Raw genomic sequence first — 57,671 nt, forward strand, 5'->3', positions numbered from 1 at the left:
CGATCCACCTGCTTGCGCTGCCGCCGACAGGAACACACGCCCGCCGGCAACTGGATGATTCACAGCGGCCCCTTCATCCCCTTTTATATGTAATAGCTTTCTTATATAACTCTTCATACTTCCTGGCCGAGGCGTCCCATGAGAAATCACAGGCCATTCCATTAATCATGATGCGTTCCCATTCTTGTTTGTTCCGGTAAAAACCGCGGGCCTCCTTCAGTTTCTCCAGCAGAGCCTCGGAGGTGTACTCTTCGAATTTGAAGCCGTTGCCGGCTGTCGAGCGATTGCTTGGATAATCAATGATCGTATCATCCAATCCGCCGGTGGCGCGCACCAGCGGGACCGTTCCATATTTGAGGCTGTACATCTGGTTCAGCCCGCAGGGTTCGTAGCGGGACGGCATCAGGAAAATGTCGGCGCCCGCCTCGATCTTGTGGGCGAGTTCGTTGGAAAAAGCGAGTTTCACGCCGACCCGCTGCGGGTACTTCCGCGCAATTTCCTCGAACAATTTATGGTATCGCTCCTCGCCCGTCCCGAGAACCACAAGTTGAAAATCTTCCTCAACAATCTGATCGATCACCGGAGTGAGAATGTCAAAGCCCTTCTGATCGGCCAGGCGCGAGATGATGCCCAGAAGCGGCGCATCATCAATGGGCGGCAAGCCGTATTGCTCGAGCAGGTCTCGCTTGCATCTGGCTTTGCCGCTCAAATCCTTTGAACTGTAAGGCGCCGCGATATACTTGTCGGTCTCCGGACGCCATTCGTCGTAGTCCACCCCGTTCAACACGCCGTAAAGCCGGTCGGAGCGCTTGCGCAAAATGCCTTCCATCCCGCAGCCGAATTCCTTCGTCTGAATTTCATTCGCATAGCGGGTGCTTACCGTATTCACGACTTCCGCGCCTACAATACCTGCCTTCAAAAAATTGATCTTGCCGTAGTACTCGATTCCCTCGGGATTGAATATATCCCACGGAAGGTTGGTCAAATGCATATCGAGATGCCAGAACAGCCCCTGATATCCGATGTTGTGAATCGTGAACAGCGAAGCAACCGACCGGAAATTCGGTTCGCCGCGCAACACGCTGTTCAAGAAGATCGGAACCAGTCCGGTCTGCCAATCATTGCAGTGAATAACATCGGGCTCAAAATCAAGAACATTGCATAACTCGAGGACGGCCTTCGAAAAGAAAATGAAGCGCTCGGCGTTGTCGGGATAATCACCTTTCGGAGTCCCATACAACTGGTCGCGGTCGAAATAAGCCGCTTTCCCAATGAAGTAAACGTGCGCGTTCCCGGCGAGAGTGGCCTTGAATATCTCGCCAAATTCCTCTCGATCTGAAATGGGAACGGAGAACGTCGTGTCAATATCCTCAATTTCAGGATGTTTTTCCCTGGTTGTTCTATAGTACGGAACGACCGCCCATACTTCATGACCCAGTTTGCTCAATGCCTTTGAAAGCGCTCCCGCCACATCGGCAAGACCGCCGGTTTTCGAGTAGGGAACCATTTCGCTTGAAGCAAGCAGTATTTTCATGAAACTTCAAATATCCTTCTCTGATCTTACTCTTTTCACCGTAACCGTTACCGGAATCTTGAGCGGCGGAGGCTCGATTTTCATGGCTTTCGATATTACAACGATTCCCGAGTCGGTCACCGTAAACTGTTTCTTGTCTTCTTCCAAATCATATCCAATGTCCATGCGCGGGGGAATCTTAACGTATTTGTCGATAATAGCTCTCCTGATGCGGCTGTACCGACCGACGTCAACCCCCTCGAACAGGATGGAATCTTCAACATTTGCAAAACTGTTAATTCGGACGCGCGGCGAGAGGATTGAGCGGCGTACTTTCCCTCCGCTGATGATGCAGCCGCCGCACACCATCGAATCGAGCGCGACGCCAAGGCGCCCGCCCTCGTATTCCTGCGCGAAAATGAACTTGGCCGGCGGATTCTGAGACTGGTACGTCCGGATCGGCCATTCCGGATCATACAAATTGAAAATCGGACTGACCGAAACCAGATCCATGTTCGCCTCATAATAGGCGTCAATGGTGCCCACATCCTTCCAATACTGCGCTTCCTTCTTGTTCTCATCAATGAAGTTGTAAGCGTAAACCTTGAACGAATCGAGCATCGGCGGGATTACATCTTTCCCAAAATCGCGCAGGCGTCGCTCCTTCGAAGCTCCTCCCAAAACATCAATAAGCGCGTCCTTGTTGAAAATGTAAATGCCCATCGAACCGAAGCAGATATTCTCCTTGCCCGGAGGCGACTTCGGTTCGGCAGGTTTCTCCTCGAAACCGATCACGCGGTCGTCAGTATCAACCTGCAGAACCCCAAATCGATGCGCCTCCCGCCGGTCGACCTCCAGCGCACCGACTGTCATGTCGGCCCCTTTCGATTCATGAAAATCCAGCATCTTCGCATAATCCATCTTGTAAATGTGATCGCCGGAGAGAATCAGGACGCGTGTGGTCGACCCATGTTCCACGAGGTGCAGGTTCTGGTAAACTGCGTCCGAAGTCCCCAGATACCATTCCTTTCCCACTCGCTGCTGTGCGGGAATCAACTCGATGAACTCGCCGAACTCATGATGGAAAATGCTCCAGCCGTTTCTCACGTGCTGGTTGAGCGAATCTGATTTGTACTGCGTGAGAATGTAGACGCGGCGCAACCCGGAGTTCACGCTGTTGCTCAACGTGAAGTCGATGAGCCGGTAAATGCCCCCAAAGGGGACCGCGGGCTTTGCCCTCTCAAGGGTAAGAGGATACAGTCGTTCACCCTTGCCGCCGACAAGCAGCATTGCCAAAACGTGTCGCATTCCTCTCCCCCGGCTCGGCTTCCGCCTCCAAACTCAGTGAAAATAATGAAAAAGATTGAACTGGTGAAACAGCGGAGATGCTTGTTAAGCACTTTTAATTTTAACAAAATCCCAATGCTTTCGTCAATGTGGCTTGAGAAATCGGAGAGCCTCTTTACGCCGGGTTGGGAACAGCATAAGCGGTGGGAACATTTGCGCTTCAGAGGGGATCGGCCGCATCCCTAAGGAAGCAAGACTCGGCACGCGCAGCGGCATCAGACGGCAGCGCGCTCAGTCATGTCAGATTTTTCGCTGGGGGAGGTCGATTTCGCATTTGACGGCCTTGCTGAAGGAAGTCGCCGCTTCCTTTCGACGACCGAGTTTCTCGAGTGAAACCCCTTTCTTGTACCAGGCATCGTTGTTCTTGGGATCGAGCTCGAGCGCGCGACTGTAGCAGGTGATTGCTTCCCGATGCTTCCCGACCGATGCAAGGGTTGCGCCCATGTTATACCATGCCTCGGCTTGATGCTGATTTAGCTTAACCGCCTTATCATAGCATTTCATCGCCTCAGCGTGCTCTCCTATTTTTTCGAGCGCCGCTCCCTTATTCGACCACACCTCCGAGCGGTTCGGCTCGATTGCGATAGCGTTGTCGTAACACGTAATTGCTTCCTGATAGTTGCCGAGCTTGGCGAGGATCACTCCCTTGTTCGACCACGCGCCGGCATGGTCCGGATCGATTCCGAGCGCGCGATCGTAACAGGCGATGGCTTCTTCATTCTTCCCCAACTTGCCGAGCGCAACTCCCTTATTCGACCATGCTCCCGCATTTTCAGGTTCCTTCGAGATGATCATGTCGCAGCAATAAATGGCCTCGCGGTACCGCCCCAGGTTTCTCAATGCTATCCCCTTCATAGCCCATTCCTCGACATCGGCGGGAGATAACTGAGCAACCCTTTGGAATACCTTCTCCGCCAACTGGCGATTCCCCTGTTTGTTAAGGGTCGACCCGCTCGTGTAGAGGATTTCGATATCGTCTTCCGCAAGGTTCAGGGCGCCTGCAATCTTGCCTTCCAAAAGGAGTTCCGTGATTTTCTCGATCCTCTCGGCCGGTGTTTCATATTTCAGCCGTCTCACGGCATCAATCAACTTGTTAATCCAATCCATGTCACTTCTTCCCCTCGCTGCAATCAAAAAGCGTGAGCAACCGGCACAGAGCCTGCGGGGACTTCGGAAATCAGGGGGACGCTTGAAACGCGGCTGTGTTGGTTTGAGGATCTCTTATTGCAGACGTATCAAGCTCTGCGGGTCAATTATGGTGAGGGTTGCAGCCCTTTGCTTCGTGCAAAGTGTAGCACACCGCTTTCGCACTGTCAATAAGATTTGCCTATGTTCAGACGCCGGCGGGCAACTTTTGCTTCGCCTTTGAATAGATGAGCCGGAAAATCTTTTCGTGCGTATCCGGGCTCATGCCGGCAAACTCAACGTTCATGATGAATTCGCCCGTAGTCCCACGCCGGTTGACCGCCAAAATTTTGGCGATGACGGGCAGACATCCATCATCCTCGGCAGGCAGTTCGATGTAAACAAGGTCGTTCGCCTTGAGGGGAAGCCGCATTGCAAGAGCCAGCCCGGCGCCGCTAAGATTGATTACATGACCCGAGAGAGAGGGCTGGTCCCACTTCAACTTCTTCGGGCCTGAGCCCTCGAGCTCCTCTCGCGTAACCGGAATAACGGTGACCGGAATATTGGTGTCCACACGGTGATACTGCCTCCGCTGGTTGCGCTCAATATCGTCCACGTGCTCAAATCTGGTGATCAACTGGCGGCCGCCCGACTGGCTGATGACCTGCGACTCAAAGTGGTAGCTGGCGTCGCGGTCGCGCCAAAAGTAGATATTGAATTTTTCCCCCGGCTCGAAATGAACGTATTTTCCCTGGGCCTTGGGCGTCACCGCAAGCAGGCCCGTCGGAGCCGCCTCAACCACCGGCGCCATGAACACTTTGCCGTCTGACTGCCGCTTCAGGTGCAGCCATTGATTCGTTTTCAAGTCACGCGTCGTGCGAACCGGCGGCAGCTTCATTCTTTCGCCGAAGAAAATCTTGTTGCGGATGATCCTCAGCTCCTGCACGTCCGACTCGGTGAGTTGCCGCGAGGCATTCGGGCCCATTTCTTCAAGACGACTATTGAAGAACTCGAATGAAACCAGCAGGCGGTCGGGATGCTTTATCTGCCCGAGCTTCACCAGCGTCTTCAGTTGCTTGACTTCCTCGGGGGCCAACTGGAAAACGAGCGCCAACCGGCTGAAGTCGTCGCGGCTCTTTTGCATGATCCTGGCGGTGCGGATGCGGCGTGAAATCAGTTCGAAAGCGGAAAAGGCGCATACCGCACCAATGATCGCAGCCAGCATCCACCACAATGTGGCTGCGCTTGGCTTGGGCGGCCGCAGATACGTCAGGAGGGTATGATAATCAAGTTGTTGGGCGGCGAGGAGGACACTGGCAAACATACTAAATATTAGCCTGCTTCTGCTGCTGCCTCTGCTGCATTCTGGTCAGGTCGAGGATTAACTCTGAAAGCGAAGAAAAGCGTTTGCGCGGCTTTTTCTCGAGCATTTTCATGACTACTCGGCTGATGTCGGCGGGCACCTGCGGGTTGATCGTTGAGGGAACCTCGACCACGTTCATCCGGAGGTGCTTGTGCATGATCTCCGCCACCGAGGTCCCGCGGATCGGCATGACGCGGCTGAACAGATAGAAGAGCACCACCCCCAGAGAGTAAATATCGCTGCGCTCGTCCACCCTTTTCTCTTTCACCTGTTCCGGCGAAAAGTACCTGACCGACTCCACGCTCGTGTAGCCCCGCCGCTTGCGCCACCGATTAAAGAGTTTCGAAAAATAAAAATCGGACAGCTTGACGTTGAGGTTGTCGTCGAGCAGAATGTTGCTCGCTTTCAGGTTCTGATGCAGAATCTTTGACACGTGGAGATATTGTATCCCCTTCATGATCTGAAGCGCCACGTGCAGAAGGTCGGGGAACGGGTGAATCTGGTTCTCAACATATCCTCTTAAATTGATGCCTTCGACGTATTCAGTCAGCAAGAACGATTCCGTATATTTGCCGATCAGCTTGTGATACTTGACAATGTTGGGCGATCTGAACTGGACGACCCTCTCAAATTCCTGGCTGAAACTCTTGTATTCGCGCTCGCTGTTGAAGAAGTCCATCGGCAACGCCTTCAGCGCAAACTTCTGTTTGCTCCCTATGTCCTCGACCAGGAAGACCCTGCTCTCCTGCGGGTTTCCGATCACGCCCAGGATCTGATAGTTTTCAACAATCTTCTTCATTGCTCCCCCATTTGGTCTGTTTCAGCCCGCATCCCGCCGCTGAGCGCCCGGCGGCACAGGTGCGGTTATCATACAACAAGCAGAGAATGCGCTTCCAGCAGACCCGTGATCACCTCGTGGTCCTGATGCGTTCCCCCGCGACGGTCGAGCATGATGCCCCGGATGCCGGCGTTTCGAGCACCCAAAACATCGGTCTGATATGTGTCGCCGATATGGACCACGCGAGACCGATCCACATCCGCGATCTTCAGAGCCATCTGGAATATCTTCGGCGACGGCTTCTTCCAGCCCGCCTCGGCCGATGACAGAATGAAATCGAAATAATGCGTGAGCTTCAGGCCCTCGACGATTTTCTTCAAACTCGAATTCCAGTTGGAAACGATTCCGAGCGAGAAAGTGGAACCTTTCAATTTCTCCAGTGACTCGAGCGTGTCCGGATACAATTCCCACGCCGAGGCATTGCCAAAAAAACTGTAGATATCTTCAAAGACGATCCGATGCTTCTCCTCCGGAATATTCAGCCGTTTGAAGACGGCTCGATCGTAGTTCCACCACCATTCGCGGTCTTCCTCATCCGAACAGACAAAATCGGCGCCGGGATCATTCATCTCGGGAATTACCTGCTCGACCCAGACCGCCCGCATCGCATCGATCACCTGCTTGAGCGTTATGTCGGCGCCATGACGCACGCACACGCGATGATAATGCTTCGACGGAGACGGCTTCGCCGTGAACAGCGTATAGCCGGCGTCTAAAAAAACGGCATCGTATTTTTCGTTACCCATGTCGGAGCTCAAGCGCGCGCAAAAGTCATCTTCCCTCGCCGTCCCTTACGCCCTCCCGAAGCTCAGGGGGCGGTCACGTTTCTTCCCCCTGCACTAGTCTGGATTTTCATCGGGGGAAATACCGGCAATGGTCGACCCACTCTGCTCAGGAAACATGTGCTCCAGCAAGCGGCGCTCGGGGCGGCTTGAATCATTTTTTAGTCTAGCAGAACCTCAGCGCTCAAGTCAATGAACCCTCACAGGGAACAACAGGGAACACGTATGTGGCGAACAGCTTCAAAAATGGGCAGTCACGGTTTCCTGATCCGTCCGCATCTGATCCGATAAGGATTGTTCTTCACTCGCGAGCCATTCTGTAATACCCAATCTTGATTCGACCACTCAAGGCCGTCATCCTGAGCCTAAGCGAAGGACCTCTTGCTTGTCCTGTATCAGAAGCGATCCTTTCCGCATTCTTCAGTTAAGCTTGGAGTAATCAGTAAAGCATCACGTAAACATCCCTTCGAAATTTTTTTTCTTGACAAATACGCCATGTGCATGTTCAAATCTTTCTAACATTTCTCTGGCACGAAGGGGAGCCCGGAGACGCGTCCGGCCTGCGAAAACTCGCTTAACCCAAAGGATAAACCCATTCGCCTTTCTTGTCCACGGCGTGTTTCATATGATTCGCACAAATGGGGCGAACTTTCCCCCTCTCGCTTAATCAGGAAAAGATCAGAGGAGGGGAATCATGAGGTGTTGCGTCACAAGCAGAATTCAAATGCTTACGCGGGTTTTATCCACCGTGAGTTTTCTGTCTTTATTAATCAATTCAACGACGTTAGCGGCGATCGAGCATTTCACCGGCTCAACTACTTCATCATACGCCGCCTATTACTATGGTCATCTTCATATTGAAGGAGCAGACGGAGCGATAGGCGACGAAGTCGGAGTTTTCGATCCTGACGGGGTCCTGTGCGGCGCAGCCGCCGCACTGGAGGTGGCCTGGTATAACATAACCGTTTACGGGGATGACCCGGTCACGGACACAGACGAGGGCGCCGAGCCGGGCGATCTCCTTACTTTCAGGATATGGGACAAGAGCGCCGATCAAGAAATGAGCGCAGCCGCAACCGTAACCGACGGCCCCTGCACGAATCCTTTACAGTGGTACCAAAGCTGGGAATACTGTCAGGTGGACGTGAACGGATTCATCGGCGATCTGACTCAAATTAATCTGCAGTCCCCCGCAAACGCTTCCACCTTGGCTTCTGCACCGACATTCACTTGGACCGCCGACGGCGGAACCGATAATGCATTCGCGGTGGATGTAAGCGTTTCGCCCGGCTTTACCACCTACTACTCTACCTACGAGAACCTGCATCAGCTCATCGGCGACAGAAGCTGGACAATGCCTGACCCGATATGGAACAAGGTCCCTTCCGACAAAACCCTCTACTGGCGCGTCCGCGGCGTCGATTTGGCCGATCCGCCTAGCAACATCGTTACCAGCGATGAGGTGTGGAGTTTCTTAAAGACTGACAGCGTTACCTGGATGCAAACCTTCGGAGGCGCGCCTTCTGACAGTGGAGAAAGTGTCCTGACCACCGACGGGGGCTACGTAGCCGCAGGGACCACATCGTCCTATGGAGCCGGTTCAAGTGACCTCTGGCTGATCAAGACCGACGCCAGCGGCAACATCGCTCTCCCGTAAGGAGAGGAATCAGATCCCTTCTTTCGCATCCCATCATTGTTTAGCGGCAAAACAGTAAACATCTGATACGTTTCAGCATGAAACACTGCCGCTCTCGCCGCATCCGCCTCGGGCTCTAATCGAGAACTATCCGATAAACATAAAACCCACATTATCAATAAATTACAAAAACACGAGGAATCCGCGCCAAATTTGGCATCTTCTTTGCCAAGACGCATCATTGAGTGAAAAAAAAGAAAGACTGCGGAGAAAAGGCGCTGCACGGGAAGCCGCCGTTAATACCCCTTAATCGCAGGTTGTGCGATCGGGAGTGAATCTGAAAGGAGGAGAAGATCATGGCGCTGATACGATGGAGACCAAGGACCGAAGTCGACCCGTTCCTCAGAGGTTTCAGAGACCTCCAGGAGGAAATCAATCGCATGTTCAACTACACCCTTTCGGGCGGCTGGCCGTCGTACCGCAATGACATGGCCGAGGGAGCATGGGCTCCTGCCATAAATGTCCTTGAGGAGAAAGATGATATCGTCGTGTCGGCCGACCTGCCCGGCATGTCCGAAAAGGACATTGACGTGACAATCGTGGGTGATACTCTCACCATCAAGGGCGAAAAGAAGCACGAGGAAAAGAAGGACGACGGGAACTACCATATGTTCGAAAGAGTGTTTGGCGCTTTCCAGCGCGCAATCACGCTTCCGGCGCTCGTCGAATCCGATAAGGCAAAAGCCTCTTTTAAGAACGGCGTGCTCGAGATAAGAGTCCCGAAAAAGGAAGAGGCAAAACCGAAACAACTCAAGGTGAACATTGGCTGAGGCATCCGGCGGCTTCTCCTGCAGCCTCCCACTGGATTCGAGAACCACAAACTCTTCAACAGGATAAAGGAGGGAGTACGCATGTACAATCAAAGCAATGTTAAGACAACCATCCTGATTGTCCTTGTGGCTCTTCTCGTGACGGCCGTCGCCGCCCAATCCTATTACCTGTTCAAGATGCACGGGGAAATGCAAAAAATTACCGGAACCCAAAGCAATCCTGAAAGCAAACACCTGCCAGAACCCACGCTGCCGCAAGCAACGGCGGACCCATGGATTGATCATGACTGGTTGAATGCGCCCTTCGATCCGGATGCGTGGAACCCATTTGACGAGATGCAGCAAATGCAGGACCGCATGAATAGCATCTTCAACAGCGCGTTCGGCAGGTTTGGCAAGAGCTCGCGATTCGGAAGCCTGTATCATGAGCCCGCCTTTTCCCCGAAAATGGATATGAGAGAGGAAGAAGATCGGTATGTGATCCGGATGGATGTTCCGGGCATCGACGAAACCAAATTGGTTATCCAGGTGCAAGACCAGACCGTTAGAGTGCAGGGCAAGCGCGAAGAACTGGTGGAAGAATCCGATAAAGGCGGACGTATGGTGCGTCGCGAAAGAAAGCTCGGCCAATTCGATAGGTCCATGAGCCTCCCCGGGCCCGTCAATCAAGAGAAACTGACCACCAGCTACGAGAGTGGAATTCTCACAATTATCCTGCCGAAGAAAGACCAATCTTGAAGCGCAATCGTCTTCCCAATGTCCGAATGGTCCGATCGGTCCGATTCGTCCGATCGGATCATTTGCTCCCTCCTATTACGCATTCCACTCGCAACCCATCTCCCGGTTGACAGTCATATGCAAATCTGTCATAATGACCGCCAGCCAACCCGAAAGGCCGAACCGGTGAATAAATTCGAGGCGCTCCTCAAAAACGTAAACGTCCGCTCCAAAATCTGGCTCGAGGCCGACAATCTCCCCCTCATCGGAGAGGGGCGGGCAGAGCTGCTGCGAATGATCGATCGAAACGGCTCGATTAATGCCGCCGCAAAAGCGCTCGGCATGGATTACCGGCGCGCGTGGGGGCTGATCGACAGCATGGAGAAACGCCTCAACGTGAAGTTGATCATCCGCAGGCGCGGAGGCGCCGGCAAAGGAACATCGCTCACCGACGACTGCCGCATGCTGCTCGCGCTCTATGACCGCCTGGCGCGCCGATCACAAGAAGCGGCGAACCGGGACTTTTCAGCCATCTTTCGCAAAGGAGAGCATGAATAATGAAGCCTGGCAAAATTTTCATTGCACTTTTCCTTTCTGCTTTTCTTCATTTTGCGCCCCTTGAGGCGAACGCCGAAGAGCTTGAGTTTTTTGCCGGGTCCGCTTCGAAGCCGGCCACCGAGGAACTGGTGAAGGCATTCGAGACGCAGACCGGGCACTCCATAAAAGTCTATTTCGGGAGTTCCGGCAGTCTGCTTTCACAAATGAAGATCGTGAAAAGGGGCGACCTGTATTTCCCCGGCTCGCCGGACTTCATGAAGCTCGCCATCAACGAGGGAGCGGTAGTGCCGGAAACCGACAGAATCGTCACCTACCTGATTCCCGCTATTAATGTCCAAAAGGGAAATCCCAGGAATATCAAAGAACTGCAAGACCTGGCGAGAGAGGGCCTCCGCGTATCAATCGGAAATCCCCACCACGTCTGCGTCGGCCTTTATGCCGTGGAGATAATGGAACACGCCGGTCTTGCGGCCTCAATCAAGCCAAACATAAAGGGCTACACGGAGAGTTGCGCAAAGACGGCGAACATGGTAGCCGTGAACGGAGTCGACGCAATACTGGGATGGCGGGTTTTCCAGTACTGGAATCCCGGGCAAATAGAAACGGTGATGCTGCAGCCGGACCAGATCGTCAGGATCAGCTATATGCCCATTGCCATATCCGCGTTCAGCAAGAAGCGGGCGCTTGCGCAACAGTTCATCGATTTCGCCTGCTCCGATACCGGAAAACGCATTTTCGAAAAATGGGGCTATGTCACGAACGAAGAGCAAGCCCGCGCATTGGCGCCCCATGCCCGAATAGGCGGCGACTACATTCTGCCGGAGAGCTGGTGATGTCGCTGGAGAATCTCACCGCGCCATCAGAGCAAGCGGCCGGAACAATTAAATCAACATGGCGGCGAAAACTGCCGTTCCTGCTTCCCATGGTTTTCGTTGTCGTTTTTTATGCGCTCATCATCGTGTTCACGTACAAAGAGTATCCGCCGGTCTCGATGCTGCGGATGCTTCTGACGTCGGAGGTTCTTCACGCGGTCTTTCTGAGCCTTGCGACCGCGACGGCCGCGAGCATCGTGGCATTTATGCTCGGGGTGCCGTCGGCATATTTTCTCGCGCGTTCGGAATTTCCCGGAAAGAAGTTTGTCGACGCACTGCTGGACATCCCCGTGGTTCTCTCCCCCATCGCCATCGGCGCGCTGCTCCTGGTCGCCTTCAGCAGTTCCGAGGGGAGATGGCTGCAGGAACACGTGGGCGAAGTCGTCTTCGAGTTGCCGGGAATTATCATTGCGCAGGCGACCATCGTTACCGCTCTTGCGATTCGCCTGATGAAAGGAGCATTTGAGTCGATCCCGGTCCGGTATGAAAAGGTAGCCCGCTCGCTCGGCTGCTCCGAGTGGATGGCCTTCCGGAAAGTCGTCCTGCCGCTTTCGAGGAACGGGCTGACGGCCTCAGCGATTGTGGTCTGGGCCCGAGCGATTGGCGAGTTCGGCGCAACGGTGACTCTCGCCGGCGCGACCACAGGCAAGACGGCCACTATTCCGACAGCCATCTATCTGGGTTTCGCGAGCGCAGATATCACGCGGGCGCTGACACTGGTGGCGATTCTGATGTTCATTTCCGCAACCACATTGATAGGACTGCGCCAAGTGGCGGGTAGAGCGCTCGAGTTATGATCAGACTCGAAAATCTTTCCTTCAGGCTAGGCCGCTTCAGTTTGTCGGACGTAACACTCAACATTTCCAACGGCGAATTCTTTGTCCTGCTCGGCCCGTCGGGAGCAGGCAAGACCACTTTGTTGGAGACCATTGCCGGGTTGAGCCCGGCAACAAGCGGGCGCATCATCCTCGACCATTGCGATATGGAAGACCTGCCGCCTGAGAAGCGGCCAATTGCTTACGTCCCGCAAGATGCCTCCCTCTTTCCCCACTTGAATGTGAAAGACAACATACTCTTCGGCGCCCGCGCCCGCGGAATCCCATCAAAGAACTGGCAGCCGCTGCTCGAAGAGTTGGTGCAATCACTGCAAGTTGAACATTTGATGGAACGCAACGTATCGAATCTGAGCGGCGGCGAACGCCGGCGCGTCTCTTTGGCGCGCGCATTGGTCACCTCGCCCCGCATTCTCCTGCTGGACGAACCCTTCAACGGCCTCGATCCGCCCATCCGCCGGGAGCTCCAGATACTGCTGAAACGCCTGCAGCGGCGCCTCAAGGGGACTTTCCTGCACGTGACTCACGATCGGGAAGAGGCGTTCATCCTCGCCGATGTCGTGGCGGTCTTAATTGACGGCAGGCTCGAACAGGTGGCAAAGCGCAACCGCGTCTATTTTCATCCCGCGACTCTAAAGGTCGCGCGATTCACCGGAATGGAGAATATTCTGCCGGCAGAAGTGGTCGCGGCTAATCCACCGAAATCAAGCTTTGTCGCCAGATGGTCGTCACAAGACCTTCTGGTGGCATGCGAAACCGATGTGCCGCAGGTCGACGATTCGGTTTTTCTCGGAGTTCGCGCCGAAGAAGTGATGCTCGTCAAGCCGGATCAACCGATCCGCGCCGGCCGCGATTTCAATATCATTGAAGGCGCGGTGTCAGAGGTAGTCGAGAAAAGCGCGACTCACACAATAGTATTGAACGGAACAACGAACTCGTCTTTGGTACTTGAACTTCCCAATTTCCTCTATCGTCGATACGAGTTTGCGCCCGGCCGGCCGGTACGGGTCCGGATCCGGCCGGATAAGTTCTGCGTTATCCGCAAGGCTGGCGTTTAGAAAGATTCAGACTTGTCCCGATATGCGTGAAGATGGCGCGGCAACTGTGGCGAAAAATGAAGCGACAGGTTATAATGGGATTATTCGACCGGATACCTCATCTACCTCGGATCGTTTTCGCGCATGGGCATTTACCAAAAAGCTAATAATAACTATTTTCTTGTTCTTGTTGCCGCATTTATGCTGTCGTTGAGTTCCGGTTCTTTTGCGCAGGAGGTAGTGCAGCAACCCCTAACCCTTGAAGAAAGCATCCGCAACGCGTTTGCTTCGAATCCGGACGTGACCGTTGCGCAGGAAAGAATCGAGCAGGCGCGAGCCGCGGTTAAGCAGGCGCAGGCGGGTTTCTATCCGAAGCTTTCCATATCTGAGAATTTTGCCCGCACCGATTACGCGCCGATGGTCTTCACGTATCAGCTTGCGCAAGGGAACCTGTCGGGAGAATCCCCAGCCGCGCCGCCGCCCGGCTTCGACCCTTTCGCATCGTTCAATGACCCCGACCCGCTCAGCAACTGGAACACCCAACTCCTCTTGCGGTGGCCGCTCTTTCAAGGCGGCAGAACAGTGTATTCCACCCGGGCCGCCGTCGACCAGGTGGAGGCGTCGGAGGCGCAGTTAATTTCCGTGTACAACGAACTGGCCTATGCCGTCTCAGCCGCATTCTATTCCATCCTGCAAGCGGAACAATCGATTCAGATCGCTGAAGAATCAGCCCGCCAGATCCGGCAGCAACTCGATGTCGCAACCGCGCGGTTTGAAAACGAGGTCGCGCTCAAGTCCGATGTCCTGCGCGTGGCGGTGAGGCTTGCAGAGGCGGAGAATCAGTTGGTCATCGCGCGCCACAATCTCGAACGCGCAAAATCCCAGCTCAATCTGGCCATGGGACGCAACGTCAATACACCTGTTGTGCTTGCCCCGCTTGAGGCGCCCCCGCCCGCAGAAACCCTGCCGTTGGAAGTCCTGATGGAACGCGCTAAAGAGACCAGACCGGACATTACCGCAGCCGAACATAACGTCCTTGCTCTTGAGCAATTAATAGGGGCCGCAAAAGCGGATTACTATCCTCAGGTGAACGCGTTCGCGCATTACGACGTCGACACGGAAGATTTTTCCGACACCAGTGACAGTTGGATGGTCGGAGTAGGCGTTAGCCTCTCTTTGTTTGATGGGTTCCTCACGCGCTCGAATGTACAGCAGAGGCGCGCTCAGCTCCGCGAGGCCCAGGCGCAGCGTGATAAACTCGTTCTCCACGTGGAGAATGATGTAAAGTCCGCCTACCTGGCGCGGTCCGAAGCACTGCTACGACTCGATGTGCTGCAGGAAATAATCGCCGAGGCCGAGGAAAATCTGAGGATCGTATCGGAGCGGTACTCCGAAGGCATGGCGCTGGTTACCGACCTGCTGGATGCGGAAGTCGCGCTCACCAACGCGCGCCTCCAGAGACTGGCGGCGCAGTATCAATACCGGATTGCTGCGGCGGCGCTCGAGCGCGCCATCGGCGGATTCGCCGCTGGAGGAATTTGAAATGAAGATCAAGCAGTATTATCAACGGTACGGGAGAAGGACGGCTGCCGCTGCAGGCGCTTTGCTGATACTGATTCTGATGTTCTTGTATCTGACCGGTAATCTCTCGGGTGAACCGAAAATAACGCCATCAACGAAAGAAGCGCCACCCTCCCCTTCCGTTGCCGGTGAAATCGTAACAGTGAAAACGATGGTTATCCCCGTCGAAATCGAGGCCGTTGGCGCCGTCGACGCCCGAGAAACGGCGCAGGTTTCGAGCAGGACGATGGCGCTCATAACAAGAATCTATGCCGCCGCAGGCGACGTCGTGAAAAAAGGTCAGCCGCTGGTCGAGTTGGACGCGCGCGATGCGCAGGCCCAACTGGCTCAGGCGCGCGAGGCGCTCGCATCGGCGCAGGCCGAACTCGAACGCACCCGGCTTGATGCGGGACGGATCGAGCGGCTCCACGAGAAACAGGCTGCCACGCGCAGCGAGTACGATGCGGCACAGGCCGCTCTCACCATGGCCCAAGCGCAAGTCGATTCCGCAAAGGCGCGGGTGCGAGAGGCGGAAGTTTCTCTTTCCTTTACCAAAATAGAGGCTCCGCTTTCCGGAAAGGTAATCGACCGCCTGGCCGATCCCGGCGATATGGCGGTCCCGGGCCAGCCGATCCTCGGCCTGTATGATCCCTCGAGTCTGCGCCTCGAGGTCATCGTTCCCGAACGACTCGTATCGCAGGTGCAGCCCGGCCGCCGCGTTCGAGCGTCAATCGACGCGCTCGACCTGCAGTTCGAGGCTGAAATAACCCAGGTTGTCCCCTCATCCGATGTGCAAAGCCGATCCTTCATTGTGCGCGTCCCGCTGCCGCAAAAAAATGACGCCTTCCCGGGAATGTATGGCCGCATCTGGATTCCTTCAGGCTCGACCGAGGCCCTTCTGATCCCGCAAGAGGCCGTCCGGCGGGTAGGACAATTGGAGATGGTGACAGTTGTCGAGGATGGCGCAGCACGCACCCGCACCGTCAAAACGGGCAAGAAGTACCCCCAAGGCGTTGAAGTTCTATCCGGCCTTGAGCCCGGCGAGCAGGTCGTGCTCCCGCAGAAAGATTCATGAGTAACGAAGGCGCTCACAAAAAATCCGATCGGCCGCAGCCCTCGGTCCTCAGCAAAATCGTCGAGACGTTCATCGATTCGAACTTCTCGCTCATCCTGATTATTGTTTCCCTCGTCCTCGGAGTCGCCGCGCTGCTGGTGACGCCGCGCGAGGAAGACCCGCAGATCGTCGTTCCGCTTGCCGATGTATACGTTCAGTTCCCGGGCGCAAGCGCGGAGGAGGTCGAGCAGCTTGTTTCGACCCGGTTGGAGAAATTACTGTGGCAAATAGACGGAGTCGAATACGTCTATTCGATGTCCCAGGACGATATGGCAGTAATGACCGTCCGCTTCTTCGTCGGCGAGGATCGCGAAGACAGCCTCATCAAGCTCTACAACAAAATCCAGCAGAATGTCGATCTCGTGCCGCCGGGCGTAACCGGATGGGTGGTTAAGCCCGTCGAGATCGACGATGTCCCCATCGTCATGCTCGCCTTTTACGGGGCCGAAGCCTCCTCTCACGATCTGCGCCGGGTCGCCGAAGAGGTTATCGACCGGCTCCAGGCGGTTGAGGATTCCGCGCGCACCTACACTGTGGGAGGAATGGAGCGGCAGATCAGGGTGCATCTGAACCCCGGCAAGCTGGCCGCGCGTAACCTCACCCCGCTCGAAGTCGCCGGCGCGCTGAAAGCCGCAAACGTAACGCTCGCGGCCGGCTCGTTCGCCCAGGATAACGAAGAGCGGCTCGTGCGCGGCGGTATCTTCCTGAATTCGGTCGAAGACGTGCGCGAGCTCGTGGTCGGAGCGCATGAGGGACGCCCCGTGTATCTGCAAGACGTGGCGCAGATAAGCGACGGGGCCGCCCAGCCGGATTTCTACACGCGCATCGGATTCGGCCCCGCCGCCAAATTCAAGAACGTGCCGGAAGAGTTCAGGTCGGCCTCCACACTGCCGGCGGTTACCCTGGCTGTTGCGAAGAAACGGGGAACCAATGCGGTCTGGGTCGCCGACGAAGTCCTGCAGCAGATCGAGTCAATGAAAGGCAATGTCATTCCCGACGACGTGCGCGTACTGGTCACCCGCAATTACGGCGAGACGGCAAACGATAAAGTGAACGAACTGGTCGAGGGACTCGCGGTTGCGATTATCATCGTGATCGCTCTCATCGGGCTGATGTTGGGCTGGCGCGAAGCGCTTATCATCGCGACGGCCGTGCCGATAAGCTTCTTCCTCACTCTGTTCTTCAACATGCTGTTTGGGTACACGATCAACCGGGTCACATTGTTTGCCCTGATGGTTTCGCTCGGCCTCGTCGTTGACGACCCGATCACCGACGTCGAGAATATCTACCGCTACTTCAAGATGCGTCTCTACCCGCCGAAGGAGTCGGTGCTGGTCGCAGTGAATGAAGTACGTCCGCCAATCATCATGTCCACCCTTACCATTATCGTCTCGTTTCTGCCCATGTCGTTTATCACCGGAATGATGGGGCCCTACATGCGGCCGATGGCGCTCAATGTGCCGCTCGCGGTGCTCATGTCCACGGTGGTCGCCTTCACGATAACGCCCTGGATGTCCTACTACGTGCTCAGAGGCGACTATGGCAAGGTCGAGGAGGAACCCTTCGATATAAAGAAGAGCCGGCTTTATGCCGTCTACAGCCGCCTCATCGGACCGTTCCTCAGGTCGCGCGCGCTCAGTTGGATGTTCCTCGGAGCCGTCCTGCTGCTGTTCCTTGTCTCGGCCTCGCTCGCGGCTTTTGGACTCGTCCCGCTCAAGATGCTTCCGTTCGACAACAAGAACGAACTGCAACTGGTCCTCGATCTGCCCGAAGGCACAACTCTCGAGGAGACCGATCGCGCCGTGCGCGACTTCGAGCAATATCTGAGGGGCGTGGCCGAGGTGACCGATTTCGAGAGCTACGTCGGACTGGCCTCGCCCATGGATTTCAACGGGATGGTGCGCCACTACTACCTGCGCCGATCCCCCAATCTGGCCGACCTGCGGATCAACCTGGTCCACAAGAAAAAGCGGCAACAACAAAGCCATGACATCGGGTTGCGCCTGCGGGACGACCTGCAGAAGATCGCCGACCGGCACGGCGCCCTCATGAAAATCGTGGAGGTGCCGCCCGGCCCTCCCGTTATCTCGACGCTCGTCGGCGAGCTCTACGCGGAACCGTGGCATTCATACGAAGATATTATTGCGGCGGCATCGATCGTGCGCGAGCGGATGGCGCAGGAAGCAGGCGTTGTGGACGTCGACGACACGGTCGAAGCCGATCAAAGGCTTTACACATTTGTCCTCGACAAGGAGAAAGCGAGCCTTAATGGAATAAGCACGGTGCACGTCGCGCAGACGCTTCGGCTCGCGCTACAGGGAGAAGAAGCCGGCACTCTCCACGTGCCGACCGAGCGAAACCCGTTGAGAATCATCTTGAGGCTGACCAGAGCCGACCGTTCGAGCACCGAAAGCCTGAGCCGGCTGTACGTGAAAGGTACTCACGGAAACCTGGTGCAACTGAGCGAACTCGGGCGCTTCATTGAAAATGAAATCAGCAAGACAATCTATCACAAGAACTTGGAGCGCGTCTCTTACGTATTCGGCGAGATGGCCGGACGCAGCCCGACCGAAGCTATCTTCAATTTGCAGTCTCACTTCAAGAAGAACCCGTTGCCTGAAGGCCTCCGCATCGTCTGGAGTGGAGAGGGCGAATGGAAAATCACCATTCAGGTGTTTCGCGATCTCGGCATCGCCTTTGGAGCGGCGCTCATCGGCATCTACATCCTGCTCGTTCTGCAGACCAACTCCTTCTTCATGCCGCTCATCATCATGACCGCCATCCCGCTCACCATAATCGGCATCATGCCGGGTTTCTGGCTGCTCAATGCGTTAGCGGGCGGCCAGGTCGGCGGGTACGGCACCCCCATCTTCTTTACGGCAACCGCCATGATCGGAATGATTGCGCTGGCGGGCATTGTCGTGCGCAATTCGATCATCCTTATAGATTTCGTCCAGAACTCGGTCGCGGCAGGCATGCCGCTCCGCGAGGCTCTGATGGAATCGGGCGCCGTCAGGTTCCGCCCCATCCTCCTCACCGCGGGCACAACGCTTCTGGGAAACATTGTCATCACGCTCGACCCGATTTTCAGCGGACTCGCCTGGGCGATCATCTTCGGCATCTTCGCATCGACCGCCTTCACGCTCCTCGTGATCCCGATCGTCTATAATCTCGTCTATTCCCGGCGCACGATCCGGCAGAAGGAATGAGCGGCGAGTTGGCGGACTGATTGCCGCGAGACGGTCTGCTCCGCCTCGCTGGCCGAAACAGCATGTGCGAATTCAGCGCCTGCACTCAAACGACGTACAGAAACCGGGTGCAGTTGGGGCAGGTCATCAGTTTTTGTGACTCGCGTAGATCCTGGGCAAACGATGAAGAAAGCTGAATATTGCAACCAAGGCAGATCTCTTCCTCTACTGCGACTACTGGTTGCCCGCCTCGCGATTTCAGACGGTCGTAATGAGCGAGCACACGCGGTGAAATGCACGAGCGCACTTGCTCGATCTTCTGGCCAAGCGCCTCGGTGTGATTGTTGTCCGCCTTGCGAAGGCTTTCGAGTCTCATCAGCCTGATCAACAGCATAAGGTCCGAATTGGTTCCCCGCATCACCTTTCCTTCAGACTCGGCTGCTGACGCCCGAGAGTTCGGGGAGACATGACTCACAAGGTTTTCGCTTGCTTCGTCAAGAACCTTATACATGCTGGTAGAATTGGTTGCCTCCATGAGCCGCTCGACCAGGTTGTCATCGAGCACCAGGCGCGAGAGAGAAGATATGAAATACAGATACTTGTGCGAATCGGAAGGCGGGTAAAGGATTAAAAATACCAGGTGAACCGGCTTGCCGTCTATTGAACGGTATTCCATGCCCTCGCGCTTGCGCCCAACAGCGCACACCAGGCGGTCGATGACGTTTACGCGCGCATGAGGAATGGCGATGCCCAAGCCTATCCCCGTGCTGTCGAAGCTCTCGCGCTCGAGCACGCGCTCAAGAGCGTTCTCCATGTCGTCAATCTTTCCCTTTTTCTGCAGAAGGCGGGCTAATTCCTTAATGGCATGAATCTTATCGTTGCTCTTGAGGTTGGATACGATGTCTTCTTTTGAGATATATTCAGTCAGCTTCATTCGACTTCCCAGATCACTTCCCACTTGCTCTATCTGAGGCATTGATCCTCCTTATCATTTTATGAATCCTCAAGGTCATTATACTCATCAGTCATCTTCTGTGTCAAGGACTTACAGCCGGTCGATTTTCCTTTCAACCGGCGTGAATCGGCCTTCCCTCTCACGCGCCGCATTGTGCGCAATCAACGCCCGATTCATCATCAAAAAAAAGCGAATGGCACGGCGATGGCTCTCGGAGCGTGATGCAGCACGTCCTCCCCCTTGCAACATAAGATGCAGCCATTTTTGCCCACATTTTGAGTTGACTTGCCGCCTGTCTTATGTTAACATAAAGTGCTATATTCATGGTGTTTCTCTCCCTTGCCTCCACTTCTTCTTAAAGGAAAGATGTTTGAATGTTGAAGAGTGTTTCAAGAACGTTTCGCGGCGGGATTCACCCTCCCACCGAAAAGCAGCACACGGAAAAAAAGCCGATTGAAGTGATGCCCCCGCCCGAGCGGGTGTTTATCCCGCTGAGGCAGCACACGGGCGCGCCGGCCCGCGCAATCGTGAAGGCAGGCGACCATGTGAAGGCAGGTCAGGCGGTCGGTAAAGGCCCCGGGTTTGTTACGACAATAATGCACGCCTCGATTTCCGGAGAGGTGGTCTCAATCAAACAGAGAAATCACCCGGTATTCAGGCATTGCGAGACAATCGAGATCAAGTCTGACGGCAAAGACGAGTGGATCTTTGGGACGGCCCATCCACGCGGGCAGGCGGATCAACTTCCTCCTGAAGATATCAAGAGAATCGTCACCGAGAGCGGCATCGTGGGGCTCGGGGGAGCTGCATTTCCCACGCATGTCAAGTTGTCGCCGCCACCCGAAAAAAAGATCAGCCTCTACATCCTGAACGGAGCCGAATGCGAGCCCTTTCTCACCGCCGACGACCGCGTCATGCAGGAACGCACTGAGGATATTGTCCTCGGATTGCGCCTGATGATGCGCGCTGTGGGCGTCGCACGCGCGATCATTGCCGTGGAGGCGAACAAGCCGGATTCGTTGAAAGTTCTTAAAGCCGCGGTATCGCGTTTCTCCGAGATCGAGGTCGTAAAACTGCAGACGAAATATCCGCAGGGCTCGGAAAAACAGTTGATCCGGGTCGTTACCGGGCGCGAAATTCCCAGGGGCGGCCTGCCGATGGACGTCGGCGTCGCTATCAATAATGTCGGGACCGCCCTGGCCGTTGCGGAGGCCGTCTGCGATGGCAAGCCGTTGATAGAGCGAGCGTTAACCGTTACCGGCTCAGCCATAGCGCAGCCGAAAAACCTTAAAGTACGTCTCGGCGCCCTCTTCAAGGATGTGATCGAACATTGCGGCGGGTTTTCCGCTCCGCCGGTAAAGATTCTGATGGGCGGTCCGATGATGGGCATTGCGCAATATACGACCGAGGTGCCGGTTATTAAAGGAACCTCAGGAATTGTCGCGCTGGCCGCGGAAAGCCTGAACATAGTCGAATCGCAGACCTGCATCCGGTGCGGGCGCTGCGTGAATGCCTGTCCAATGTATCTGATTCCTTCGGTGCTTGGCATTCTCTGCGAGCGGCACAAATTCGAGGAAGCCAAAGCAATGGGACTCATGGACTGCGTCGAGTGCGGTTGCTGCACCTACGTGTGCCCCGCCGGGCGCCCCATGGTGCATATGTTCAAATTCGGGAAAATGGAGCTCTTTAAGCAAGCGCAGAAAAAACGCGAGAAAGAGGCAAAGTGACAACACTGGATCGCCAACTTGTCGTTACAACGCCGCCTCATATCCGCTCGGCTGCATCAGTCAACCGGATCATGGCCGACGTGCACATCGCGCTTGCCCCCGTCACCATTGCGGGCGTATACCTGTTCGGATTCCGGTCGGCGGTTCTGCTGGCGGTTTCGGTCCTTGCAGCCGTCGTTACGGAAGCGGCCATCGAGAAAATCCTCAAGTGGGACGTAACGATCGGCGATTACAGCGCCGCTCTGACCGGTCTGTTTGTCGGCTTGGTGCTTCCGCCGGGAGCGCCCCTGTGGCTGGGAGCAATTGGAAGCGCCTTCTCAATCGCCGTCGCCAAGATGGCTTTCGGAGGTCTCGGAAAGAATATCTTCAATCCGGCCCTTGCGGGACGGGTGATGCTCCTTGCAGCTTGGCCGATCGCGATGACGAAGGGCTGGCTCCAACCGCTGTGGTGGCGGCAGGAGGGCTTCTCGTTCTGGACGCTTCGGGTGGCCGACCGGCTCGGCATATCAGTTGACGTTATCACTTCCGCGACTCCGCTGGCCAAAGGAGGCGCACCCGATCCGTACACAATGATGGACCTGTTCACCGGCAGGGTTGGCGGCTGTATCGGAGAGACGTCCGCTGCCGCTCTGCTGATCGGCGGCGCTTACCTGATTTACCGGCGGCTCATTTACTGGCAGTTGCCGGCAAGTTTCATCGCAACCACGGGAATTCTGATGTGGGCATTCGGCGGACAGCAGGGACTGTTTACGGGCGATTTCATGATGCATGTGCTGGCAGGCGGTCTTATTCTCGGAGCCTTCTTCATGGCGACAGACATGGTGACTTCTCCCATAACGATCAGGGGACAACTGATCATGGGCATCGGGTGCGGCGCAATTACCGCACTTGTGCGGCTGAAGGGAGGGCCGCCGGAAGGCGTTTCCTATTCAATCCTCATCATGAACGCCTTTACTCCGCTGATTGATAAATACACGGTGCCGCGCCCATTTGGAGAGAAAGTTTCGTGAACATCTATTTCCGGCTCAGCTTGTTACTGTTTCTGATCTGCGCGATTGCCGCCGGCGCGCTGGCGATTGTGAATTCGATGACGTATCAGCAGATCATGCAAAACGAAGAAAGCAAGGAGCGCATCCTCAGAGGGAGAGCCCTCGCAGGCGCGGAAAAGGGGCCGCAGGTTGTCTTCGATGATAAACCTGTACGGATCAACGAGACCAACTACTATATCGGCCGCCTTGATGATGAGATTGTCGGCGCCACCTTCACCACGGTCACAAATCAGGGATACGGCGGCCCGATCGAGATCGTCATCGGCATGAATGACGACAGGATCACCGGCGTTATGATCAAAAGCAGCTCGGAAACGCCCGGACTGGGCGCGAACGCGAGTGCGGTAAAATACGGCGAGAGCGAGCCGTGGTTTTTGGCGCAGTTCAAAAACCTCGAGCCGGAGCACGTTAGCCTGAAGAAAGATGATCCGGCAGGAGCAATCGACGCGATTACCGCCGCAACAATCACCTCGCGAGCCATCACGAACGCGGTCCGCGAGGAAGCGAAAGAATTTGAGAGCGTCTGGCCTCAATTGCTGGAGCAAAAGAAATATGTCAGCACGAACTGAGTTTCTCAAGGGCTTTTGGGAGGAAAATCCAACGTTCCGGATTATCCTCGGTATGTGTCCCACGATGGCGGTCACGACCTCGTTGATCAATGGAATCGGCATGGGACTGGCAACGCTCGGGGTTCTGCTCGGCTCGAACGTGGCGATTTCGCTGCTGCGTAATTTCATTCCGTCACAGATTCGAATTCCAGCATTCATCGTCGTGATCGCTTCGTTTGTCACGATCATTGACTTGTTCATGCACGCGTACACACCCGCTCTCCACGCGGCGCTCGGCATTTTTATTCCGCTGATCGTCGTCAACTGCATCATCCTGGGCAGAGCCGAGGCTTTCGCCTCAAAACATGGTTTGTGGTTCTCGATTGTCGACGCGGCGGGCATGGGTTTGGGGTTCACCCTCAACCTGATAATCCTCGGAGGACTTAGGGAAATATTTGGCGCCGGACAACTGCTCGGGCGGCCGGTCGCGCCCGAATTCTTTCAGGCCCCGCTGGTGATGATTCTGCCGCCGGGCGCATTCCTGCTGGTCGGTTTCCTCATTGCGACGATGAATATCATTCGCCGCAGGGCCGAGATAAGGCGCGCCGCCGAGCGCAAAGAGATGGTGCATGCATGATGAGTAGCGGCGCAGGAGAAAAGGCAATATTCCTTCGGGGATTGTGGGAGGCCGTATGAACGATTTTCCCAGCATATCAACCCTGATGACAATAGCGATCGGCGCTATTTTCATCAACAACTTCGTACTGAGCCGGTTCCTGGGCATCTGCCCGTTTATCGGGGTTTCCCGCAGCATCGCTCCTTCGGTCGGTATGGGAATGGCAGTCATTTTCGTTATGACGCTGGCCGGATTCGTCACGTTTTATGTAAATTATCTCCTGGTTCTGGCAGGAGTGGGATTCCTGCAGACGGTAGCCTTCATTCTCGTGATAGCGGCTCTGGTGCAGTTCGTCGAGATGTTCCTGCAAAAATTCAACCCGACGCTCTACTCGGCGCTCGGCATCTATCTGCCGCTTATCACCACGAATTGCGCCGTTCTCGGCGTCGCGCTGCTGAACATAAAGGAAGGATATAGTATTATCGAGGTTCTCGTGTTCTCCTTTTCGGCTGCGATCGGCTTCGCGCTGGCGCTGGTGATCATGGCGGGCATCCGCGAGCGACTCGAGATTACCGACGTGCCGAAGGCAATGGAAGGCGCACCGATAGCATTTATTGTCGGCGGTATCCTGTCGCTTGCTTTTATGGGTTTTTCGGGCATGAAATTCTAGGCCTTTACAGCGGGTATCAAACTCCGGGAGTGAGTTCAAATAATGGTAACAATAGTATGGGCGATTGCGGTGGTCGGCGGACTCGGCCTCGTTGCCGGCGCCATCCTCGCTTTCGCGTCAAAAAAATTCGCCGTGGCGGTGGATCCGCGCGTTGAAATGATGGAGAAAGTGCTCCCCGGCGGCAACTGCGGCGCCTGCGGCTTCCCCAGTTGCTCGGCGGCGGCCAGAGCAATCGCCGAGGGCAAGGCGCCGGTGAACACGTGCAAGGCGGGCGGTGATTCCACTGTCGCCGCAATCGCCAGGATCATGGGCGTCGAGGCTGTCGCCGGCGGCCAGAAAGTGGCGAAAATCCAGTGCCGGGGCGATATCGGGATCGCGAAAGAACAGTACGAATATCACGGCATCGACGACTGCCGTGCGGCGTACATTCTCTTTAACGGGGCAAAAGCATGCGCCTACGGCTGCCTCGCGCTCGGCTCGTGCGCAAAGGCCTGCCCGTTCGGCGCCATCGAATACGAACACCACCGCGTGCCGCGGGTTCGCTACGACAAGTGCACCGGCTGCGGAGTGTGCGTAGATGTTTGCCCGAGAAACCTGATCGACCTCTACGACGCGTCTCATGAAGTCTTCGTGATATGCAAATCAAGAGATAAGGGCGCCCAGGTTCGCAAGGTCTGCGACGTCGGGTGCGTCGCCTGCGGCGTCTGCGAACGAAGCTGCCCGTATGAAGCCGTTACCGTGCAGGCCGGGCTGGCGGTTATAGACCATGAAAAATGCAGAAAGTGCGGGCTCTGCGTCAAACAGTGCCCCTATGACGTTATTCAGATGAAAGAAAAGAAGGCTCGCGCATTCATTACTGAGACCTGCAACGGCTGTACTATCTGCGAGAAGGTGTGCCCGGTTAACGCCATTTCAGGTGTACTGAAACAGCGCCATGTGGTCGATCCCGCCAAATGCATCGCCTGCGAAATCTGCGTCGGTAAGTGCCCCAAAAACGCCATCGAGATGCGCGAAGCTAAACGGGGCGAGATCAACCGCGCACCCGCTCAACTCGAACACGAACTCCAGAAGGTTCATACCTGAGGAAGGTCCTTTCGCACATGGTTGAGCATCGAGTAGGCCCCTACAAGATCATTCGTCCCATCGGCAAGGGTGGAATGGGACGCGTGTATCTGGCGCTCGACGAGCAGAAGGACCAGCAGGTGGCCATCAAGGTGCTGCCCGACAACTTTCTCGAGGACAAGAAAAAATCCGATTATCTCAGGCGCGAACTCCTCATCGCGCGCGAGTTGAAACACCCGAACGTCGTCGATATCTTTAACATCATCGAGTTGCCGCGAAAAAACGACGGCAAGATGCAGGGCTTCATGCTGATGGAGTTCATCGACGGCGATAACCTGCGCAAACATATCACCGATCAAGACCTCAGCATCAGCCAGGCGCTCGATCTTTGCGAGCAAATATGCGCCGGCCTCAATTACATCCATCGACACCGCCTCAAGGACGGACGCTATCACTCGATCATCCATCGCGACATCAAGCCCGAGAATATCCTCATCAACAGCCGCGGCCAGGTGAAAATCGTGGATTTCGGGCTGTCAACCGAGGAAAAAGGCTTCCGCTTCCTCAGATCCAAATCGCGCGCCGGAACCCCGCAATACATGTCGCCGGAACAGATCAGGGGAAAACACGTCGACGAACGCTCCGATATATATTCGCTTGGCGTGTGCATGTATGAACTGTTCACCGGAAAGCTCCCCTACGAAGGCAAAGACCGAAAAGAAATCATGAAAATGCATATCAGCCGCAGTGTCAAGCCCGAGCCGGCCTCCAGCATCAACAAGAAAATCCCGCCCGCCCTCAACCGCATCATCATGACAGCTCTCCAGAAGAACCCGGACAAGCGATTCCCCTCCGTGGCCGAACTGCAACTCGCCCTCAAGCACGTCACCGTCTCGCGAATCTAGCGCACGCTGCGCACCGGCAATCCAATACCTCATCATATGTCAGCGACAAAATGCCGGCAATAACCCGATGGAATGTCTTCCGCTGCGGCTGTTACGGGTGAGGATGTTCCTGCTTGCGGTGATAATGAAAATGCGGGTGACCATGCTCCGTACGGTCATGGGCATGGCGGTGAACGTGGATGAGATTGTGGAGAGCCAGGAATTCCTGATCCATCAGAATCGGCTCAGGAGCGCCCTCGCGCGCCACCTTCCCGTTCTCTCCCAAAACAATCACCCGGTCTGAGAGCTGCTCGGCCAGGTGCATGTCGTGTGTTGCGATGAGAACCGTCTTTCCCTCTTCTTTCAAATGGAACAGCATATCGGTGAGATGAGCCGAACTCCTCGGATCGAGGCCGGCCGTCGGCTCGTCGAGAAGGAGGATGTCCGGGTACATGGCAAGAGCTGTCGCCAGGGCCGCCTTCTTTTTCTCCCCCTGGCTCAGGTGGTGCGGCAACCGGTCGCGCAGGTGACTCAGGTTCAGATCGGAAAGAACTTGTTCTGCCCGTGCGAGCGCTTGCTCCTTGCTCAACCCAAGGTTCAGCGGGCCGAAGACCACATCATCCAGCACCGACGTGGTAAAAAGCTGATGCTCCGGATTCTGAAATACAAAACCAGTCCGCCGTCTGATCGATGCCCCCGTTTCCGGATTCACCTCAACTCCTCCAATGGAGATGCCGCCGTCTCCCCGCAGAATCCCGACAAGACACAGCAACAGCGTCGATTTTCCCGTTCCATTGGCGCCAAGCAATGAGACGGTCTCGCCGCGGCCGATCTCAAATGAAACGCCATCCAGAGCCCTGCGGCCGTCAGGATAGCTGAATCTCAGGCCGGCCACCTTGATCTCGGGAAGCGGCGCCTCGTTCCAAATGTGGCTTGGGCGCATGCATACTCCTCTCAATGGTTAACGGGGAGAATATCGAAAACATAATGAAAGGGACTTTATTAGCCTGCTGCTCTTATCGTTCTTCGGCCGCCGGCTTCGTCGGCTGTTTCGCCTGCTGCTTCTTGCCCGCCAGATGCCGCGAAAACAATAAGACCGCTGCAACGGCCGCCATGAGCGCCAGCAGGCTTATCACCTGCGATATCGTCATCCCGAGCAATACCTCTGGATTGTCGCCCCGGAAAAACTCGATGATGAAACGGGCCGGCGCATATAGCAGCACGTACAGCAGCGCGACCTGCCCATCCCCGCCTTTCCTTTTCCGAAACCACATGAGGGTGAGGAAAATGGCGAAAACCGCAAACGATTCATACAACTGCGTGGGATGACGCAGGTGTTCGAGATGGGGAAATTTGACCGCCCACGGCACCCACGTTGCTTCGCCATAACAGCAACCGCTCATGAAGCAGCCGATACGCCCGATCGCTTGCCCAATCGCGATGCTGGGAGCGGCGATGTCCATTAACAACAGCAACGGCGCCCCTTTCCGCCGCGCATACAACAGCCCGGCTGCGACTGCGAACAACAAGCCGCCGTAGTAAACCAGACCGGTCTGCCGGAGTTTCAGAAGCTCCGACGGGTGCTCCAAAGTGTAGTGCAGGTCGTAAAAAAGGATGTAGAAAATGCGAGCCCCGACGATCGAGGCGATAATGACAACGATTCCCAGGTCGGCTGCAAGTTCCGGCTTCAGGCCCACCCGCTGCGTCTCGCGCATGCCCAGGTAGATTGCCGTCAGAAAGGCTACCGCAAGGAACGCGCCGTACGTGTACAACTCAAATGGTCCTATTTTAAATAAAATTGGATGCATGTTCCTTCGTCTCTTTGTGCTCGAAAAGAAAATTCGCCAGCAGAAGCGCCACCCCGACGCTTACCGACGAATCTGCCACATTAAACGCCGGCCAAAAGCTGAAATTGATGAAATCGACCACATACCCATAATGCAGCCGGTCAATCAGGTTGCCGGCGGCTCCTCCCAGGATCAGCGAACATCCCAGCGTTACCAGCAGCGTCCTCGGTCGGATCGTGACGTAGAAGTACACGACGACGAGCATGCTCGCGATCGTGATCAGCACAAACAGCCGGGGCAACCCCGGGAAGAAGCCAAACGCGATCCCGCTGTTGTGAATGCGCGTCACCGAAAGAAACCCTTCTATGATCGGCAGCGATTCATAGAGAGAGAAGCGCGAAATGATAATCCATTTGGTTACCTGATCGACAATGGGGATCACAACGGCAATCAGCAGAAACAGGGGGAGGCGAAGCGACTCTGGGGAAATCCCGGCAAGTGCCGGAGTTGCAGATTTATCGCTGAAGTTGACGCCTCGTTCTTCAGTATTTTTTCTCTGATTCTCGCGCACAGTCAATACAAAGCCTCGCATAGGGAAGAGCCTTCAACCGCTCGTTGCTGACCTCGGCGCCACACGAGAGGCATAACCCAAATGTACTCTCCTCGATCCGTTCCAGCGCTTCTTCGATCAACCGAAGGCGTTCGTTTCCGCTGGAGGCTATATTGAGTTCCATCTCGCGGCCGAAATTGTCCGTACCGACGTCGGCCATATGATACGAATATCCGGAAAGGTCCCCCGTGGATTCCCGCTGGGACCTCTTGAGATTGCTTTCCGATATCTGCTGGAGTTCCTGCCCCAGATCGGCTCGCAGCTGTTCAAGCTGTTTCTTGAATTGGGCCAACTGCTTTTTATTCATTCGATCCTCCTGCTTTATTTATCTCGTTCACGCACCGCTCACACAATGATGGATGGTCTTCATACTTGCCGACCGACTCTCTGTAGTTCCAGCAGCGTTTGCATTTCGCACCTGCCGCTTTCGTCACCGCAACCGCCACCTCATCTTCCGCCACCCCTATGTCTTTTGGAAGTACGTCTCCAGGCGCGTGAATTTCAACCTGAGAAACAATAAAAACGCTCGGCAGCATCGCTCCAAACGATTCAAGGAGCGCCTCCTCTTCTTTCCGCTTCGGGTACAGCCCGATTTTGGCTTCAAGGGAGTTTCCAATGCTGCCATCCCTGCGCGCGGTCTCCAGCGCCTTCGTGACGCTCGAGCGCACGTGAAGCAATCGTTCCCATTTCGCCCCCAATTCGTCATTCACCAAACGCCGGTCCACTTTCGGCCACTCGGAAAGATGAACGCTCTCCTCGAGCCCCGGCTGGTTCGGAATCAGGCGCCATACCTCGTCCGCAGTAAAAGATAGCATCGGAGCGAGCATGCGCGTGAGCGCACTTAGAATAATATTTAACGCGGTCTGTGAAGAACGCCGCAGCGGATTATCGGCCGCTAAAGTATAAAGGCGGTCTTTCAGCATGTCAAGATACAGCGAGCTTAACGAGATGGTGCAGTAGTTGTAAAGGCTGTGGAACGCCGTATAAAATTCATGATCCTCATACGCCCTGGTTACCCGCTCGACTACCTGCTGGAGCGTGTGAAGCGCCCACTTGTCCAGCTCGTCCATCCGGTCGTAGGGCACCAGGTGTTCCGCCGGCTCAAAATCATACAAGTTGCTCAATAGAAACTTGAACGTATTGCGCAGCCGCCGGTACGCATCGGCCAGCCGCTGCAGTATCTCAAAAGAAACGCGAATATCCTGCGTAAAATTCTCCGAAGCCACCCACAGGCGCAGAACGTCGGCTCCGAATTTCTCGATTACCTCGTCCGGATAAATCGCATTCCCGAGCTTCTTCGACATCTTCTTGCCGTCGCTCGTCACTACATATCCGTGTGTGAGGACCGCGTCGTACGGCGCCCTCCCTTTCACGGCGACCGACGGCAGCAGCGACGACTGGAACCACCCCCGGTGCTGGTCACTCCCTTCTACGTATAGATCCGCGGGAAAATGCAGACCCTCGGTCGTTTCAAGGACCGCTCGATGGCTCACTCCGGACTCGAACCACACGTCAAGTATGTTTTCCTCTTTATCGAACTCGCGCGAACCGCAACCGCAGGCGGTATCTTTCGGCAACAAGTCCGCCGGCGGGCTCGTAAACCAGATATCCACCCCGTTCTCCGCGATCAGTTTCTTCAGGTGCTCGAACGCCGCCTCCTCAAAAAACGGCTTCCCGCATTCCCTGCAATAAAAGACCGGGATCGGCACGCCCCACGACCGCTGGCGCGAGATGCACCAGTCGGGCCGGTTCGCAACCATCCCGTGTATCCGGTCCTTGCCCCAGTCGGGAATCCAGCGTACCCGCTTGATCTCCTCCAGAGCACGACCCCTGAGCTCATTCGTATCCACCGCAATGAACCATTGAGGCGTCGCCCGGAAAATGATCGGATTGCCGCAGCGCCAGCAATGCGGATACTGGTGCACGATCTGCTCGCTCTTCAGCAGAGCCCCTTTCGAGCTCAGCAACGCGTTGATCTCCGCATTGGCGTCGAATACGTGCCGCCCCTCAAACATCTCGATCTCATGCGTGAACAACCCGTAATCGTCCACCGGAGAGAACACCGGCAGGTTGTACTGCATCCCGATGACATAGTCCTCTTGACCATGGCCGGGCGCCGTGTGCACAAGACCGGTCCCCTGCTCCAGCGTCACATGCTCGGCAACAATCACCGGATTAATACGATCAATAAACGGGTGCCGGTACTTTACTCCCTCAAGCTGCCTCCCCTTGAACCGGCCAACCACCTTCGCCGCGGGATCGACTCCAATGACATCAAGCACCACCGGCTTGAGATACTCGGCAATGACGTAAATCTCAGAGCCGGCGTCAACGGCCACGTAATCCAACGCCGGATGAACCGCCGTCGCAAGGTTCGCCGGCAGCGTCCATGGCGTCGTCGTCCAGATCATGAGAAAGACCGGCCTCCCCAGATCCTCGAGACCCTCGATCACCTCAAACTTCACATAAATCGACGGCGACGTATGATCCGCATATTCAACCTCGGCCTCCGCCAGCGCTGTCCGGCAGCTGAAGCACCACGTGATCGGCTTGAGACCGCGATAAATATAGCCTTGCTTGTACATCTCGCCGAAAACGGTGAAAATCTTCTCTTCATATTTGTGGCTGAGCGTCAGGTATGGATCGTCCCATTGCCCGAACACGCCGAGCCGCTCGAAATCCCCCGTCATGATGTCCACGTACTTGAGCGCGTAATCGCGACAGCGCCTGCGGATTTCCGGCTTCGGCAAATCTTTTTCCTTCTCGCCAAGCTCGCTCAGTACCTTGTATTCGATCGGCAGCCCGTGGCAGTCGTAGCCGGGGACGAACGGCGTGTCATACCCTCGCATCGTGCGATATTTAACGATCATGTCTTTCAGTATCTTGTTCAAAGCCGTCCCGAGATGAATGTCGCCATTGGCGTACGGCGGCCCATCATGAAGAATAAACTTGGGACTGCCCTGCATCTTGCGCCGGATCCGACCGTATATATCCATTTCCTTCCACGAGGCCACGATTCCAGGCTCCCGCTTCGGGAGATCCGCCTTCATCGGGAACGATGTCTTTGGAAGATTGAGCGTTCCCGCATAGTCTTTCTCGCCGTTCTTAAGCGTTTTGGCCATTTGTAATTTTCACTCCTCACACAGCTACTCACTGACACACGTGTAGCACATTAATTTACCACAATTAGGCCATTCTGTCAAGATGGGGCCCCGCCCTTAAATATGCTCAAAAATCAATTAAATTAACAAAAATAAGACAGGAAGAGACAGGGCCCCAATGAATCGATCCGGAGCTGTGACAAATGTCACTGAGACAGCCGCCTGAACCGGCCATACTTGAAATAGAACTCTGAACTTTTTGCGCGAGGAGGAGAGGATAATGCAGGAGAAATCCATCGATAAAGCAAGCGTGCAGATGCTGAAAAAGGCGAAGCAGGAGGGCGTCGAAACCGCTTTCGACCGGTCCGACCGGCAGAATCCCCGCTGCGGCTTCGGCGAATTGGGCCTGTGCTGCCAGACCTGTTACATGGGCCCGTGTCGGATCGATCCGTTCGGACGCGGCGCCCAACACGGCGTGTGCGGAGCTGACCGCGACGCGATAGTTGCGCGGAACATCGCCCGCTCGGCCGCCGTCGGCGCGGCGGCGCACTCCGACCACGGGCGCGACGTGGCTCAGAACCTTCTCATGACCGCGCACGGCAAGGCGCAAGGTTACGAGATAAAGGATCAGGCTAAGCTCCTTCTCCTCGCGGAAGAAATGGGAATCGATACGGAACAGCCGGTCACCGCGATCGCCGCACAGGTGGCCCTCCTGTGCAAGGCGCAGTTCGGCCAGCAGGACGGCGAGTTGCTGCCGGCCCAACGAGCGCCCGAGGGGCAAAAACAACGATGGCGCGCACTCAAGGTAATGCCGCGCGGCATCGACCGCGAGATCGTCGAGCTTCTCCACATGGTCCACATGGGGATGGATGCCGATTATCATAACCTCTTGAAGTTCGCGATCAAAGCCGCGCTCGCCGACGGGTGGGGCGGCTCGGCCATCGCCACCGATCTTACCGACGTCCAGTTCGGGAGCCCGGTCCCCGTCCGTTCCGAGGCCAATCTCGGCGTGCTCGGGATGAAAACGGTCAATATCGTCGTTCACGGACACGAGCCGACGCTGTCCGAAATGATCGTAAAGGCCGCGCGCGACCCGCAAATGAAGGCGCTGGCAAATGAACACGGCGCCGAGGACATCATTGTCGCCGGCATCTGCTGCACCGCGAACGAGATCCTGATGCGGCAGGGAGCTCCTCTGGCGGGAAACTACCTCCAGCAGGAACTGGCCATTGTGACGGGAGCGGTCGAGGCGATGGTCGTGGATGTGCAGTGCATCATGCCGGGCCTGAGCCAGGCGGCTTCCTGTTATCATACCAGGCTCATCACCACAAGCAAAAAGGCGCGCATTCCGGGAGCGCTTCATTACGAGTTCGATGAGGAACACGCATATGAAATCGCCAAACGCATCGTCACCGAAGCTGTTCAGAATTACGCCAACCGCGACCGCGTCCGCGTCAGTATCCCAAAGGAAAAGGGCGAGCTCGTTGCAGGCTTCACGACCGAGAACATTTTCTATCATCTCGGCGGCAGATTCCGACCGTCATACCGCCCGCTCAACGAGGGCATCATCCAGGGCCGCCTTCGCGGGATCGTCGGCATCGTCGGCTGTAACAACACGAAGGTGGTCCAGGATTACAACTACATGACCATCGTGAAGGAATTGCTGAAGCACGACGTGCTCATCGTCACCACCGGCTGCTCCGCCGGTTGCTTCTCAAAACAGGGCCTCCTTAATCCCGAGACCGCTTTGCAGCACTGCGGGAAGGGACTGAGGCAGATATGCGAGGCCGTCGGTATTCCGCCCGTCCTGCATATGGGCTCGTGCGTTGACAACTCGCGCATCCTTACGGCGTGCGTTGAGATGGTCAAACAGGGCGGCCTTGGTACCGACATCAGCCAATTGCCGGTCGCCGGCTGTGCGCCCGAAGCCATGAGTGACAAAGCGGTTTCCATCGGCCTGTATGTCGTAGCCTCCGGCATCACAACCCACTTCAATCCGCCCTTCCGCGTGCACGGCAGCAAAAAAGTGCTCGAATACCTTAGTGGTGGAATCGAACAGGAATTGGGCGCCCATTTCATTTTCGAAGCTGACCCGAAAAAGGCGGCTCGCGCATTGATCGACGTGCTCGACCGCAAGCGAGACGCGCTCAAACTCAAACCGATGATGTTTCCTCCGTCAAACGGCGAAAGCGAAATCGCGATCCGTGCGGAGGCGGCCGCGGCGGTTCAGCCATAGGTCGCCTTGTGACTTCTCCCTGTGCCGGGGCAGGGCTTTGCAGCAAGTTCCGGTGAAACAGCCTCTGCCCCGACTCTCCTCACGCTCAATCAAAATGTTCCTTTCGTTTGCATCTCACACCAATGCAGAATATAATAAGGAAATCGTACCTGGAGAGCGTGAGGAGAAATCGAGCGGCGGGCCCTTCACCGCTCCTTTTGAGCCGAAGAGGAGGAACCATCATGAACAGCATGAGACAAGCGATCAGGTTGGAGGCGGACGCCGTAGTGGTGGGAACGGGACCGGGCGGCGCGAGTGTGGGGCGCGAACTTGCGAAGGCGGGCAAGAAAGTTATCTTTGTCGAGCGCGGTCGGCACCCCGAGCGCGTCGGCAATCACCTCTCAATGATCAAATACGTCGACCGGGCGGGGCTGGTGTACTCGGAGGAGGGCCTGAACGTCGTGCGGGCACTCGCAACCGGCGGCTCAACACTTGTCTTTACGGCGACGGCTTGCCGCCCGCCGTCATGGCTGAAGGATAAGTACGGAATCGATATCACGTATGAGGTCAATGAAACCGAGGAAGAATTAAAACTCGCTCCGCTGCCCGATGAGTTGCTCGGCCCCGCAAATCTGCGCTTGATGAGCTGCGCCAATGAGCTCGGCTACGAGTGGGAGCCGTTCAAAAAATTCATCGACCCACAGAAGTGCGAGCAGGGATGCTCCGACTGCATTCTGGGTTGCAAGCGTGGAGCAAAATGGACCGCCGCTGATTACATCGCCGAGGCCGTTCGGCACGGCGCCATCCTGATGAACCGGGTCAGAGTGCGAGAGGCGATCATCGAGGATGGCCGCGCTGTCGGCATCAAAGGAAAAAATGCGCAGGGAACACCCGTCGAAATCCGTGGTCGCTGGGTCATCATCTCGGCCGGCGGCATGGGGACGCCTGAAATCCTGCAGCGGTCGGGTGTGCCTGAGGCCGGCCAGGGCTTCTTCTGCGATCCGCTGCGTATGGTCTATGGAACTCCGCGCGATAAAGGCATCGGCACCGCCTCTGCTCCCCAGATGTCGGTCGGCACCTACGAGCATCACGTCGAGGACGGCTACATCCTCTCGCCCATCATCGAACCGCTGTTTCTGTTCGGCGCATCGGTCGGCATGCGAAAGGTGACCGCTCTGCCGCAGTGGGTCAACTACAAGTCGATCCTCGGCATCATGGTTAAAATCAAAGACGATATGGGCGGGCGTATCGATCTCGATGGTAAATTCTCGAAGCCGCTCAGCTACGATGACCGCCTCAAACTCGACAAGGGCACCCGCGTAGCTGAAAAGATACTCGAAAAGGCGGGTTGCGAAGTCAACGACATCTTCTATTCGGTGGACCGGGGCGCGCATCCCGGCGGAACCGCGCCCATCGGGAAAGTGGTCGATGATAATCTGCAGACGCCGGTCGAAAACCTCTATGTGTGTGATGCGAGTGTTATCCCCGAGCCGTGGGGACTGCCGCCCGTGCTCACCTGCATCGGTTTCGGCAAACGCCTCGCACGCCACCTGCTGGCAACAAAAAATTAGCGGCTTTCCAAACTGAACCCGGCGACAAGCCCGGCTCATTCACTACAGGAGGGTTGGCAACAGCAGTACGGCGGAAGAGCCGCAACAGCACTGCAGGAGGACCGCAAAAGCAACCGGACTACTCCCGAAACCGACTCGGCAACTCCCACTATCCGATATGTCCATGCCGTCCATGCCGTCCATGCCCGTCCGTGTCCGTCCATGCCGTCCGTGTCCGTCCATGCCGTCCATGCCGTCCATATCCGTCCATGCCCGTCCATGCCTTCCATGCCGTCCATGCCGTCCGTGTCCGTCCGTGTCCTCCCCTACTCCAGCAGAATGATCTCGAATCGCCGGCTCGTGAGATCCAGCATCGCACAATAGGAATCTTCAAGGGCGCCGCACGTGAGTATATAGCGGCTTTCCTTATCAAGGCGGTGCGCGACATTCGGCTGAATACCAACGTCTTCAACCACGCCGTTCAGTTGCCGGTAGATGCGCGGGTCGTGCGAGTGCCCATTGACAATAATCGGCCATCTCGACGCCTTGATGGTCTCCTCATAATTCTGCTCGTCAGTCGGAGCAAACAGTCCGTAAATGCCGCCCGAGGGCGAAAAATGTGTGAAACAAATGTCGCCCTCGATGATCCGCCGCGGCAGCGATTGCACATATTGCTTCGTCGTCTCGAGGAATCTTTCGGGATACCGTTTGAAATGGTGCATCACTAGCGAGTATTCATGGTTTCCCATGACACCGCGTATCCTGTTCTCAATCAGCAAGGAAATGCACTCGTCCACCGTGTCCGGCCGTAACGTGTCGGCGACATCGCCAAGCTGAAGAATTTCATCCGCGTGACGCTCTTTCAGAACAGCGATCCCTTTCCGAAGTTTGTCCGATAATCCGTGACTATCCGCCAAAATTCCAAAAAGCACGGTGGATAATCCTTTCTAAAAATACAGGAAGCCCTGAAAACACCACTTGTAGTCTATCGCATCTGAAGTTGATTATGCCATTTTTTATGACCGGTGGTATAGACATCTTGCCTCTGGCTCTCCAAGTAAGAGGCTTACTTCGCACTAGATTCTAATCTCATTCCGGCACTGTGTCAAAGGCAGCGCGAGATCCTTTGAAAGCCGCTCAGGTTTGACCAAATTTGGTTTCAGACAAAAGAGGGGGCCTCCAGCAAAATCGGGAAATATGCAGTGATTTCTTGTGCTAAACTTGTGGTAAAATAGTATAGAGGGAAGTGGTCGAATTTCTCTTCCCATTGAATGTTTTGCTGAGGGTGGCGTCTAAGTCTTGAAGAACCTCAAGAGCCTTGGAACTGTGAAAGGGGGGGACCCCCATGAGCGCCCAAACACCACCTAAAAGTATAAGACGTATGGCTTTAGCAGCTTTTCTTGCTTTCCTATTAGTGGCTTTTCTGGCAGCCGGAGAACCTGCCTTCGCTCAATCCGAAGCCGATCCATCGGACGTTGGCCGGATCAGCCAGGTCATCGACAACGCTTTTATCCTCGCAAAAGATGACGTGGACTGGAGTTACGCTGAGCCAAACCTCATCGTCGAGCAGGGTGACCTGCTCCAGACCGATGAGACCGGCAGGGCCGAACTCCAGTTCCAGGGTCAAATGATTTTCCGGATAGGTGAGAATACTCGTATCGCTGTCGTTGAGATCGGCGACACCACAGTCGTCGGGATGGATAACGGGCGCGCATATCTGCGGATCGGCGACGGGCTGAGCGGATCGAAGCAGTTTCTGCTTACATTCGCTTCCGGCCAAATCGTGGCGCGTGAACCCGCGCTCGCCCGAATCGATCTTGCCGAGGACGGCTCGGCGGAGATAAACGTCATACGCGGCTCAGTCGAAGTCGAGTCGCTGTCCGAAGGTTTGCGCGAGGTTGCGGCGCGCGAGCGCGCCGTCATAGCAGCCGACGGACGCATCGAGCTGACCGAATACAACCTGGCGCGACAGGATGAATTCGACCGGTGGAATGAAGAGCGCGATATCGCGCTCTCAACGTATCGACGGCCGGAACACCTCGCACAAGACGTAGTCGGCCAAGAGGACCTGGACGGCTACGGCGAATGGGTCTATAGCGACAGGTACAACAGCTACGGCTGGCAGCCGTACGTCGTCGAGACGTGGCAACCTTACTACTACGGCCACTGGTACCGCAGCCCTTATTATGGATGGACGTGGATTCCGCAGGAGCCTTGGGGGTACGTCACCTACCACTACGGCTCATGGAACTATGACCCTTACTACGGCTGGGTCTGGATTCCCGGCTACGCCTGGCGGCCCGCCTACGCGCATTGGGTCTGGTACGATGGCTACATTGGGTGGGCTCCTTTGAATTATTACGGATATCCGGTCATAACCACTTACCCGTATCACATAACTTCGTTCTCAACCGGCTACATAGATTTCTTCTCCTTCACGTTCGTGTTCAGCGACCATTTCCATCATCATGATCATCACTTCTTCTTCCGTGATCACCATCGTCACCGCGATTTCGACCACGATAAGGATCGTCATGGCGACCGCGACCGGCACAAAGACTTTGACCGTGTCGACAAGGATTATGACAGACTGCGGAAGGATTATAACAAGTTTCGCGATCAGCACCCCCGCGGCAAAGACCGCGACGACCGTGACTTCAGGCATCTCGCCGACAAAGACGGGAAATTTGCCGCCTTCAAGCCGGACGGAACCGTTCGCCACGTGAAGGATCTCGATAAGGAGAAATTTGACAAGTCGTTCCGCAAAGGCAAATCCGCCGCAACCAGGACGGATTACACCGAATTCCTGAAGGAGAACCGGTCTGTCGCGAGAAAAGTGGCTGAACTCCAAAAGCATCAGAAAATTCAAACCGCAGCGTTCTCGCCGCAGTTGCCGCGAAAATCCGCCCTCGATCAGTTCCAGAAGCTCGACTTCCGCAAGTCCGTGGCGGAAAACAGGAAACGAACGGGACGAGACCGCATGACCACCGAGACCGGCGCGCCCGAAATCAGGCGGCAAAGGGATAATGATCGCAACATTCCTCGGCTGCAGGATGAGAGGATTCGCGGCAGCGAGCGCCCCGAGCGCAAAAGCGAGCCACCCGAAACTCTGCAGCGCAAAATGGATGATACCAATGCTCGCCGATCCGTCGAGCGAAATGACCGAATCGAGCGCTTCCGCGAGACGGCCGCACAAAGAACCGGAAACAATGCCCTGAGAAACGCCCCCGGTGGCGCTGGAAATGCTATGCCTTCGCCCGCCCAACAGAAAGCTGCACGGGCGCTCAAGGCAACACGACAGACCTCTTCCAGCGGGCCGGTAAAGGCATCAGAAGTGCGGAAGCCGGCTCAGGCGGAAATGCAACAGAGGAGGGAAGCCGCGGTCGCCGCCGCAAAAGAGCGCCTCATGAGAGCGCGCGAGCAACAGCAGATTCAGCGGCAGGATATCGAGCGATTTAATCCGCCGACTCAGAGACTGAATGAGAGGCCAAACGCCGGCCGCAAATCCGTTCCCACTCCGGCGATCGAACGCAGAGACGCAGGCCCGCAGCGCCGGGAACAAGCGGCTGCAATTCAACAACGAGTTGTTCCGAGTCCACCCGCACAAAACCAAAAAATCGATAACATGCGCCGGCCGCCTCAACCGAACGCTTCAATTCAGCAGAAACGCTCTGTTCCGGATTTGCCCGCCAATCGGGTGCGCGATGTAAAACGCCCGCAACAGCCGCAAGTCCAAATGTCCCCTCGGCAATTTCAACCGGCTCAGGTGAGACCTGATCGCCAGATGCGTGCGCTGCAGGCGCCCGCTTTCACGCCCGCTCCCGCTCCACAAAGGGAAATAAGGCAGGCTCGACCGCAAATACAGCGCGAGCAGCCTCGAGCATTCAACCAGCAAATACGGCGGAATGATTTCCCTGCGGCCGCGCGGCAAAAAATCCAGAATCAGCCGAACATTCAGAGAAGCGATGCAATCAGGAGCCACGGCGGCGGCAGACCGGGCAGATCAGGCAGAGCCGGCAGGTAGTGAAACCGCAACCACCTCTCCTGGCGGCAGCGGCATTCTCCTAATGCAGAATCCGCTGCCGCCTTCTCATAAGGATATTCGTCCTTGCCGCAATAGAAGTCGATCTACCTTGAATACGCTGCCGCCATTCCAGCAAAAGCTCCGCCTTTTTGATATATTGAAATAGAAAGGAACCCGCCGCATTCCCGAAGCAGGAGGATACTTGTCGCAACGATTCTGGCGCATCGAGAATCAAGCGCAAAACATTTCGAGCGCGTCCCGCCAAAACTACTGGTTCGCCTCAGTTAACCTGGACAACCAGCCGCTTAATCCAGCCCTCGATCGACAGATAACAGCCGACGTTTGTATCATCGGCGGCGGTTTCACCGGCCTCGCCGCAGCATATCATTTGGCAACCAATAACCCCGAAAAAAAGATCGTGCTGCTCGAAGCCGTTTGCTGCGGATACGGCGCCAGCGGCCGCAGCGGCGGATTTGCCGATACCGGCGTCCATAATCTCTGGCAAATCTATGAGAATGAAGGACCCGAAAAGGCGCGCGAAGTGTACGACATAACCCTCGAAGGACTGGAGACCATTCGCCATTTTGTACAGGCGCATGGCGTGGATTGCGATTTTGCGTCCAACGGCTCAATCGAGCTCGCCAACGAACCGTCGCACCTCGAGGAACTCGAGGAAGAGAGAAAACTGCATGAGCAACTCGGCCTCCAGGCCCGCTTGCTGGATAAGACCGAATTACAGAAAATGATCAAGTCCGACCGCTACGTCGGGGGGCTACGGTATCCGTACGGCGCGTCCGTTAATCCGTTCAAGCTTGCGCGCGGTATGAAGCGCGTGGTCGAGGAGAAAGGCGTCGAGATTTTTGAAAAGTCACCGGTGCGCCGCATCCGCTTCGGGAATCGACCGGCCGCAATCTCCGAGTTGGGGCACGTAAACGCGCAGGCGCTCGTCATCGCCACCGACAGCTATTCGCCCTCGCTCGGCCTCTTCAAGCGGCGCGTGATCCCGATGTGCGCGTACGTCATCGCGACGGCGCCGCTGAGCCCGAAGCAACTCGACTCCATTGGCTGGGCCGGCCGCGAAAAGCTTTCCGACCTCAAGCCTGTCTTCGATTATTTCCACCTCACGCCCGAGGGCCGCATCGTTTTCGGCGGCGCGGGGCTGAGATACCGCTTCGGCGGACGCATCTGCACGCAAGCGCATAATCCTACTATCAAGGAAATCAAGAGAACCCTGTTCGACGTATTCCCTCAACTCAGCGGGCTGGAGATACCCTACGGATGGGGCGGCACGCTCGGCATGTCCTACGATTTTCTTCCGTCCGTCGGAACGATCGGTGACCACCGCAACATTTTCTATGCCGTCGCCTACAGCGGAGAAGGCACCGTCCTCACACAGGTCGCCGGAAAAATCATCAATCACCTCTACCGAAAGGAAGAAAACCGCCTCACGCGCCTGTTCCTCGTCAACAAGCCGATCCCGCGCGTCTGGCCCGAGCCCTTCCGCTATCTCGGCATCCTCGGCTACAAGTTCTACTATAAGCACTACGGCCGCCGCCCGCGACGGTAAAGAAGCATGCTGCGTAGATGACGCAGATTCGCATCGCGTGAAGCGCGTGACCTCGCTACGCTCAGCGGTCGTTCGACTATGATGGTACCGCGCCCTGGCGGGATCATGCCGCGGCGACACTCCGCAAAATACTTCTGCAAAATACTTCTTGACATCACGGGGTGAGCGTGGTAGACTTCTTCTAGAGTAAGGCTCTTGTAAACAAAAACGAACTAGCAAATCGGTTTAGGTCCATAGGAGTTTTGAATCGCTCTTATGGGCTTTTTTGTTTCTGTGCGCACTGCTCAATTCTGACGAAGGAGGTGAATGTGAATGCCGGAAGGAACCGTGAAGTGGTTTAACGACCGCAAGGGTTTTGGTTTCATTACCCAGGATAACGGGCCAGACGTTTTCGTGCACCACGAGGCCATCAAAGGTAGTGGTTTCAAATCTCTTGCTGAGAACGACCGCGTCCGTTTCGAGACGCTTAGCGGCCCGAAAGGGCTGAAAGCGGAGAACGTCGAGAAACTGTAAGTTTTCATTTTTATAGTTTATCTACGCAAGCCCCGCATCGATCAATCGGTTGATGCGGGGTTCCTTTATTTTCAACGGCTGCGATGAGAGACGAATTAAATTCATCTTCCCCAAGCCCCCTGGCTCTGACCGGAACGGGACATGATCAGGTATCGTGATCCCGGAAAAGCGCGGTTTTGCGATTACGGAATGAAAGCGATACGCGTTATATATGCTTAAAGTTAATCATCCACTTCCAAAATTGCAACTGCTGAAGGAGAATTTCTTGACATAATGCAAAAGAATATGTTAAAAAAGCTCAATTTGGCGCCGGAGATTCCCATTAGACCTTTCTTTCACTCCGGCTTTACCATTAGCTGATTGGATAAAAAAGGAGTGACAAATAATGAAGAAGGCGTTCGCTCTCGTATTTATTCTTTTCTGTTCCATGCCCCTGAATGCGCTTGCGGACACTTTCAATGTGTCAACGGTAGCGCAGTTGGAGGGTGCTTTGACCGCCGCGGGAGCCAATGGAACAAACGACTCTATCCTGTTGGCCGCAGGGACCTATACCGTTACCGGCTCGCTCGCGTACATGCCAGCGGCCTCCGAAAATAAGTCCATCGTCATCCGGGGAGCCGGCGCAGGCTCGTCAATATTGGATTTTGGAGGCGTGACCGGGGGCCTGGCGGTTTATCTGGCCGATCTGACCGACGACTCGAGCGCCCATGTCCTCGTGAGAGGCATCACATTTCAGCACGCGATCGAAGGCAGTTTTTATGGCGGGTTGTACGTCGAAACGAAGCTGGCAAATGTAACGGTCGAAGGGTGCGAATTCAGAAACAACACCTCCGGCTACGGCGGAGGAGCCTATTTCGACACCGCCGGCGGCACAATCTCGATTGCGAACTGCGTTTTCGTCGACAATACCGCCCAGTTTGGCGTCGGCGGCGGCACACTCGTGGACTCCGGCGGCGGGCCAATAGTTCTTTCGAACAATATCTTCAGCGGTAACTGGGCCGAGGAGGATGGCGGCGGCGCTTATCTGTACACGCTCAATGACAGCATAACAGTAACAAACAATTCGTTCGCCGGCAACTATACTCACGACAGGGGCGCCGGCCTGTTTGTCTGGATGGCATGGGAGCCCGGTTGCGCCGGATACATCTACAATACGATCAGCCGCGGAAACAGCGGCGCCTTATACGGCGGTCGCGACATTTACATAAATGATACCAAAGACGACATCACCGGCTATCCTGTTTACCTTTACAACAACGACTTCTCGATCTTCGATACAAATTGCGAAAGTCGTCTTGGATGCACTCCTCAAATTGTTGCGGCAGGTAATATCGATGCTGACCCGCTGTTCCTGAATGCAGCCGCCGATGACCTGCACCTGACCGACGCATCCCCCTGCAGGGATGCCGGAACAAACAGCGCGCCCTGGCTGCTTGCAAAAGACTTTGAGAAGGATGCCAGGATCATAAACGGAACAGTCGACATCGGCGCTGATGAGTTCGCGCTGTCGATCTTCCCTCTTGCCGACATCAAGGCAAACGGATCGGACGGACCTCTCACGGTCTCGTCAGGAACCCGGATCACGGTCACCGTTTCGCTGGATGCCGGCGCCTATGGCGGCGACTCTGCCGATTGGTGGCTTCTTGCCGAAACTCCCAAGGGGCCGGTGCGGTATGATTATGCCACAAAATCATGGGTGGCCGGAACCGCACCCAGCCATCAGGGACAGCTCGCAGACTTGAACCCGGTCCAAGTATTGGACACGACAAATCTGCCGCCCGGACTGTATGCCATTCAGTTCGGCGTGGACCTCGTCATGAATGGAGTGTTCGATTCCGACCAATTCCATGGCGACATACTCTCGCTCGAAGTAACCGACTAGCGCGGCGCCTCTCTCGCCGATTAAGCGGAAAAGCTGAACGTGAAATCCCGATGGCAACTGCCCTCGCGGTGGAGCATGCAGCCTTTGAGCGGCGGGTCCACTTCGTACCGTATCCCGAGACCGTCGAACCAGCCGCTCACCCGCGCGAAGATGCCGCAGTCATAGCCACCGATGGCATCCTCCCCTATCTTCTTTATTCCCTCGTATGCGAAACATCGATTGGTCTTCACGTGCAGCCGGTTTTCCTTTGACCAATCGTAGGAGAAACCCATGAAATCGCCTCGTATTACGTCAAAGCCGGATTGCATCAGTTCTCTGAGGTCGCCGAACGTATCTATTCTCTGGACGCCAAGTGCTCGCGCGATCCGCTTCGCTTCGATCGCGCCGATCGCACGAGCCGCCGCTTGATTGATCCTGCTGGTCTTCTCGATGCCGACCTCCTGCACCGAATGGTAAAACCATAATCCATCATTCGTCATCCAACATTTGACGAGTAGCTCCTTCAGCTCTTTCCTATCAAGCGTCTTCATGCAAGTCTCCTCACGGCGGCACAAACTCCTTCCCCCTCGGTAGGTGCGAATTCATTCGCACTCCGTCACTAAAATCCAAAACATGTCCGGGACTTTGATCCGTTAGCCCTTCAGTCCAGCGTGATCTCGATCCCGCGCTCGGCGGCGCGTTTCATCCCCCACACCATCAGGTTTGCCGGAGGCTGGGTCTGCTCCGCTTCGGGACGCCGCTCGAGTTTGATCGACTCCGTCGGACACGTCGGCGCGCACACCCCGCAGCCGATACAGCGCTCGGCGAGGACCCGGTAGCTGCCGTCTTCTTCGATGATTGCATCCATCGGACACCGCTCGTCGGCGCATACACCGCACGCGGCGCACGTATCCATATCGATTGCGGCAACGAAATTGCTCTTGGCCAGGATGTAGGGCGCATTGAACTGCTTGACCCCGCGCAGGATGCCGCAGCAGCACGAGCAACAGTTGCAGAGGAAGACCTGTCCGCTTTCGATGTTGTACGTGCAATGTACGAGCCCTTCCTCCTCGGCATCCTTCATCACTTTAAGCGCCTCTTCCTTATTCAAGATGCGCCCGGTCGGATAGCGGTCGAACGCATTCTCTTCAGCGGAGAAGGCGAGGCATGCTTCCAACGTATGCTTGCACTGATGTCCCTCGAGCGCTTGTTCCTTCCGGCAGATGCACTCGCGCACGATGAAAGATTTCGCTTCCTCCAGCATCCGCGCCGCATCCTCGAACCGATGCACGCGCAGGTCCTGCTTGATCTCCGTGCTGACCGGAACCACACGCGCGACCGCCGGCTCGAAGTTGCCGACTTTCCTTATAAGATCAGGCGCGTATTCCTCGAACAGGGCGGCCAATTCCTTGTCGATTCGCTTGAGCTGGAACTCATAGATGCCGACAACAAACGGAAACAGCATGTACATCTGCTGGCCGAACATCTTGAACGAGCCGATATGGCCCTTCTTCACCATGTTGTCAAGGATCGCCTGCATCTCATCCACCGGCTTTCCCAAGCGCTCCGCCACCGCTTCCACCGTCTCCGGCATCGGCCGCATCTTCAATACCATCTCGGCTTCTTCAGGTGTGAATATCTTCTCGAGAAGCTTCAGTTCCACGCCGCTCTCCGTCGCCGGAAAACCGTTCGGCAAATCGTCCAGCTTTTTCGCAAGTCGCTTATAAACATCGTTCATGACCATTCCTCCTGAAATATGGGGACAGAGACCATATTTTTATCGTTATTAAATTTAGGTTATCACCAATATGGTGTACGAATCTCCCATGACCGTCTCGCCTCGATCTGCTAATCTTGAACCTGATTACCCAATCAGCGGCGCGAGAATGGCGCGGTCGAAGTAAACCTCGTTCCGCTCGATGCGGTCGCCCCGCACCTTCACGAAGTCCATGCCGTCGGTCTCGACAATGTCTCCGCCCTCGGGTTTCTGAAACGTCGCGTGCCACAGAACCGCGCAGCCGCCCTTGTCGTCGAACAGGTACGCCTCGCGCAGGCTCCAGTGCATCTTCCAGCGCCCAAACAGTTTCGTCAGGTATCGGCGCAGCGAGTCCGCTCCCTTTACCGCCCCGCGCGTATTCGGATCGACGTAGCTGACATCATCCGTATAAACGGCGACGACGCGCTCGACGTCCTGCGTGTTCCATTCGCTCAAGATATGCTCCGCAAGCTGATACATCTGTGTCTTATTCATTTTCTTTTCCCTCCGCACGCTTCTTCTGAACCGCAATCCCACAAATCTTGCTGTCATTCCCTCCGTTCGAGCAACTCCACAAAACTCTCCAGCCGCACCTTTACCTGCTCGGCCGAATATCCGCGGGGATCGCTTATGTCCATGTCGAGCAGAAGGAATGGAACGCCCATCTGTGCGAGCCGGTCCTTCAGCACCTTGTACGCCGCATTGGAGTGCCTGCAGGCCGGCGTGGCAAATAGAAGCGCGCCGTCAAGCCGGTAATCGCTGATGATGCGCTCGATGCCGTCGAGCCGCCAGGAGATGGGGCCAACGAACAAGTTCTTCAAGCACTTGAGCGCGAGCCCTTCAAAGGGATTATCCTCATCAATCTCGTCCCAATACACCCGCATCGTTTCGCAAAGCGGGAAGGTCACGCGGTTTTCCTTCAGGAGAGAGAACAGATCGGAGTCATACACCGGCAGCCAAGCGAACCAGTACAGCCGGTGTTTTTCAGGAGCGGCTTTCCCGGATGCAATCCTGCTTTCCAGGTCCTTTATATATGCGTCATTCAAGCGCTCCATCGTCTCGGTTCCATCAAAGAGAAAGCTGTTGATCGAGTAGCCGATAAGGGTTCCACCCGTCCAGGGCGCGGGCCGATGCCTCTGCAACTCCATCAATTTCAGGCGCGACTGTCTCGCCCGGTTCGAGCTGCGAACGGCCTCTCTCAGCCGGTCCTCATCGAGCTCGTGCCCTGCGACCGAAGCGATTTTTTCTGCGATCTCGCGCAGTTGCGCCTCCACATATTTGATCGAAGCGCGGCTGATCTCGGCGGGCACGTACAGAAGGTACGCCTCCTTTTTGTACATCCGCGCGAGCAACTCGTTTGTCTTCGCCTTCTGATCGCAATAATGAGATGTGGTCAACAGAAGGTCGGGCCGCGGAAAATAATCAAGATAGGAGGCGCCGAGCGGCGCGCGATGCATCGAGCACACGTCCATCGCATAGCCGCGTTCCTCTGCCGCCCTCATCGTGGGCACGCCCATCTCAGTGCTCGATATCATCGCGCCGGCAACCTCAAAATCGAATGGCACGACGTCGAATACGGCAAGGAGTTCCATCGGGAACGTGTAGACGGACGTATAGACCACCTTGGCGCCCGGCTCGTAAGCCTTCAGAAAAAGCTTCGCCCACTCGTTCAGCCACAGCGCCCGCGCGCTCCCTTTCTCCTGAAGCACGGATGCCGTCTGCTCCCCTATCATCTGAAGCATCGTCTTATACATGGGAAGCCGCCTCCTTTTCGCGGATCAGAGCGAGGAATGCTTCCACCCTGACTTTCATTTGCCCCAGACCGCTCCACTCGTAATCGTTCTCGAGAAACAGGAACGGGACGCCCTCTTCGCGAAACCGATCCTGCAGGAACGCGATGTCGTAGAGGTGCGAGTCGCAGAATTTGACCGAGCTGTAGATGATTCCGCCGGAACGCGTCCTCGAAACCGTCTCCCGCAGCCGCGCGGCGCGCTCGCCGATGCCTTCCATCCTCGGACACGACGCTCTGGTCAGATACCGCTTCGCAAGCGCTCGCATCGGCTCTTCGGAATTCTCCTCCACGAGACCGTCAAAATGCCTCGCACCCAAACACGTATCAATCGCGGCAACCCGACCGCCCGCATCCCGGATCAGCTCGAGCAGTCCCGACTGAAAAATAACGTTTCCCGCTACAATCACGCCGCTCCGTCCATCAATGCCCTTCTCTTGTGCCGCCGCACGCAATGAAAGATCCAGCTTCCGCCGAAATTCAGCCGCATTCAGCCGCGCCGAATCCAAATACAACCCGAAAATGGAACGGGCATCCAGGCCTCCGTCCGGCTTCGCTTGCAGCCGCTGGGCCGCCTGCACCAGCGCCCGGATTTGGTTGTACTCGACAATGGCCTTGTTCAGCCCACTATCGGAGACAAGAGAGCAATGCACTCGTTCCGCCAATTCACCTGCAAGAGCTCTTAAACTGGATGAAAAGTAGGCTATCGAATCCGCATCGCTTTTCTTCGGAACTTCAAGAAAGAAACTGGGAATTGCCGGCACATATTCCCTCCACAGGTCATGCAGCCGGCGCATGCCGTCGCATGAGTTGGCGATGATGAAAATGTCTGCCGGAAAGCTGCCGCTCATGCCCTCGGCCAAAAGGCTCTTTATGTAATGGCACGAATTCGGGTGGATGATTCCGTCGGCTTCGGCCGGACGCGCTTGCGGGATCACCCGCCGCGGCGTCATTCCCGCGGCAACAATTATCTCCTCAGGCACGTATGAACATGCATATGTCGCAGTGACTCGCCCCCGCCCTGCTCCGGAACCCATGTTTCATCCCTCCTGTCCGCGTACCGCCGACCATACCCCATTCGCCAACTCTTCTTTCGCGGCGGCCATGCTCGTGTAGAATTTCTCCTCGAGCCAGATGCGAACGTACTCCTGGCACGGCCCGAGCACGAGCGAAAGAAAGAGGTCGGCCGGCAACCGTCTGATCGCGCCGCTCTTCAGGTTCGGCCTCAACCAATCGATGAACGCGGTGATGAACTTCTTGTTCGCCTCGGCCAACGATTCCTCCGCCGATTTCATGAATTCCGCGTGCCGCATCTCCATCAGGTACCGCGCCCACTCCGGCTTCTCGCTCACCCAATCCAGATGGCTCCCGATAATCGCGCGAACTCCCTCCCGCGCCTGGGGGGTGCGCTCGAGCGCTTCCAGAATCCGCGCCTGGTAATCAATGATCGCCTCGACATACAGAGCGGCGGCTATGCCTTCCTTGCTCGAAAAATGATGATAGATGCTGCCGTTGCTTGCGCCCGAGCGCTCGCGGATATCCTGCATCGTCGTATTCGGATACCCATGCTCGGCAAAGCAGGCGAGCGCCGCCGTCAGGATGTCTTCCTTTCGCTGCTCTGATTTCTTATGTTTTGCGTATTCTTTCTTCGGCATATTAGAATTATATTCTAGAATCTCGTTCTTGTCAAGCAAAAAATGCGGAACCGAAGAATCTCTCTCTTTGAAAGCCCGATACACGCCCATGTAGGGGCATCCCGCGCCTCGCGGGAACGTGCCCGAAAACCACCGACTCCTGGCGATTGTGCAATAGTATGCACATGAGATAGAATCATAACCGAGTGGCAGTATCTTCCTTGAAGGTTCCACCCCTTCGAAAGGAGCCGGACCATGAGAGAAATGAGCCCAAAGATGTTGGAGAAAATGGGCAGGCTGGTCAACCGGATGATCGAGTTGAGGACCGAAGGCGGCGGGAAACCGTTTATCATCGGCCACCTGATAACTCAGCAGTGCATGTGCAAGTGCAGGAGCTGCCTGTGGAGACACAACGACTGGAAAGATGTGCCGGCCGAAGCGATTAAAAAATTCTATGCCGAGGCCGCCGAAGAGGGATTCCTCGCCTGCGCCATATCGGGAGGGGAGCCGTTTCTGCGGAAAGACCTCGGCGAAATCCTGCGATTCATAAAAGAAAAGACAGACATATCCATTCTCCTTTTCACCACCGGCTGGTTCCTCGAAGAGCGGATGGACGAAATCCTTCCCCACATCGACATGCTGGTGATGAGCCTCGATTCCGCTAGACCGGAACGCCACGACGAGATCCGCGGCCTGCCCGGACTGTACGACCGCCTGATGAAAGGCATCGAACAGGTGAAGAGGAAATATCCGGAGCTGTCGCTCCAGTTCAACGTCTGCGTTCAAAAGGGGATTGCCGAGGAAATCGACGACCTCATCAATCTGGCGAAAAAAAAGGACCTGCGGATTTCGTTCGACGTCATCACCGAGTTCCGTCACGGCAAGAGCGGCGGCCATTTCGTCGAGACCGATATGGGCCTGCCCCTGCCGGAGCTGCAGCGCGTGTGCGCGCGCTTGCTCGAGAAAAAGCGCGAAGGCGCCCCCATCCTGAATTCGGAACTCTACTTCAAGTACTTCATCGACGGAAAGCCCGGCTACAAGTGCCATCTGCCAAAGCTCGGCATCTGCATGGTCGACAGCCGCGGTTATGTCGAAGACTGCCTCAATCTCGACACGCCGATCGCCAACATCCAGGAGATGCCTCTCAAGGAGATCATGGAGCTGCCGCGGTTCAAACAGCTGCGGATCGACGCCGAAAACTGCTGCTCGTGCAATTCGCCCAACATGGTGGACCTGTCGTTCGTGTGGGAAGACCCGATGCGCGTCTTTGAGCCGGGCGGCATCAAACTGGGATAACTCCATACATGGCCCCTCTTCGCTTTCATCGGGTGCTTGCGCCCGCAATCCGCCTCCTGGACCGTTCTTCGGGCGAGCCGAACGCGCAGCCCACTGTCGACCAGGAGCGGACCCGCTTCCCCGAGTTTCCGTGGGACCTGCGTACTCTCATCATGTTGTTCCCGCAGGACGCGCCGTTCCGGTTCCTCAACCTGAATGTCACGCTCGGCCTCACCGGAACTTTATTCGATCAGGCAAAAAATTGGGCAGGATCGGCCCCGAAAGAGGCGTTTGACCTGCAGTTCTGCCTGGAAAGCAAGGACACGGCCGCAACTTACAAAAGATACCACTCGATCTCACGCGAGCTGTCGTACCAAACCCCGCGCGGAGTTTCTTTCAAGCTCGGAGAAAAACTGCTGTTTGAGGGCCAATGGCCGAAATACCACATTCAATACACGCAACCCGAGGACGATCTCACCCTATCCATGCAACTGGACTCCTGGCCCGGATTCCACTGGTGGGTTTATTCGCCCCGCATTTATTGCCACTACACCTCGTTCTGCGATTGCCGGCTTGAATGGCGATGGAGGGAAGCCAGCGGCGCGCTTTCTGTCCCCGCGCTTCACGACCACGGCTGGGGGAAAAATCTGCTGCCGATGCGAACCCCGCTGAGAGTGTTTCGTTACGAGGTTTTGCGTCTGCCCGAGAGCGGTTTCGCGCTTTCACTGTGGACCGAAGGCCCGGCCGGATTGGAGCTCAAAAACATGGGCCTCATCCGGCGGCGCACAGAGCCGCCACTCATCATGAAGCATTACGAATGCAAAGTGCTCGCCTGGGAGGTTTTCGATAACTACGCGAAACAGCCGTGCCGCGTGCCGAAACGGTGGATCGGAACACAGCGCGGCGAGAACTCCGAGTTTACTTACGAAGCGGAACGGTCTTCAGAACCCCGAGCCATCTTCGGCGAAGGCTTCCTGTACGCCTTCTCTTATAAAGGCCGGCAGACCGGCGCTCGCCTTCCTTCCCAAACCGTCGAAGGCTCCGGCTACGCCGAGCACCTGGGCTTTACCCGCCGATGACCACCGAACCTGTTTTATCCGCAGAGGCGTCCTCCATTTGATCCGCAGACGCCGTCCCGGACTCGATCCGGGATTCCGCAGATTTTCTCAGATTGAATGAACCACGAGTTTGCGCGAATTATCACGAATTGGAAAAACAGATCACAGTCCACAGCGAAACCGCCGATACACGCCGATCGCCCATGTAGGGGCATCCCGCGCTTCGCGGGAACGTGCCCGTTGATTCATCGCGACCGCACCTGAGCATAATCCCCCTTTACGAAAGGGGGACTAAGGAGGATTTCTCTTTGAACCGCCGTGGGCCTGACCCGAATTCAAGCGATCGCCGATGCCGGGGGATTGTATGGCGCGTGAAGACGACCTCGTCCGGCCTTATCACATGTGCCGATCAGCCTCTAGTAATTCACTCTGTCGGTAAGCGCACCTTCAACATTCAGATTGATGCCGGTAGTGAAAGAAGAGCGGGGGCTGGCAAGAAAGACCACTGCGTTTGCGATCTCCTGGGGAGTCGCCATCCGGCCCATCGGATTTCTGGCCAGGGAGTCCTTGAAAAAATCGGGCATGAATTGTTCGACCTTGTGCCAAACCCCGCCTTCAAAATAAACCATTCCGGGGGAAACCACATTCGCGCGGATTTTCTTCGCCGCATTTTGCTTCGCCACACCCTTGCGGCAAGCCCGCCTCAACCAAATAAACAAGCCCCAGAACATCCACATTCAGGTTCTGCTGCCATGAATCCTTATCCGCGCCGATGGCCATAGCGCCAACATTGGAAACCATGATGTCTATTCCGCCCAATTGCTTCGCCGCTTCGGAGACCCAATTGCTCAGGGAAGACTCATCAGAAACGTCCACCACTCCTCCAAATGCCGATACGTCTTTCGCTTCGAGGGCGCGGACGGCTTCATTCAGCTGATCCGAATTCAAGGTTCAAAGTTGGAAGAGAGAAAGGCAATGAAACAACGGGAACAGTATTATCAAGTGATGCGATATCCGCGCACTCGGCGTGTATCGGCGGTTCGGCTTCCTTTGTGCTTTGGTGCCTTGGTGGTTGGATTCTTTCCCATTGAATTAAGAAAATACGAACGATACAATATCCTGTTAAGAGGAAATCTACAGATGCCATCTAATATTGAGATCAAGGCCAGGGTCAGAGAACACGACGCATTTAGACGCATTGCGACGCGTATGGCCACCGAACCACCGCAGACGCTTCATCAAGAGGACGTTTTCTTCCGTGTGCGAAAAGGAAGGCTCAAGCTTCGAATCTTTTCAGATGGTTCCGGTGAACTGATACAATACGAGCGACCGGATCTCACGGGAGCCAAACAGTCGCATTACCGGATTTACCGCACATCCAGGCCGCTCGAGTTGCGAAAGTTGCTTGCCGAGGCTTTGGACGAGACTGTTGCGGTAAAGAAGAAGAGAGAGGTCTATATAGCAGGACAGACCAGGATTCATCTGGATGAGGTCGATAAGCTCGGCACGTTTGTTGAACTGGAGGTAGTCTTAAGCCCCCACCAGACCGTGGAGGAGGGGCAGAGACTTGCATCCGATCTCATGAGAAAATTGGGTATTAAGGAATCCGACCTGGTTCCTTGCGCCTATGCAGACCTCCTGGAAAACCAGGTCAAACAAGCTCGAAAAGAAGGTGTGTCGCACCCTCCAGTCAACTGGAGGAAACAAGAGGAGAGTTCATGACAGCGCCCACGATTCTCGAAATATTCTCCGACTATGTCTGACCGTGGTGCTACTTCAGTACGGTCCGTATTGAACAGTTGCGAAAGAATTACGACATTGAAGTCCGGTGGATCGCATTTCCGCTGCATCCCGACACGCCCGAGGGCGGGCTTGCCCTTGAAGAACTTTTCCGGGGGCGATCGTTCGACCTGGAGGCGGTAAAGGCGCGTCTAAAGCAGGTGGCGGATGAATTGGGCCTGCCGCTTGCCGACCGGGACAAGACCTACAACAGCCGCCTGGCGCAGGAACTGGCCAAATGGGCGGAATCGAAAGGCAAGGGAGACCTGTTCCACGATGCTGTCTTCCGCGCTTTTTTTGCCGAAGGCAAGAACATCGGCAATATAGATGAACTGGTCGCTATCGCGAAGTCGGCCGGACTTCCAGAGGAAGAGGCACGCTCAATCCTTGAGTTGAGAACATACAGGCAAGCCGTCGATGCAGACTGGTTGCGTTCGCGCGAGTTGGGGATAACCGCCGTCCCGACCTTTGTGGTCGATCACCGGGCGGTTGTGGGCGCCCAGCCGTACGAGGTTCTCGAACAGCTCCTCAAGAAAAGCGGAGTCAACCCGCGCAAACCCTGACCGAGAAAACCATTTTTGAACCACGGATTTTCACGAATTAGGCGAATTAGAGAAAGGTATTTTTTTATCCGCAGACGCCGTCCCGGACTCGATCCGGGATCTGCTGATTCTCACGGATTCCTTCCAAAATCTAAAATCGGCAATCGAAAATCTAAAATGGAGGGACCGCAGATGAACGCCGATGAGCTCCCCATTCGTCATCCTGAGCAGAGTCGAAGGATCTCTCTTCTCTTCAACTTTGAACCTTGAACTTTGAACCTTGAACTCATTTTCCACCACGGGTTTTCACGGATTAGAAAAGCAGACAACAGTCCACAGAAAGACTCTTCCTATCCGCGGATTGCGCAGATTTTTGAGGATTATTGGAACCGCAGATGAACGCCGACGGACGCCGATAAACGAGGATAAGGGCTGTAGGAAGAAGCAGGAAGGGTAGGCTTGGGGCGTTGGGTTCTGGGCTGCAGGGAACTGAAGAAACGGAGGTTTGGGACCTTCGGCGGCTGAGGACAACTTGTGCGGATCCCGGATCGAGGCCGGGACAAGCATTCACGGATTGGAAGGAGGGCGTTGGGGAGAAGTAACAGGAGGAAACGGAGAGAACGGAGGAGAGCGGTTTCTGGGCGTTGGCTAAAGCGGCTCCTGGCGCTGTCTATTGAATTCGAAAAGAAGGTGTAATATGACCCTGATCGCGTCCTAAAAAGAGGGTCGCGTGCTCATTTGACAGCAGATATAACATATGGTATAATTCGGGCAACCTTACAGGCTCGCTTTACGATTTTGAGCAGAAAAGCAGAGAAATGAGCAGATCTGAACGCATTGGTCCGAAGCCTGACGGTAAATATCCAGAACGTATAAGGGAACTCCGCGCCCATTTTGGGCTTACGCAGCAAGCCCTGGCTGCTTCTCTTGGCGTTTCTTTCGCCACCATCAACCGCTGGGAGAACGGCCAGACAACTCCTTCTCAACTCTCCTGGAACCGGCTCCGAGAATTTGCGCTGCAAATTGCGGACCAACACACGCCCTATGATAAAAAGACAAGAAAGAATGAGAAGGCTACCCTTGATTTCACGGCCAACCCCGAAGTAGTCAAACTGCTGGCGGAAGGGGAACGGCTTTCCTACGGCCACCTCATGAATCCCGCCTTTGCCACCGAAATATCGAGTATAGACCCGCTGCCGCATCAGAGAATCGCCGTGTATGACTACATGCTGAGGCAGCCTCGATTGCGTTTCCTTCTGGCAGATGACGCCGGCGCCGGCAAGACGATCATGACTGGGCTCTATCTGCGAGAAATGCTTTCCCGCCGCCTGCTGCAGCGAATTCTGATCATTACTCCCGCCGGACTGCTCGGCAACTGGAGGCGTGAGCTCCTCACTTTATTCAATCTTCCTTTTACTATCGTCAGCGGCTCCGATACCCGCGACAGGAATCCGTTTCTCGGCGACAATAGCAATAATGTCATCATCAGCATCGATACCCTGGTCACTCCCCGTGTTTTCTCCTGTCTGAAAGAAGCAGCAACGTCTCCGTACGATATCGCCATTTTCGACGAGGCCCACAAGCTTTCAGCTGACCGCGGAACCGACATGAGAGTCATCAGGCGAAAAAGATACTGCCTGGCCGAAGCGCTGGCCGGAGTCAATGACCTCAATGAAGACTGGAAGCTCGGTTGGAGCGTTCAGCACCTCCTGCTCCTGACTGCGACCCCGCACATGGGGAAAGACTATCCCTATTACGCCCTCTGGCGGCTCCTCGAACCGGACGGCCTCTCAACTCCCGCGGTCTTTAATAGGTACTCCCCTGAGCAGCGCCGGCGCCATTTTATCCGCCGGACAAAAGAAGAAATGCTCCATCTCGACGGCGCGCCGCTCTTTCCGAAAAGAATAACCGATACTCATGCGTACAAATTGACTCAGGGGGAAATCAGCGAGCAAACGCTGTATGACGAAACAACCGATTACCTGAAGTACGTCTACAACAGAGCGAAACTCCTGAATAGAGAAGCGGCGCGCCTCGCCATGGCAGTTTTTCAAAGGCGCCTTGCCAGTTCGACATATGCCCTGATGCGTTCTTTCGAGAGGCGGATTGAGAAGCTTGATAGATTAATCGAAGATGTCCAGGATGGAAAGCTGACCATCGAGCAACTGCTCATGTTCCAAAAACGAATTCGAGAGGATGAGGACGTTCTTGATTCAAAGGCCGCGGATGAAGAATTTGAAATTGATGGGCGTGAAGAAAACGAGGTGGCCGAAGACAGGCTTCTGAGCGGAGTATACGCGGCTTCACTCGCCGATCTGTTGGCGGAGAAAGGGCAGGTAAAGGATCTGCTTGCGCTGGCGGAAAAAGTATATGATTTGGCATTGGAATCCAAATTTGAGAAGCTTCGGGAAATTCTGACTGACCCCAAATTCTCCGGCGAAAAATTTATTGTTTTCACAGAGCACCGTGACACCCTCAATTTTCTCGTGAAGCGCCTGAATGGTCTCGGTTTTACCGGTCAGATTGCCCAGATACATGGGGGCATGCACTATACCGACCGGGAAAAAGAAGTCGAACATTTCCGCAAACAAGCCTCCGAGGGCGGCGCTCGTTTGCTGATTTGCACAGATGCCGCCGGTGAGGGAATCAATCTGCAGTTCTGCCGGATAATGATCAACTACGACATCCCGTGGAATCCCGCCCGCCTCGAACAGCGGATGGGGCGAATTCATCGGTATGGCCAAAAGCATGACCCAGTTCTAATCCTTAACCTTGTCTCTTCCTCCACCCGGGAAGGCAAAGTGCTGGGTACGCTCCTCCGGAAGCTGGAGACAATCCGAAAAGAGCTGAAATCGGACAAGGTCTTTGACTGCATCGGCCGCATCTTTTCTGATGTTTCGATAAAGAAGTACATGGAACTGGCCATTACGGCCGATCCGGACGATGTCGCCCGGGAACTTGATGGCCGATTGACAAAGGAACAGGTCGAAGCCCTTGCCGAACGAGAAAAATCTCTTTATGGCACGAATGGCGACGTTGCAAAAGAGCTCCCCCGCCTGCGGGAAACTCTCGACCGTGAGATTTACTTCCGCTTGCTGCCCGGGTACGTCAGGCACTACCTCCAACGCGCTGCGCCACTTGTGGATATCAAGATAGATGGCGACATGGACAAGTTCTTCACGATGCGCCCGGTAAAGCCGGGAGCGATGGATGAGATCCTGCCCTCGTTGGAGATATACCCTGAGACAGTAAGGAACGCGCTCTCTGTTTCACGCCCTCCAGATAGAGACGAAGCAGTCTGGCTTCATCCCGGCGAACCGGTATTTGAAGAAATTCGAAGGCTTGTATCCAATCGATTGTCTGAGCAGGGCCGCCGCGGCGCCATTTTTATCGATCCCTCTTCAGAACACCCCTATCTTTTTCATCTGGCCTTGCTTTCAGTTGTTCGGCAAACGGATTCCGACATACCTGAACTGGCTCGGGAAGATGTTCTGGAAACGAAACTCGTCGGACTCAGACAATATGATGATGGAAAAATCAGCCTGTGCCCAGTGGAGCATCTCCTGCTGCTGAAAGGAGGAAGAGGGCTTCCCTCCTCTGCGCAAAACCTTGCCGTTTCCGCTCAAGAGAAAATCCAGCGTGCCCAGCTGTTTCTCACGGAGGGACCTGTCCGGGAAATTGCCCTCCGACATAAACAGCGGCTCCTGGAAAACCTGCCCGAGCGGGAAATTTTCATCAAGAAAGGGTTCGATTTTCAGGAAGCCGAATTTGCGACTGCCCGCGTGA

General features: G+C 55.7%; 48 protein-coding genes and 1 pseudogene (1 of these 49 only partly in view). 28 read left to right on the top strand and 21 right to left on the bottom strand.

What is annotated here, in order from left to right; genetic code table 11:
- Nucleotides 1-73 precede the first annotated feature (73 nt).
- The 6 genes from glgA to C4520_07485 all read right to left on the bottom strand — a co-directional run bounded on the left by glgA (nucleotide 74) and on the right by C4520_07485 (nucleotide 6,932).
- Nucleotides 74-1,534: a glycogen synthase GlgA gene (gene glgA, locus C4520_07460; GenBank protein RJP22854.1), complete on the bottom strand. Its 1,461-nt coding sequence runs from the start codon at nucleotides 1,532-1,534 to the stop codon at nucleotides 74-76.
- A 6-nt stretch (nucleotides 1,535-1,540) separates the two neighbouring features.
- On the bottom strand, nucleotides 1,541-2,821 hold the full coding sequence (glgC, locus tag C4520_07465) for a glucose-1-phosphate adenylyltransferase (GenBank protein RJP22855.1): 1,281 nt from the start codon (nucleotides 2,819-2,821) through the stop codon (nucleotides 1,541-1,543).
- Between the two features lie 279 nt (nucleotides 2,822-3,100).
- Nucleotides 3,101-3,967, bottom strand: coding sequence for a tetratricopeptide repeat protein (locus C4520_07470; GenBank protein ID RJP22856.1), 867 nt, complete (start codon nucleotides 3,965-3,967; stop codon nucleotides 3,101-3,103).
- A 226-nt stretch (nucleotides 3,968-4,193) separates the two neighbouring features.
- Complete coding sequence (locus C4520_07475; protein RJP22857.1) at nucleotides 4,194-5,309, bottom strand: flagellar brake protein; 1,116 nt, start codon at nucleotides 5,307-5,309, stop codon at nucleotides 4,194-4,196.
- A gap of 1 nt (nucleotide 5,310) precedes the next feature.
- On the bottom strand, nucleotides 5,311-6,147 hold the full coding sequence (locus C4520_07480; GenBank protein ID RJP22858.1) for a serine/threonine protein kinase: 837 nt from the start codon (nucleotides 6,145-6,147) through the stop codon (nucleotides 5,311-5,313).
- Between the two features lie 68 nt (nucleotides 6,148-6,215).
- Nucleotides 6,216-6,932: an HAD family hydrolase gene (locus C4520_07485; GenBank protein RJP22859.1), complete on the bottom strand. Its 717-nt coding sequence runs from the start codon at nucleotides 6,930-6,932 to the stop codon at nucleotides 6,216-6,218.
- Between the two features lie 730 nt (nucleotides 6,933-7,662).
- Here C4520_07485 and C4520_07490 point away from each other — a divergent pair.
- The 10 genes from C4520_07490 to C4520_07535 all read left to right on the top strand — a co-directional run bounded on the left by C4520_07490 (nucleotide 7,663) and on the right by C4520_07535 (nucleotide 19,334).
- A complete protein-coding gene (locus tag C4520_07490; protein ID RJP22860.1) occupies nucleotides 7,663-8,625 on the top strand; it encodes a hypothetical protein in 963 nt (320 codons plus the stop codon).
- Between the two features lie 335 nt (nucleotides 8,626-8,960).
- The gene (locus C4520_07495) at nucleotides 8,961-9,434 is read left to right on the top strand and encodes an Hsp20/alpha crystallin family protein (protein ID RJP22861.1); all 474 of its coding nucleotides are present in this window, start codon (nucleotides 8,961-8,963) and stop codon (nucleotides 9,432-9,434) included.
- 81 nt (nucleotides 9,435-9,515) lie between these two features.
- Nucleotides 9,516-10,172, top strand: coding sequence for an Hsp20/alpha crystallin family protein (locus C4520_07500; protein ID RJP22862.1), 657 nt, complete (start codon nucleotides 9,516-9,518; stop codon nucleotides 10,170-10,172).
- 18 nt (nucleotides 10,173-10,190) lie between these two features.
- Entirely contained in the window at nucleotides 10,191-10,709 is a 519-nt protein-coding gene (locus C4520_07505) for a LysR family transcriptional regulator (protein RJP22863.1), read from the top strand.
- Nucleotides 10,709-11,542, top strand: a complete 834-nt coding sequence (gene modA, locus C4520_07510; GenBank protein RJP22864.1) for a molybdate ABC transporter substrate-binding protein — start codon at nucleotides 10,709-10,711, stop codon at nucleotides 11,540-11,542. The genes C4520_07505 and modA overlap by 1 nt, the downstream gene beginning before the upstream one ends.
- Nucleotides 11,272-12,378 (top strand): ABC transporter permease subunit, encoded by a 1,107-nt coding sequence (locus C4520_07515; protein ID RJP22865.1) that lies wholly within the window; start codon nucleotides 11,272-11,274, stop codon nucleotides 12,376-12,378. Before modA ends, C4520_07515 begins: the two co-directional genes overlap by 271 nt.
- Complete coding sequence (locus tag C4520_07520; protein RJP22866.1) at nucleotides 12,375-13,472, top strand: ABC transporter ATP-binding protein; 1,098 nt, start codon at nucleotides 12,375-12,377, stop codon at nucleotides 13,470-13,472. The genes C4520_07515 and C4520_07520 overlap by 4 nt, the downstream gene beginning before the upstream one ends.
- A 123-nt stretch (nucleotides 13,473-13,595) precedes the next feature.
- The gene (locus tag C4520_07525; protein RJP22867.1) at nucleotides 13,596-14,993 is read left to right on the top strand and encodes a TolC family protein; all 1,398 of its coding nucleotides are present in this window, start codon (nucleotides 13,596-13,598) and stop codon (nucleotides 14,991-14,993) included.
- Nucleotides 14,875-16,086 carry an efflux RND transporter periplasmic adaptor subunit gene (locus C4520_07530; protein ID RJP22868.1) on the top strand — a complete coding sequence of 404 codons (1,212 nt, stop codon included), beginning with the start codon at nucleotides 14,875-14,877 and terminating at the stop codon, nucleotides 16,084-16,086. Before C4520_07525 ends, C4520_07530 begins: the two co-directional genes overlap by 119 nt.
- Entirely contained in the window at nucleotides 16,083-19,334 is a 3,252-nt protein-coding gene (locus tag C4520_07535; GenBank protein RJP22869.1) for an efflux RND transporter permease subunit, read from the top strand. The genes C4520_07530 and C4520_07535 overlap by 4 nt, the downstream gene beginning before the upstream one ends.
- A gap of 85 nt (nucleotides 19,335-19,419) precedes the next feature.
- Here the strand turns inward: C4520_07535 and C4520_07540 are convergent, their stop codons facing one another.
- Nucleotides 19,420-20,289 (bottom strand): hypothetical protein, encoded by an 870-nt coding sequence (locus C4520_07540; GenBank protein RJP22907.1) that lies wholly within the window; start codon nucleotides 20,287-20,289, stop codon nucleotides 19,420-19,422.
- 353 nt (nucleotides 20,290-20,642) lie between these two features.
- On the opposite strand from C4520_07540, the gene rsxC reads away from it, so the two are divergent.
- From rsxC to C4520_07575, 7 genes are read left to right on the top strand one after another with little or no spacing between them, the layout of a single operon-like run.
- On the top strand, nucleotides 20,643-21,995 hold the full coding sequence (rsxC, locus tag C4520_07545) for an electron transport complex subunit RsxC (GenBank protein ID RJP22870.1): 1,353 nt from the start codon (nucleotides 20,643-20,645) through the stop codon (nucleotides 21,993-21,995).
- 5 nt (nucleotides 21,996-22,000) lie between these two features.
- On the top strand, nucleotides 22,001-23,005 hold the full coding sequence (locus C4520_07550) for an RnfABCDGE type electron transport complex subunit D (protein ID RJP22908.1): 1,005 nt from the start codon (nucleotides 22,001-22,003) through the stop codon (nucleotides 23,003-23,005).
- Nucleotides 22,966-23,613, top strand: a complete 648-nt coding sequence (locus C4520_07555) for an RnfABCDGE type electron transport complex subunit G (protein RJP22871.1) — start codon at nucleotides 22,966-22,968, stop codon at nucleotides 23,611-23,613. The genes C4520_07550 and C4520_07555 overlap by 40 nt, the downstream gene beginning before the upstream one ends.
- Nucleotides 23,597-24,229 (top strand): electron transport complex subunit E, encoded by a 633-nt coding sequence (locus tag C4520_07560; GenBank protein RJP22872.1) that lies wholly within the window; start codon nucleotides 23,597-23,599, stop codon nucleotides 24,227-24,229. Before C4520_07555 ends, C4520_07560 begins: the two co-directional genes overlap by 17 nt.
- 55 nt (nucleotides 24,230-24,284) lie before the next feature.
- Nucleotides 24,285-24,878: an RnfABCDGE type electron transport complex subunit A gene (locus tag C4520_07565; protein ID RJP22873.1), complete on the top strand. Its 594-nt coding sequence runs from the start codon at nucleotides 24,285-24,287 to the stop codon at nucleotides 24,876-24,878.
- Nucleotides 24,879-24,920: 42 nt separating this feature from the next.
- Nucleotides 24,921-25,961 (top strand): RnfABCDGE type electron transport complex subunit B, encoded by a 1,041-nt coding sequence (locus tag C4520_07570; GenBank protein ID RJP22874.1) that lies wholly within the window; start codon nucleotides 24,921-24,923, stop codon nucleotides 25,959-25,961.
- Nucleotides 25,962-25,978: 17 nt separating this feature from the next.
- Nucleotides 25,979-26,845: a serine/threonine protein kinase gene (locus C4520_07575; protein RJP22875.1), complete on the top strand. Its 867-nt coding sequence runs from the start codon at nucleotides 25,979-25,981 to the stop codon at nucleotides 26,843-26,845.
- 91 nt (nucleotides 26,846-26,936) lie between these two features.
- Here C4520_07575 and C4520_07580 read toward each other — a convergent pair whose 3' ends face one another.
- The 5 genes from C4520_07580 to C4520_07600 form a co-directional block, all read right to left on the bottom strand.
- Nucleotides 26,937-27,767 (bottom strand): ABC transporter ATP-binding protein, encoded by an 831-nt coding sequence (locus C4520_07580; protein RJP22876.1) that lies wholly within the window; start codon nucleotides 27,765-27,767, stop codon nucleotides 26,937-26,939.
- Between the two features lie 73 nt (nucleotides 27,768-27,840).
- Complete coding sequence (gene lgt, locus C4520_07585) at nucleotides 27,841-28,632, bottom strand: prolipoprotein diacylglyceryl transferase (GenBank protein RJP22877.1); 792 nt, start codon at nucleotides 28,630-28,632, stop codon at nucleotides 27,841-27,843.
- Nucleotides 28,613-29,203, bottom strand: a complete 591-nt coding sequence (gene lspA / locus C4520_07590; protein ID RJP22878.1) for a signal peptidase II — start codon at nucleotides 29,201-29,203, stop codon at nucleotides 28,613-28,615. The genes lgt and lspA overlap by 20 nt, the downstream gene beginning before the upstream one ends.
- Nucleotides 29,154-29,528 (bottom strand): TraR/DksA family transcriptional regulator, encoded by a 375-nt coding sequence (locus tag C4520_07595; protein ID RJP22879.1) that lies wholly within the window; start codon nucleotides 29,526-29,528, stop codon nucleotides 29,154-29,156. The genes lspA and C4520_07595 overlap by 50 nt, the downstream gene beginning before the upstream one ends.
- Nucleotides 29,521-32,343 carry an isoleucine--tRNA ligase gene (locus C4520_07600; GenBank protein RJP22880.1) on the bottom strand — a complete coding sequence of 941 codons (2,823 nt, stop codon included), beginning with the start codon at nucleotides 32,341-32,343 and terminating at the stop codon, nucleotides 29,521-29,523. Before C4520_07600 ends, C4520_07595 begins: the two co-directional genes overlap by 8 nt.
- Nucleotides 32,344-32,602: 259 nt before the next feature.
- On the opposite strand from C4520_07600, the gene cooS reads away from it, so the two are divergent.
- Both cooS and C4520_07610 read left to right on the top strand, forming a co-directional pair.
- A complete protein-coding gene (cooS, locus tag C4520_07605) occupies nucleotides 32,603-34,558 on the top strand; it encodes an anaerobic carbon-monoxide dehydrogenase catalytic subunit (protein RJP22881.1) in 1,956 nt (651 codons plus the stop codon).
- A 122-nt stretch (nucleotides 34,559-34,680) separates the two neighbouring features.
- Nucleotides 34,681-36,108 carry a GMC family oxidoreductase gene (locus C4520_07610; protein RJP22882.1) on the top strand — a complete coding sequence of 476 codons (1,428 nt, stop codon included), beginning with the start codon at nucleotides 34,681-34,683 and terminating at the stop codon, nucleotides 36,106-36,108.
- Nucleotides 36,109-36,413: 305 nt separating this feature from the next.
- On the opposite strand, the gene C4520_07615 is transcribed toward C4520_07610, so the two are convergent.
- The gene (locus C4520_07615; protein RJP22883.1) at nucleotides 36,414-37,019 is read right to left on the bottom strand and encodes a hypothetical protein; all 606 of its coding nucleotides are present in this window, start codon (nucleotides 37,017-37,019) and stop codon (nucleotides 36,414-36,416) included.
- A 413-nt stretch (nucleotides 37,020-37,432) separates the two neighbouring features.
- On the opposite strand from C4520_07615, the gene C4520_07620 reads away from it, so the two are divergent.
- The 4 genes from C4520_07620 (at nucleotide 37,433) to C4520_07635 (ending at nucleotide 44,073) form a co-directional block, all read left to right on the top strand.
- On the top strand, nucleotides 37,433-40,111 hold the full coding sequence (locus C4520_07620; GenBank protein RJP22884.1) for a hypothetical protein: 2,679 nt from the start codon (nucleotides 37,433-37,435) through the stop codon (nucleotides 40,109-40,111).
- A 181-nt stretch (nucleotides 40,112-40,292) separates the two neighbouring features.
- Complete coding sequence (locus tag C4520_07625) at nucleotides 40,293-41,678, top strand: FAD-dependent oxidoreductase (protein ID RJP22885.1); 1,386 nt, start codon at nucleotides 40,293-40,295, stop codon at nucleotides 41,676-41,678.
- 312 nt (nucleotides 41,679-41,990) lie between these two features.
- Nucleotides 41,991-42,191 carry a cold-shock protein gene (locus C4520_07630; GenBank protein ID RJP22886.1) on the top strand — a complete coding sequence of 67 codons (201 nt, stop codon included), beginning with the start codon at nucleotides 41,991-41,993 and terminating at the stop codon, nucleotides 42,189-42,191.
- 385 nt (nucleotides 42,192-42,576) lie between these two features.
- Nucleotides 42,577-44,073, top strand: coding sequence for a hypothetical protein (locus tag C4520_07635; protein RJP22887.1), 1,497 nt, complete (start codon nucleotides 42,577-42,579; stop codon nucleotides 44,071-44,073).
- Between the two features lie 20 nt (nucleotides 44,074-44,093).
- Here the strand turns inward: C4520_07635 and C4520_07640 are convergent, their stop codons facing one another.
- The 6 genes from C4520_07640 to C4520_07665 form a co-directional block, all read right to left on the bottom strand.
- The gene (locus C4520_07640; protein ID RJP22888.1) at nucleotides 44,094-44,603 is read right to left on the bottom strand and encodes a hypothetical protein; all 510 of its coding nucleotides are present in this window, start codon (nucleotides 44,601-44,603) and stop codon (nucleotides 44,094-44,096) included.
- 110 nt (nucleotides 44,604-44,713) lie between these two features.
- The gene (locus C4520_07645; GenBank protein ID RJP22889.1) at nucleotides 44,714-45,796 is read right to left on the bottom strand and encodes a 4Fe-4S dicluster domain-containing protein; all 1,083 of its coding nucleotides are present in this window, start codon (nucleotides 45,794-45,796) and stop codon (nucleotides 44,714-44,716) included.
- 120 nt (nucleotides 45,797-45,916) lie between these two features.
- Nucleotides 45,917-46,303, bottom strand: coding sequence for a nuclear transport factor 2 family protein (locus C4520_07650; protein RJP22909.1), 387 nt, complete (start codon nucleotides 46,301-46,303; stop codon nucleotides 45,917-45,919).
- A 53-nt stretch (nucleotides 46,304-46,356) separates the two neighbouring features.
- Nucleotides 46,357-47,562, bottom strand: a complete 1,206-nt coding sequence (locus C4520_07655; protein ID RJP22890.1) for a 2-hydroxyacyl-CoA dehydratase — start codon at nucleotides 47,560-47,562, stop codon at nucleotides 46,357-46,359.
- Complete coding sequence (locus tag C4520_07660; GenBank protein ID RJP22891.1) at nucleotides 47,555-48,634, bottom strand: 2-hydroxyacyl-CoA dehydratase; 1,080 nt, start codon at nucleotides 48,632-48,634, stop codon at nucleotides 47,555-47,557. The genes C4520_07655 and C4520_07660 overlap by 8 nt, the downstream gene beginning before the upstream one ends.
- A 3-nt stretch (nucleotides 48,635-48,637) precedes the next feature.
- Entirely contained in the window at nucleotides 48,638-49,342 is a 705-nt protein-coding gene (locus C4520_07665) for a TetR/AcrR family transcriptional regulator (protein RJP22892.1), read from the bottom strand.
- 144 nt (nucleotides 49,343-49,486) lie between these two features.
- Between C4520_07665 and C4520_07670 the strand changes: the two genes are divergently transcribed.
- Nucleotides 49,487-50,527 (top strand): radical SAM protein, encoded by a 1,041-nt coding sequence (locus C4520_07670; GenBank protein RJP22893.1) that lies wholly within the window; start codon nucleotides 49,487-49,489, stop codon nucleotides 50,525-50,527.
- Between the two features lie 8 nt (nucleotides 50,528-50,535).
- Nucleotides 50,536-51,585, top strand: coding sequence for a hypothetical protein (locus tag C4520_07675; protein ID RJP22894.1), 1,050 nt, complete (start codon nucleotides 50,536-50,538; stop codon nucleotides 51,583-51,585).
- A gap of 395 nt (nucleotides 51,586-51,980) precedes the next feature.
- Here the strand turns inward: C4520_07675 and C4520_07680 are convergent.
- Nucleotides 51,981-52,365 (bottom strand): annotated as a pseudogene (locus tag C4520_07680) (SDR family oxidoreductase).
- A gap of 339 nt (nucleotides 52,366-52,704) precedes the next feature.
- Between C4520_07680 and C4520_07685 the strand changes: the two are divergent.
- Both C4520_07685 and C4520_07690 read left to right on the top strand, forming a co-directional pair.
- Entirely contained in the window at nucleotides 52,705-53,286 is a 582-nt protein-coding gene (locus C4520_07685; GenBank protein RJP22895.1) for a CYTH domain-containing protein, read from the top strand.
- A 68-nt stretch (nucleotides 53,287-53,354) separates the two neighbouring features.
- Nucleotides 53,355-53,906 carry a DsbA family oxidoreductase gene (locus C4520_07690; GenBank protein ID RJP22896.1) on the top strand — a complete coding sequence of 184 codons (552 nt, stop codon included), beginning with the start codon at nucleotides 53,355-53,357 and terminating at the stop codon, nucleotides 53,904-53,906.
- A gap of 30 nt (nucleotides 53,907-53,936) precedes the next feature.
- Here the strand turns inward: C4520_07690 and C4520_07695 are convergent, their stop codons facing one another.
- Nucleotides 53,937-54,182, bottom strand: coding sequence for a hypothetical protein (locus C4520_07695; protein RJP22897.1), 246 nt, complete (start codon nucleotides 54,180-54,182; stop codon nucleotides 53,937-53,939).
- A gap of 521 nt (nucleotides 54,183-54,703) precedes the next feature.
- Here C4520_07695 and C4520_07700 point away from each other — a divergent pair.
- Nucleotides 54,704-57,671, top strand: the 5' portion of a protein-coding gene (locus tag C4520_07700) for a DUF3883 domain-containing protein (GenBank protein ID RJP22898.1). It continues 608 nt past the right edge of the window; the window shows 2,968 of its 3,576 coding nt (coding positions 1-2,968); its start codon is at nucleotides 54,704-54,706; its stop codon lies beyond the right edge, outside the window.

The sequence above is a fragment of the Candidatus Abyssobacteria bacterium SURF_5 genome (assembly GCA_003598085.1).
Lineage (GTDB): Bacteria > Abyssobacteria > SURF-5 > SURF-5 > SURF-5 > SURF-5.

Coding starts and splice junctions, on each gene's coding strand:
- C4520_07505 (RJP22863.1), top strand. CDS start 10,191: ATGTCCGAATGGTCCGATCGGTCCGATTCGTCCGATCGGATCATTTGC.
- C4520_07515 (RJP22865.1), top strand. CDS start 11,272: ATGGCGGGTTTTCCAGTACTGGAATCCCGGGCAAATAGAAACGGTGAT.
- C4520_07580 (RJP22876.1), bottom strand. CDS start 27,767: ATGCGCCCAAGCCACATTTGGAACGAGGCGCCGCTTCCCGAGATCAAG.
- C4520_07520 (RJP22866.1), top strand. CDS start 12,375: ATGATCAGACTCGAAAATCTTTCCTTCAGGCTAGGCCGCTTCAGTTTG.
- C4520_07600 (RJP22880.1), bottom strand. CDS start 32,343: ATGGCCAAAACGCTTAAGAACGGCGAGAAAGACTATGCGGGAACGCTC.
- lgt (RJP22877.1), bottom strand. CDS start 28,632: ATGCATCCAATTTTATTTAAAATAGGACCATTTGAGTTGTACACGTAC.
- C4520_07660 (RJP22891.1), bottom strand. CDS start 48,634: ATGGGTTCCGGAGCAGGGCGGGGGCGAGTCACTGCGACATATGCATGT.
- C4520_07675 (RJP22894.1), top strand. CDS start 50,536: ATGGCCCCTCTTCGCTTTCATCGGGTGCTTGCGCCCGCAATCCGCCTC.
- lspA (RJP22878.1), bottom strand. CDS start 29,203: ATGCGAGGCTTTGTATTGACTGTGCGCGAGAATCAGAGAAAAAATACT.
- C4520_07650 (RJP22909.1), bottom strand. CDS start 46,303: ATGAATAAGACACAGATGTATCAGCTTGCGGAGCATATCTTGAGCGAA.
- C4520_07495 (RJP22861.1), top strand. CDS start 8,961: ATGGCGCTGATACGATGGAGACCAAGGACCGAAGTCGACCCGTTCCTC.
- C4520_07665 (RJP22892.1), bottom strand. CDS start 49,342: ATGGGCGTGTATCGGGCTTTCAAAGAGAGAGATTCTTCGGTTCCGCAT.
- C4520_07525 (RJP22867.1), top strand. CDS start 13,596: ATGGGCATTTACCAAAAAGCTAATAATAACTATTTTCTTGTTCTTGTT.
- C4520_07655 (RJP22890.1), bottom strand. CDS start 47,562: ATGTATAAGACGATGCTTCAGATGATAGGGGAGCAGACGGCATCCGTG.
- C4520_07540 (RJP22907.1), bottom strand. CDS start 20,289: ATGCCTCAGATAGAGCAAGTGGGAAGTGATCTGGGAAGTCGAATGAAG.
- C4520_07480 (RJP22858.1), bottom strand. CDS start 6,147: ATGAAGAAGATTGTTGAAAACTATCAGATCCTGGGCGTGATCGGAAAC.
- C4520_07640 (RJP22888.1), bottom strand. CDS start 44,603: ATGAAGACGCTTGATAGGAAAGAGCTGAAGGAGCTACTCGTCAAATGT.
- C4520_07490 (RJP22860.1), top strand. CDS start 7,663: ATGAGGTGTTGCGTCACAAGCAGAATTCAAATGCTTACGCGGGTTTTA.
- C4520_07595 (RJP22879.1), bottom strand. CDS start 29,528: ATGAATAAAAAGCAGTTGGCCCAATTCAAGAAACAGCTTGAACAGCTG.
- C4520_07635 (RJP22887.1), top strand. CDS start 42,577: ATGAAGAAGGCGTTCGCTCTCGTATTTATTCTTTTCTGTTCCATGCCC.
- C4520_07500 (RJP22862.1), top strand. CDS start 9,516: ATGTACAATCAAAGCAATGTTAAGACAACCATCCTGATTGTCCTTGTG.
- C4520_07620 (RJP22884.1), top strand. CDS start 37,433: ATGAGCGCCCAAACACCACCTAAAAGTATAAGACGTATGGCTTTAGCA.
- C4520_07470 (RJP22856.1), bottom strand. CDS start 3,967: ATGGATTGGATTAACAAGTTGATTGATGCCGTGAGACGGCTGAAATAT.
- C4520_07535 (RJP22869.1), top strand. CDS start 16,083: ATGAGTAACGAAGGCGCTCACAAAAAATCCGATCGGCCGCAGCCCTCG.
- rsxC (RJP22870.1), top strand. CDS start 20,643: ATGTTGAAGAGTGTTTCAAGAACGTTTCGCGGCGGGATTCACCCTCCC.
- C4520_07685 (RJP22895.1), top strand. CDS start 52,705: ATGCCATCTAATATTGAGATCAAGGCCAGGGTCAGAGAACACGACGCA.
- C4520_07475 (RJP22857.1), bottom strand. CDS start 5,309: ATGTTTGCCAGTGTCCTCCTCGCCGCCCAACAACTTGATTATCATACC.
- C4520_07575 (RJP22875.1), top strand. CDS start 25,979: ATGGTTGAGCATCGAGTAGGCCCCTACAAGATCATTCGTCCCATCGGC.
- modA (RJP22864.1), top strand. CDS start 10,709: ATGAAGCCTGGCAAAATTTTCATTGCACTTTTCCTTTCTGCTTTTCTT.
- C4520_07570 (RJP22874.1), top strand. CDS start 24,921: ATGGTAACAATAGTATGGGCGATTGCGGTGGTCGGCGGACTCGGCCTC.
- glgA (RJP22854.1), bottom strand. CDS start 1,534: ATGAAAATACTGCTTGCTTCAAGCGAAATGGTTCCCTACTCGAAAACC.
- glgC (RJP22855.1), bottom strand. CDS start 2,821: ATGCGACACGTTTTGGCAATGCTGCTTGTCGGCGGCAAGGGTGAACGA.
- C4520_07610 (RJP22882.1), top strand. CDS start 34,681: ATGCAGAATATAATAAGGAAATCGTACCTGGAGAGCGTGAGGAGAAAT.
- cooS (RJP22881.1), top strand. CDS start 32,603: ATGCAGGAGAAATCCATCGATAAAGCAAGCGTGCAGATGCTGAAAAAG.
- C4520_07670 (RJP22893.1), top strand. CDS start 49,487: ATGAGAGAAATGAGCCCAAAGATGTTGGAGAAAATGGGCAGGCTGGTC.
- C4520_07560 (RJP22872.1), top strand. CDS start 23,597: ATGTCAGCACGAACTGAGTTTCTCAAGGGCTTTTGGGAGGAAAATCCA.
- C4520_07630 (RJP22886.1), top strand. CDS start 41,991: ATGCCGGAAGGAACCGTGAAGTGGTTTAACGACCGCAAGGGTTTTGGT.
- C4520_07565 (RJP22873.1), top strand. CDS start 24,285: ATGAACGATTTTCCCAGCATATCAACCCTGATGACAATAGCGATCGGC.
- C4520_07485 (RJP22859.1), bottom strand. CDS start 6,932: ATGGGTAACGAAAAATACGATGCCGTTTTTTTAGACGCCGGCTATACG.
- C4520_07530 (RJP22868.1), top strand. CDS start 14,875: ATGCGGAAGTCGCGCTCACCAACGCGCGCCTCCAGAGACTGGCGGCGC.
- C4520_07645 (RJP22889.1), bottom strand. CDS start 45,796: ATGGTCATGAACGATGTTTATAAGCGACTTGCGAAAAAGCTGGACGAT.